Origin of the sequence: Yonghaparkia sp. Soil809 (assembly GCF_001429705.1) — a bacterium.
In the GTDB taxonomy this organism is placed as follows: Bacteria; Actinomycetota; Actinomycetes; order Actinomycetales; family Microbacteriaceae; genus Microcella.
The window spans coordinates 169525-226690 of sequence record NZ_LMSV01000002.1 but is presented as its reverse complement, the minus strand read 5'-3'; the positions used below and the strand labels follow the sequence as shown (position 1 = coordinate 226690).

The 57166-nt window shown below is 70.8% G+C and carries 49 protein-coding genes and 1 pseudogene (1 of these 50 cut by a window edge); 21 read left to right on the top strand and 29 right to left on the bottom strand.

Going from position 1 to position 57166, the window contains the following annotated elements; all coding sequences use genetic code 11:
• Positions 1–125: 125 nt before the first annotated feature.
• A complete protein-coding gene (locus tag ASG83_RS08630; RefSeq protein ID WP_055860016.1) occupies positions 126–1154 on the top strand; it encodes an NAD(P)-dependent oxidoreductase in 1029 nt (342 codons plus the stop codon).
• Positions 1155–1160: 6 nt separating this feature from the next.
• Here the strand turns inward: ASG83_RS08630 and ASG83_RS08625 are convergent, their stop codons facing one another.
• Positions 1161–1736: a luciferase family protein gene (locus ASG83_RS08625; protein ID WP_156711061.1), complete on the bottom strand. Its 576-nt coding sequence runs from the start codon at positions 1734–1736 to the stop codon at positions 1161–1163.
• Complete coding sequence (locus tag ASG83_RS08620) at positions 1736–2278, bottom strand: hypothetical protein (protein ID WP_055860010.1); 543 nt, start codon at positions 2276–2278, stop codon at positions 1736–1738. Before ASG83_RS08620 ends, ASG83_RS08625 begins: the two co-directional genes overlap by 1 nt.
• A gap of 130 nt (positions 2279–2408) precedes the next feature.
• Here ASG83_RS08620 and ASG83_RS08615 point away from each other — a divergent pair, with 130 nt between their 5' ends.
• Both ASG83_RS08615 and ASG83_RS08610 read left to right on the top strand, forming a co-directional pair.
• A complete protein-coding gene (locus ASG83_RS08615) occupies positions 2409–3086 on the top strand; it encodes a cold shock and DUF1294 domain-containing protein (protein WP_162242506.1) in 678 nt (225 codons plus the stop codon).
• Between the two features lie 95 nt (positions 3087–3181).
• On the top strand, positions 3182–4141 hold the full coding sequence (locus tag ASG83_RS08610) for an NYN domain-containing protein (protein ID WP_055860004.1): 960 nt from the start codon (positions 3182–3184) through the stop codon (positions 4139–4141).
• Positions 4142–4171: 30 nt separating this feature from the next.
• Here the strand turns inward: ASG83_RS08610 and ASG83_RS08605 are convergent, their stop codons facing one another.
• Together ASG83_RS08605 and ASG83_RS08600 are read right to left on the bottom strand one after the other, a co-directional pair.
• Positions 4172–6145 (bottom strand): bifunctional diguanylate cyclase/phosphodiesterase, encoded by a 1974-nt coding sequence (locus tag ASG83_RS08605; RefSeq protein ID WP_055860001.1) that lies wholly within the window; start codon positions 6143–6145, stop codon positions 4172–4174.
• Positions 6142–8499 carry a glycosyltransferase gene (locus tag ASG83_RS08600; protein ID WP_055859999.1) on the bottom strand — a complete coding sequence of 786 codons (2358 nt, stop codon included), beginning with the start codon at positions 8497–8499 and terminating at the stop codon, positions 6142–6144. The genes ASG83_RS08605 and ASG83_RS08600 overlap by 4 nt, the downstream gene beginning before the upstream one ends.
• A 278-nt stretch (positions 8500–8777) precedes the next feature.
• Here ASG83_RS08600 and ASG83_RS08595 point away from each other — a divergent pair, with 278 nt between their 5' ends.
• A complete protein-coding gene (locus ASG83_RS08595) occupies positions 8778–9731 on the top strand; it encodes a homocysteine S-methyltransferase family protein (RefSeq protein WP_055859996.1) in 954 nt (317 codons plus the stop codon).
• A 621-nt stretch (positions 9732–10352) separates the two neighbouring features.
• Here ASG83_RS08595 and ASG83_RS13215 read toward each other — a convergent pair.
• The coding region (locus tag ASG83_RS13215) for a hypothetical protein (protein WP_235460142.1) at positions 10353–10616 on the bottom strand (264 nt) is incomplete at its 3' end.
• A gap of 1 nt (position 10617) precedes the next feature.
• Complete coding sequence (locus ASG83_RS08585) at positions 10618–11211, bottom strand: RNA polymerase sigma factor (protein ID WP_055859989.1); 594 nt, start codon at positions 11209–11211, stop codon at positions 10618–10620.
• A gap of 131 nt (positions 11212–11342) precedes the next feature.
• Here ASG83_RS08585 and ASG83_RS08580 point away from each other — a divergent pair, with 131 nt between their 5' ends.
• The gene (locus ASG83_RS08580) at positions 11343–11891 is read left to right on the top strand and encodes a type 1 glutamine amidotransferase domain-containing protein (RefSeq protein WP_055859986.1); all 549 of its coding nucleotides are present in this window, start codon (positions 11343–11345) and stop codon (positions 11889–11891) included.
• Positions 11892–12058: 167 nt separating this feature from the next.
• On the top strand, positions 12059–12988 hold the full coding sequence (locus tag ASG83_RS08575; RefSeq protein ID WP_055859982.1) for an SDR family oxidoreductase: 930 nt from the start codon (positions 12059–12061) through the stop codon (positions 12986–12988).
• On the opposite strand, the gene ASG83_RS08570 is transcribed toward ASG83_RS08575, so the two are convergent.
• Genes ASG83_RS08570 through ASG83_RS08560 form a run of 3 tightly spaced genes read right to left on the bottom strand, consistent with a single transcriptional unit; the run spans position 12985 to position 14290 of the window.
• The gene (locus tag ASG83_RS08570) at positions 12985–13524 is read right to left on the bottom strand and encodes a DUF1697 domain-containing protein (protein ID WP_055859979.1); all 540 of its coding nucleotides are present in this window, start codon (positions 13522–13524) and stop codon (positions 12985–12987) included. The genes ASG83_RS08575 and ASG83_RS08570 overlap by 4 nt on opposite strands.
• On the bottom strand, positions 13521–13829 hold the full coding sequence (locus ASG83_RS08565; protein WP_055859975.1) for a DUF1905 domain-containing protein: 309 nt from the start codon (positions 13827–13829) through the stop codon (positions 13521–13523). Before ASG83_RS08565 ends, ASG83_RS08570 begins: the two co-directional genes overlap by 4 nt.
• Before the next feature lie 11 nt (positions 13830–13840).
• Entirely contained in the window at positions 13841–14290 is a 450-nt protein-coding gene (locus tag ASG83_RS08560; protein ID WP_055859972.1) for a hypothetical protein, read from the bottom strand.
• 61 nt (positions 14291–14351) lie between these two features.
• On the opposite strand from ASG83_RS08560, the gene ASG83_RS08555 reads away from it, so the two are divergent.
• Complete coding sequence (locus ASG83_RS08555; protein ID WP_369813391.1) at positions 14352–15731, top strand: MFS transporter; 1380 nt, start codon at positions 14352–14354, stop codon at positions 15729–15731.
• 46 nt (positions 15732–15777) lie between these two features.
• Here the strand turns inward: ASG83_RS08555 and ASG83_RS08550 are convergent, their stop codons facing one another.
• Together ASG83_RS08550 and ASG83_RS08545 are read right to left on the bottom strand one after the other, a co-directional pair.
• Positions 15778–16707, bottom strand: coding sequence for a CPBP family intramembrane glutamic endopeptidase (locus tag ASG83_RS08550; protein WP_055859969.1), 930 nt, complete (start codon positions 16705–16707; stop codon positions 15778–15780).
• Between the two features lie 54 nt (positions 16708–16761).
• Complete coding sequence (locus ASG83_RS08545) at positions 16762–17412, bottom strand: hypothetical protein (protein ID WP_200959277.1); 651 nt, start codon at positions 17410–17412, stop codon at positions 16762–16764.
• Between the two features lie 91 nt (positions 17413–17503).
• Here ASG83_RS08545 and ASG83_RS08540 point away from each other — a divergent pair, with 91 nt between their 5' ends.
• The 4 genes from ASG83_RS08540 (at position 17504) to ASG83_RS08520 (ending at position 21433) form a co-directional block, all read left to right on the top strand.
• Positions 17504–18151 (top strand): TetR/AcrR family transcriptional regulator, encoded by a 648-nt coding sequence (locus tag ASG83_RS08540; RefSeq protein ID WP_055859964.1) that lies wholly within the window; start codon positions 17504–17506, stop codon positions 18149–18151.
• Positions 18120–19109 (top strand): class A beta-lactamase, encoded by a 990-nt coding sequence (gene bla / locus ASG83_RS08535; RefSeq protein ID WP_082599178.1) that lies wholly within the window; start codon positions 18120–18122, stop codon positions 19107–19109. The genes ASG83_RS08540 and bla overlap by 32 nt, the downstream gene beginning before the upstream one ends.
• 457 nt (positions 19110–19566) lie before the next feature.
• Positions 19567–20622, top strand: coding sequence for a LacI family DNA-binding transcriptional regulator (locus ASG83_RS08525; RefSeq protein WP_055859957.1), 1056 nt, complete (start codon positions 19567–19569; stop codon positions 20620–20622).
• A 13-nt stretch (positions 20623–20635) separates the two neighbouring features.
• Complete coding sequence (locus ASG83_RS08520; RefSeq protein ID WP_055859954.1) at positions 20636–21433, top strand: SGNH/GDSL hydrolase family protein; 798 nt, start codon at positions 20636–20638, stop codon at positions 21431–21433.
• On the opposite strand, the gene ASG83_RS08515 is transcribed toward ASG83_RS08520, so the two are convergent.
• The 7 genes from ASG83_RS08515 to ASG83_RS08485 all read right to left on the bottom strand — a co-directional run bounded on the left by ASG83_RS08515 (position 21396) and on the right by ASG83_RS08485 (position 29911).
• Positions 21396–22910, bottom strand: coding sequence for a sulfatase (locus ASG83_RS08515; protein WP_055859951.1), 1515 nt, complete (start codon positions 22908–22910; stop codon positions 21396–21398). The genes ASG83_RS08520 and ASG83_RS08515 overlap by 38 nt on opposite strands.
• Complete coding sequence (locus ASG83_RS08510) at positions 22907–24079, bottom strand: alpha-N-arabinofuranosidase (protein WP_369813390.1); 1173 nt, start codon at positions 24077–24079, stop codon at positions 22907–22909. The genes ASG83_RS08515 and ASG83_RS08510 overlap by 4 nt, the downstream gene beginning before the upstream one ends.
• 365 nt (positions 24080–24444) lie before the next feature.
• On the bottom strand, positions 24445–25314 hold the full coding sequence (locus ASG83_RS08505) for a carbohydrate ABC transporter permease (RefSeq protein ID WP_082599176.1): 870 nt from the start codon (positions 25312–25314) through the stop codon (positions 24445–24447).
• Positions 25311–26234 carry a carbohydrate ABC transporter permease gene (locus tag ASG83_RS08500; RefSeq protein ID WP_200959276.1) on the bottom strand — a complete coding sequence of 308 codons (924 nt, stop codon included), beginning with the start codon at positions 26232–26234 and terminating at the stop codon, positions 25311–25313. The genes ASG83_RS08505 and ASG83_RS08500 overlap by 4 nt, the downstream gene beginning before the upstream one ends.
• Positions 26235–26344: 110 nt before the next feature.
• Complete coding sequence (locus ASG83_RS08495) at positions 26345–27631, bottom strand: ABC transporter substrate-binding protein (RefSeq protein ID WP_055859944.1); 1287 nt, start codon at positions 27629–27631, stop codon at positions 26345–26347.
• Positions 27632–27741: 110 nt separating this feature from the next.
• Entirely contained in the window at positions 27742–28866 is a 1125-nt protein-coding gene (locus tag ASG83_RS08490) for a helix-turn-helix domain-containing protein (protein ID WP_055859940.1), read from the bottom strand.
• A 28-nt stretch (positions 28867–28894) separates the two neighbouring features.
• Positions 28895–29911 carry an alpha/beta hydrolase gene (locus ASG83_RS08485; RefSeq protein ID WP_082599174.1) on the bottom strand — a complete coding sequence of 339 codons (1017 nt, stop codon included), beginning with the start codon at positions 29909–29911 and terminating at the stop codon, positions 28895–28897.
• 176 nt (positions 29912–30087) lie between these two features.
• Here ASG83_RS08485 and ASG83_RS08480 point away from each other — a divergent pair, with 176 nt between their 5' ends.
• From ASG83_RS08480 to ASG83_RS08470, 3 genes are read left to right on the top strand one after another with little or no spacing between them, the layout of a single operon-like run.
• The gene (locus ASG83_RS08480) at positions 30088–31254 is read left to right on the top strand and encodes a sugar ABC transporter substrate-binding protein (RefSeq protein WP_055859937.1); all 1167 of its coding nucleotides are present in this window, start codon (positions 30088–30090) and stop codon (positions 31252–31254) included.
• Positions 31251–33110 carry an ATP-binding cassette domain-containing protein gene (locus ASG83_RS08475; protein ID WP_055859935.1) on the top strand — a complete coding sequence of 620 codons (1860 nt, stop codon included), beginning with the start codon at positions 31251–31253 and terminating at the stop codon, positions 33108–33110. The genes ASG83_RS08480 and ASG83_RS08475 overlap by 4 nt, the downstream gene beginning before the upstream one ends.
• On the top strand, positions 33097–34047 hold the full coding sequence (locus ASG83_RS08470) for an alpha/beta hydrolase (protein ID WP_055859932.1): 951 nt from the start codon (positions 33097–33099) through the stop codon (positions 34045–34047). The genes ASG83_RS08475 and ASG83_RS08470 overlap by 14 nt, the downstream gene beginning before the upstream one ends.
• A gap of 32 nt (positions 34048–34079) precedes the next feature.
• Here ASG83_RS08470 and xylB read toward each other — a convergent pair whose 3' ends face one another.
• Positions 34080–35504, bottom strand: coding sequence for a xylulokinase (xylB, locus tag ASG83_RS08465; RefSeq protein WP_055859929.1), 1425 nt, complete (start codon positions 35502–35504; stop codon positions 34080–34082).
• A 79-nt stretch (positions 35505–35583) separates the two neighbouring features.
• Complete coding sequence (gene xylA / locus ASG83_RS08460; protein ID WP_055859926.1) at positions 35584–36774, bottom strand: xylose isomerase; 1191 nt, start codon at positions 36772–36774, stop codon at positions 35584–35586.
• A 92-nt stretch (positions 36775–36866) separates the two neighbouring features.
• Between xylA and ASG83_RS08455 the strand changes: the two genes are divergently transcribed.
• The 4 genes and pseudogenes from ASG83_RS08455 (at position 36867) to ASG83_RS08445 (ending at position 41705) form a co-directional block, all read left to right on the top strand.
• Complete coding sequence (locus ASG83_RS08455) at positions 36867–38096, top strand: ROK family transcriptional regulator (RefSeq protein ID WP_055859923.1); 1230 nt, start codon at positions 36867–36869, stop codon at positions 38094–38096.
• A 165-nt stretch (positions 38097–38261) separates the two neighbouring features.
• A pseudogene (locus ASG83_RS13445) lies at positions 38262–39627 on the top strand (NERD domain-containing protein); the annotation flags it as partial.
• A gap of 419 nt (positions 39628–40046) precedes the next feature.
• A complete protein-coding gene (locus tag ASG83_RS13440; RefSeq protein ID WP_369813396.1) occupies positions 40047–40280 on the top strand; it encodes a 3'-5' exonuclease in 234 nt (77 codons plus the stop codon).
• A gap of 273 nt (positions 40281–40553) precedes the next feature.
• A complete protein-coding gene (locus tag ASG83_RS08445) occupies positions 40554–41705 on the top strand; it encodes a hypothetical protein (RefSeq protein ID WP_235460140.1) in 1152 nt (383 codons plus the stop codon).
• Between the two features lie 734 nt (positions 41706–42439).
• On the opposite strand, the gene ASG83_RS12495 is transcribed toward ASG83_RS08445, so the two are convergent.
• The 4 genes from ASG83_RS12495 to gatC all read right to left on the bottom strand — a co-directional run bounded on the left by ASG83_RS12495 (position 42440) and on the right by gatC (position 47094).
• Positions 42440–43630, bottom strand: coding sequence for an AAA family ATPase (locus ASG83_RS12495; RefSeq protein ID WP_082599238.1), 1191 nt, complete (start codon positions 43628–43630; stop codon positions 42440–42442).
• A 103-nt stretch (positions 43631–43733) separates the two neighbouring features.
• A complete protein-coding gene (gene gatB / locus ASG83_RS08435) occupies positions 43734–45248 on the bottom strand; it encodes an Asp-tRNA(Asn)/Glu-tRNA(Gln) amidotransferase subunit GatB (RefSeq protein ID WP_055859917.1) in 1515 nt (504 codons plus the stop codon).
• A complete protein-coding gene (gene gatA, locus ASG83_RS08430; protein ID WP_055859916.1) occupies positions 45248–46798 on the bottom strand; it encodes an Asp-tRNA(Asn)/Glu-tRNA(Gln) amidotransferase subunit GatA in 1551 nt (516 codons plus the stop codon). The genes gatB and gatA overlap by 1 nt, the downstream gene beginning before the upstream one ends.
• On the bottom strand, positions 46795–47094 hold the full coding sequence (gene gatC, locus ASG83_RS08425; protein ID WP_055859915.1) for an Asp-tRNA(Asn)/Glu-tRNA(Gln) amidotransferase subunit GatC: 300 nt from the start codon (positions 47092–47094) through the stop codon (positions 46795–46797). Before gatC ends, gatA begins: the two co-directional genes overlap by 4 nt.
• A 112-nt stretch (positions 47095–47206) precedes the next feature.
• Between gatC and ASG83_RS08420 the strand changes: the two genes are divergently transcribed.
• The gene (locus ASG83_RS08420; protein WP_162253796.1) at positions 47207–47632 is read left to right on the top strand and encodes an META domain-containing protein; all 426 of its coding nucleotides are present in this window, start codon (positions 47207–47209) and stop codon (positions 47630–47632) included.
• Between the two features lie 19 nt (positions 47633–47651).
• Here ASG83_RS08420 and ASG83_RS08415 read toward each other — a convergent pair whose 3' ends face one another.
• The 5 genes from ASG83_RS08415 to ASG83_RS08395 all read right to left on the bottom strand — a co-directional run bounded on the left by ASG83_RS08415 (position 47652) and on the right by ASG83_RS08395 (position 54802).
• Complete coding sequence (locus ASG83_RS08415; RefSeq protein WP_055859913.1) at positions 47652–48095, bottom strand: hypothetical protein; 444 nt, start codon at positions 48093–48095, stop codon at positions 47652–47654.
• 119 nt (positions 48096–48214) lie between these two features.
• Complete coding sequence (locus ASG83_RS08410) at positions 48215–49597, bottom strand: alpha/beta hydrolase (protein WP_055859912.1); 1383 nt, start codon at positions 49595–49597, stop codon at positions 48215–48217.
• A gap of 315 nt (positions 49598–49912) precedes the next feature.
• Entirely contained in the window at positions 49913–52201 is a 2289-nt protein-coding gene (gene ligA / locus ASG83_RS08405; protein ID WP_055859910.1) for an NAD-dependent DNA ligase LigA, read from the bottom strand.
• A gap of 74 nt (positions 52202–52275) precedes the next feature.
• Complete coding sequence (mnmA, locus tag ASG83_RS08400; protein WP_200932302.1) at positions 52276–53454, bottom strand: tRNA 2-thiouridine(34) synthase MnmA; 1179 nt, start codon at positions 53452–53454, stop codon at positions 52276–52278.
• A gap of 37 nt (positions 53455–53491) precedes the next feature.
• Entirely contained in the window at positions 53492–54802 is a 1311-nt protein-coding gene (locus tag ASG83_RS08395) for a cysteine desulfurase family protein (protein ID WP_055859903.1), read from the bottom strand.
• 106 nt (positions 54803–54908) lie between these two features.
• Between ASG83_RS08395 and glgX the strand changes: the two genes are divergently transcribed.
• Positions 54909–57038 carry a glycogen debranching protein GlgX gene (glgX, locus tag ASG83_RS08390; protein ID WP_082514994.1) on the top strand — a complete coding sequence of 710 codons (2130 nt, stop codon included), beginning with the start codon at positions 54909–54911 and terminating at the stop codon, positions 57036–57038.
• A protein-coding gene (gene ybaK / locus ASG83_RS08385; RefSeq protein WP_055859900.1) for a Cys-tRNA(Pro) deacylase crosses the window boundary here: on the top strand, positions 57031–57166 show its beginning. Its footprint extends 359 nt past the window's final position; only the first 136 of its 495 coding nucleotides appear in the window; its start codon is at positions 57031–57033; its stop codon lies beyond the right edge, outside the window. Before glgX ends, ybaK begins: the two co-directional genes overlap by 8 nt.

Sequence of the window (57166 nt, the reverse complement as noted above, 5' to 3'; positions counted from 1 at the left end):
CGGTCGGGTGGTGTGATGCGTCAGCCACGGTAGGCACGGCGAGAAGGCGTCAGAAGGGGGTTGACAGCCTCTGAGCTCGGCGCGAACCCGACGCCGGGCCCGGTCACCCCCGTAGGCTCGGGCCCATGAGCCGACACGCGGTCATCCTGGGAGGAACCGGACAATTGGGCGCCGCGAGCGCCCGCACCCTGCTCGACGACGGCTGGTCGGTGACGATCGCGCACCGCGGCGAGCGCCCGCTGCCGAGCGGCGTGCTCGACTCGGCGGAGACCGCGATCCTCGATCGCGCCGACGCCGACGCCGTGGTCGACCTCTGCCGCGGCGCCGACCTCGTGCTGGACTGCCTCGCCTTCGCCCCGGCCGACGCCGCGATCCACGGCCGCCTCGTGGGGGACGTGGGGTCGGTCGTCGTGATCTCGACGGCATCCGTCTATCGGGGCGAGAACGGCACCTGGCTGGATGTCGCGACGGGCGAGGAGGACTTCCCCGTGCTCCCGGTGCCGGTCACCGAGGAGCACGCCACCGTCGAGAGCGACGACGAGGGCTACTCGGCGCGGAAGGCGGCCCTCGAGCGCGCGCTGCTGGCGATCGACGGCCTGCCGGTGACGATCCTCCGCCCCGGGGCGATCCACGGCCCGCACTCGCCGGCGCTGCGGGAGTGGTTCTTCATCAAGCGCGCGCTCGACGGCCGCGAGCGGATCCCGCTCGCCCACCGCGGCGAGAGCCGCTTCAGCACGAGCGCGAGCGTCAACGTCGCCGAGCTCGTCCGTCTCGCCGGCGAGCGGCCGGGGCGGCGCGTGCTCAACGCGGTCGACGACCCTGCACCGACGGTGCTCGAGATCGGCCAGGCCGTGCTCGCGCATCTCGGGCGATCGGCCGAGTTCGTGCTGCTCGACGGCGCTCCCGTCGACGGCGTCGGCGGCCACCCGTGGGCGGTGCCGAGGCCCGTCGTGCTCTCGATGGAGGCCGCGCGCGACGAGCTCGACTACGAGCCCGTCGGCTCGCACCGCGCCACCATCGGCTCCGCCGTCGACTGGATGCTCGATGCGGTCCGCGACGCCGACTGGCGCGAACGGTTCCCGGCCCTCGCGACGCGCTACGGCGCCTCGGGCTGGTTCGACTACGACGCGGAGGACCGTCTGCTCGCGCGCTGACCGGGTTCAGCCTGCGAGAGTCGCGACCACGGGGCTCGCCGCGCCCGCGACGCTCGGAGCGCCCGCGGTGCTCCGGAGAGCGGTCTCGGCGACCCCGCGGCGCCCGAACACGGTGACGCCATTGCGCGCGAGCGACCAGCGAACGCTCTCGCGAGCGAGGGCGGTCACGACCTCGAGCTCGGCCTCGTCGCGCGGGCCGAACAGGATCAGCTCGGTGCCGTGCACGGCGCGCGGGCACGGGATCGCCCAGCCCTGCGCGACGACGAGGGCCACGCGCTCGAGCGGCAGCACGATGTGCAGGCTCGTGTCGGCGGGGCTGTGCAGGTGCGCGGGCTCGAGCGGCCGACCCCCCTCGGAGAACGAGGTGCCGGGCTCGGGGCTGATCACCGAGGGGACGAGCACCGCGCGCGAGCCGGGCTCGCCGACCGCGGAGGGGCCTGCGGTGACGCCGGGGACGCCGCGCAGGGCATCCCACACCGCGACCCAGGTGGTCGGAACCGATCGCTGATCGAGCTGCCAGACCGGGCCGTCGTCGTCGACGACGGGAGCACGGCCGGCGCGCGGAAGGACGAGGGAGGCCATCACGACGACCACTCGTCGATCTCGACGGGCACGCCCTCGGCGACGCAGGAGGCGAGGACGCGCTCGATCGTGCTCTGCCAGACGGGGTCGGCGGGGTCGAGGCCCGCGCCGCCCTCGCGCGCGCCGGGGGCGTCGACGAGCTCCTGCAGCGCGATGAGCGGCAGGGCGACGGGCGAGCTCGTGGGAACGGGGATGTAGTCGAGGATGCGCGCGGCGGCCCGGTAGGCCCCGTCGGCCTCGGCCGCGGCCCAGCGCCCCGCCTCGACCCCGCGCTGCGCGTTGGTGGCGAGGCTCATCGCGTTCGCGACGCGCCAGCACGCCGCGGTGACGGCCTCGTCGGAGCGCGATTCGGTGGAGGCGAAGACGGGCGCCCTCTGCTCCGCGACGGCGGGGCTGCAGCCCGCGAGGAGGCCGAGAGCCGCGATCGTGACCGCGAGCGCGATCGGCCGCTGCCGATGGCGGGAGTGATCGCGGGCATCCGTCGCCCCGTGGGTGACCGCGTGCTGGTGTGCCGTCGAGCCGTGCTGTGCCGTGCCGTGCATATTGCCCCCGTGCTGTGTGTGACGATCGCTCAAGGATCGTCGTGACGTTCACTGTACAGAGGATCCGTCAGCATGGGGAGAGGCTTGCCCTGCGGATCGAGGTGTGCGTGGGATGTGCGAAAGTGGCCGGATGACTCCGTCCTCGACCGCCAGGCACACCGGGGTGCTCGTGCGGTGGAACGACGACCGGGGCTTCGGCTTCATCCGGCGCGACGCGCCCGGGCCCAAGGTCTTCGTCCACGTCTCCGCCTTCGGCCCGCTCGAGCGGCGCCCCGCTGACGGCGACCGCGTGCGCTTCGCGATCCGCGTCGACGACACCGGGCGGGCGCAGGCCGTCGACGCCGAGATCGAGGGCGTCGCCCGGGCCGCGGCCATGCCCCGCAGCGACGGGCTCGCGCGGGGGCGGCAGCGGGGGGCGGCCTCGGTCGGCCGCGTCTTCGTCGACGTGCTGAGCGTCGGCACGCTCGTGACGGTGCTCGCGCTCGGGCTCCTCGTGTGGGAGATGCCCGCGTGGGTCATCGCGCTGTACGGCGGCCTCAGCCTCGCCTCGGCGCTGCTCTACTGGAGCGACAAGCGCAACGCGATGACGGGCGGGTGGCGCACCCCCGAATCGACGCTGCACCTCGTCGCCTTCGCCGGCGGCTGGCCCGGCGCGATCGTCGCCCAGCACCTCTGGCGGCACAAGACCGTGAAGCCCGGCTTCCGCGCCGTGTTCTGGAGCATCGTCGCGCTCAACATGCTCGCTCTCGCGGTGCTCGTCGTCCCCATCGACGGCATCCCGCTGCTCGGGCTCCCCGGGCCGTTCTGAGCGGTGCGGGGCGCGGTCGGCGCTCGCGGCGAGCACCCGCCTGACAGGATGGGCGCAGCGGGTCGGCGACACCGACCCCACCGAGAGGGGACCGCATGGCCGGGAATCCGGAGAACCGCGTCGCGGTCTACATCGACTTCGACAACATCGTCATCTCGCGCTACGACCAGGTGCACGGCCGCGGCGCCTGGCGCAAGGACAACGTCTATCGCCTCGGCCCGGGTCTCACCGGCGCGAGCGAGGAGCAGCTGGCGAAGATCCGCGCCGCGACCGTCGACATCAGCGCCATCCTCGACTACGCGACCTCGTTCGGCGACGTCGTCGTCAGCCGCGCCTACGCCGACTGGTCGGTCGGGGTCAACGCGAGCTACCAGGGCCAGCTCATGGAGCGCGCCGTCGACCTCACCCAGCTCTTCCCCGCCACGGCGCAGATGAAGAACGGGGCCGACATCCGCCTCGCCGTCGACGTCATCGAGGACCTCTTCCGGTTGCCCGACATCACCCACGTCGTGATCGCCGCCGGCGACAGCGACTACATCCCGCTCGCCCAGCGCGCGAAGCGGCTCGGGCGGTACGTCGTCGGCGTCGGCGTCGCCGGGGGCACGAGCAAGTCGCTCGCCGCGGCGTGCAACGAGTTCGCCGACTACGACTCGATGCCGGGCATCCGCCCCGCGAAGCACATCGCCGCCGAGCTCGACGACGCCGTCGAGTCCCCGGCGGCGACCGAGGCTCCGGCGAAGGACGCCCCGAAGAAGTCGACGACGCGCCGGGCGTCCTCGAGCGGGCCGGCCGCGAGCGCGTCGGTGTCGAGCGCGTCGCAGAAGACCTGGACGAAGCTGCTCATGCGCGCCCTGCAGCAGGCGCACGAGCGCGAGGTCGACAGCGAGTGGGTGCACGCCTCGGAGGTCAAGAACCTCATGGTGCGCCTCGACCCGTCGTTCAACGAGAAGGCGCTCGGCTTCGGCTCGTTCTCGGAGTTCGTGAAGTCGCGCAACTCGATCGCGGCGCTCGACGAGTCGAACCAGGTGCGCATGATCCGGCTCCGCCAGCGGTAGCGGCAGCAGAGGCAGCCGTCGCCGAGTCGGTCAGAGCCGGCTGCCCTCCGCGCACACGAGGTCGACTAGCGCTTCGCTGAGCGCCGTGCCCGCCGGGTTCCGGTCGCCGCCCATGAGGTGGCACTCGGCGTGGATGGCCGCGAGCCGCTCGTCGACGCCGGCCGCGAACGCCGTGAGCGGGCACTCCTCGAGCGGGGGCAGGAGGCGCCCCTGCTCGTTGGCCGCCGCCCAGTGGAAGGCGAGCGCTCCGAGCGGAGTCGTGATGACGTCGGGCGCATGGGGCGGGGCGAACCCGGCGAGCCACGCGCTCACCTCCGCGGCGGGCAGCGGGCGCGCGAACAGGTAACCCTGTCCGCGCCCGGCGCCGAGGATCGTGCTGACCTCGAGCCGCTCGACATCCTCGATACCCTCGACGACGACGCCGTACCCGAAGTCGCGCCCGAGCCGGATGATCGCCGCGAGCAGTGTGATGACGTGCAGCGGGCGCACGCGCGACGCGTCGAAGATGCGCCGATCGACCTTGATCACGTCGAACGGCAGCTCGGTCATCCGCTTGAGGGTGCTGAACCCCGAGCTCACATCATCGAGGTGGATGCGCACACCGAGCTGCACGAGCTCGCCGACGTTGCGATCGCTCTCGGTGAGGCTCAAGGACCCCGACTCGAGCAGCTCGAGGCTCAGCCGCTCGGCGGGGACGCCGTGCTTGGCGAGGGTGCGCGCGACGGTCGCGGCGACGTCGCCGTCGCTCAGGATCTCGGGCGGGATGTTGACGGACGCCGAGAGCTCGATGCCCTCCTCCTGCCAGCGGGCGAGCTGCGCGAGCGTCTGGTCGAGCCCGCGCCGGAACAGCTCGGCGAGCTCGTGGTCGGAGCAGAACGGCAGGAACTGGTCGGGCGAGAGAAGGCGCCCGTCGGGCATCCGCACCCGGGCGAGCGATTCGACCGACCGCACCGCGCCGGTGTCGAGGTCGACGATCGGCTGGAAGTGCATCTCGAGCCGACCGATCTCGAGCACGCCGCGCTCGTCGCCGCCGGCGGGGCCGAGGGCGGCCACGGCGCGCTCGGCGGCGGGCGGCTCGCGGTCGTCGTCGGGGGCGCCCGCGGCGACCCACCAGTCATCGCCGGGGGTACGGCCCTTGGCGAGGTAGAGCGCCTCGTCGCTCGCGCGGTAGAGGTCGGCCGCGGTCGACCCGTGGTCGGGGTAGAGAGCGATGCCGGCGCTCAGTCCGATGACGGCCTCGGCTCCGTCGAGCGGGAACGGCCGCTCGACCGCCTGGTGGATGCGGCGCAGCACCTCGGGAAGGCGGCTCGCGCCGCCCGACGGCGGCAGGTCGGAGAGCACGATGACGAACTCGTCGCCGCCGAGGCGCGCGACGAAGTCGCCGCGGCGCACGAGGGTCTGGATGCGCGCGGCGAACTCGATGAGGACGACGTCGCCCATCGCGTGGCCGTGCTGGTCGTTGACCTGCTTGAACAGGTCGAGATCGATGAGGATCACGGCGATCGCCGTTCCGGTCTCGCGGGCGCCCTCGAGCTCGCGGGCCGTGTGCCGCCGCAGCGCCGCCCGGTTCGGCAGGCCCGTGAGGGCGTCGTGGTTGGCGTCGAACGAGAGCTTGTCGCGCTCGTCGACGATGTCGGTGATGTCGCGCTGCACGCTCACGAAGTGCGTGATCGCCCCCGTCTCGTCGTGCAGCGGCGTGATCGTCAGATGGTTCCAGAATGGGCGGCCGTCGGCGCGGTAGTTGAGGATCTCGCCCTGGAAGGTCTCGCCGGCGTCCAGCGCCGCGCGGATCCGGTCGACGGTCTCCGGCGACGTCTCCGGGCCCTGGAGGAACCTGCAGTTCGTGCCGATGATCTCCTCCGGCCGGTAGCCGGTGATCGTCGTGAAGGCGGAGTTCGCGTACACCGTGCGGCGCTCGGCGTCGGTGATGAGCGAGCCCTCGGAAACCGTCTCGAGCGCCTTGGCGAGGAGCGCGGGCCCGACACCGGTCGCGAGCCCGGTCACGAGCTCACCCGCTCGCTCGCCGCGCGCCCGGTCGCGGCGTCGTCGGGCTCGGCCGGCGCTTCGGCCGCGCTCGGGGCGTCCACGAACTGCAGGCCGGCGGCGATGAGGATGCCCTGCCGCTGGGTCCAGCGCACGACCGCCTCGACCGAGGCCCCCGCGACCGAGTCGAGCTCGAGGCGCACTCGCTCTCCCGGCTGCAGCGAGGCCCGGGAGAGGATCTGGCAGCCGCTCGCGCTGAGGTCGACGAGCTGGGCCGGGAGGCTCGCGGCATCGCCGCGGGCGCGCCGCGATCGCGGACGCATGCTCTCGGAACGGATGAGACGCAGGGTGTCGTCGGCGGACATCCGGTACTCGTGACGGGCGTGCTGCGGGCGCGGGCTCGCGACGCCGCGGAGCGTGCGCGAGAGCGACCGGCGGAGCGAGGCGTCGGTCTCGAGGTCGGTGCCGATCCAGTCGGGCGAGCTCGAGATGAGGGCGATGAGGCGGACCATCGCGTTCGGGTCGAGCTCCGAGAACTCCCACCCGACCTCGAGCCCCTCGTCGCCGCCCTCGACGCGGCGGACCCGGCCGGCGAGCGCGCCGATGCCGTCGATGTCGATCGTGGGCGACGGGAGCATCGCGGCGAGCGCGTCCTCCTGCTGGAAGTCGTCCGTCCACGGCAGCAGCAGGCGCGCGCCGCCCACGCTCAGGTCGAGCGTGCGGCCGGGGATCCGGCATCCGGGCCACAGCTCGGCGGTGAGCGTCGCGTCGACGCGCGTGCGCTCCTGCCGGCGCGGGCGCGGGCGCTCGAGGCAGACGAGGACGGCGAAGACGAGGCCGACCATGTTGTAGATCGTCCAGAAGACCGTGACGATGAGCGAGTCGATCGAGTAGCGCTCGGGCGCGAGGACGAAGGCGGTGAGCAGCCCCAGCACCGACAGGCCCAGCAGCACCAGGTGCGGCACGGCGACGCGGAGGCCGAACGCGAACGAGGAGGTCGAGACGCCCTTCGGTGTGACGGCGAACGCCTTCTGGCTGAGCCCCACCCATTCGGCGATCACGGCGAGCGCGATCGTCGGGGCCATCGCGACCTCGTAGACGTGGGTCCAGGTGAAGCTGCGCCGGCCCTCCGAGATGACGCTCATGCTCACGAGCGAGGCCGCGAAGTAGGGCAGCCAGACGACGGCGACCGAGGGGATGTCGGTCTGCACGATCGAGACGCCGCCGAGAAGCCACACGAGCGGGGCGAGGATGAAGACGAGCTTCAGGATGCCGAAGTGCCAGTACACGATGCCGTCGGTGTAGAGCCAGCGTTGCATCGGGGTGAGGCCGGGCATCGTGAGCGGGTTCCAGCGCCGGGTGGTCTGGATGTTCCCCCGGCTCCAGCGGGTGCGCTGCACCAGCAGGTCGGCGAAGCTCTCGGGCGCGAGCCCGGCCGCGACGAGGTGCGGCACGAAGGTCGAGCGCCAGCCGGCGGCTTGGAGGAGCATCCCCGTGGCCATGTCCTCGGTGATGACGCCCGTCGCGAAGCCGCCGATGTCGGCGAGCGCCGTTCGACGGAAGACCGTGTTGCTGCCGACGTACATGACGGCGTTGAAGCGCGACTTGCCGGCCTGCATGCCGCGCATGAAGAGGTCCTGCTCGTTGGGCAGCGCCGCCCCCGAGAAGAGGTTGTACTGGAACGGGTCCTCGTTGTGGAAGGCCTGCGGGGCCTGCGCGTAGGCGAGCCGCTCGTCGACGAAGTAGCCGACGGTGCGCTCCAGGAAGTCGGCGCGCGGGATCATGTCGGCGTCGAGCGTGACGATGAGCTCGCCCGTGGAGTGCGCGAGGGCGTTGTTGAGGTTGCCGGCCTTCGCGTGGTCGTGGATCTCGCGCTGGAGGTGCACGGCTCCGTAGCGCTCGGCGAGAGCGCGCACGGCGGGGCGGCTGCCGTCGTCGCAGACGTAGACGGTGACGGCGCCCGGGTAGCGGATTCCCATCGCACCGGCGAGCGTCGGCTCGAGCACGGCGAGCGGCTCGTCGTAGGTGGCGATGAAGACGTCGACGCTCGGCGGCGAGGCCAGTGCGTCGATATCGGGAGTCGGCAGCAGCGAGGGCCGCCAGGCGAGCACGACCGCCGAGACGACCTGGGTGAGCCCGACGATCTCGGCGACGAGCAGGGTCACGCCGGCGACGAAGCCCCAGCCCCCGGGCTCGGGCAGCGTGAAGCCGATGCGCCAGACGAGGTACCCGATCGAGGTCGCGAGAGTCAGCAGCATGATCGGCCGGCGGGCGAGGTCGGGTCGCCGTCGGGCGAGCGCGCCCAGCCCGACGACCGTCATCAGCACCACCGCAGCGATCACCGCCGGACCCGGCCACCACCAGAGCTCGAGCATCCTGTACCCCCCGGACAGTCATGCAGCCGCCACGGACGACGCGAGCTCTCCCGAGGGGTCTGTCCGTCGGGCGTCGTCCGGAACTTCGGGTTCAGACTGTCAACGCGCCCGCGGCGCCCGCGACCCGTGCGCGGGGGTAGACCGTCCGGCCGGGCCCTCCGGCGTGCGCAATGCGAACATCGCGAGCACTGACGGCGCTCTTGACGACCCCGCGTCGCGCCGCTAGACCTGGGGTCGGCGCCCGCCCGGTCGCCGCCACCGGAACCCGCCGGAGCGCCGTGACACCCCCATCCGCACTCCCCCAGCTCGACGGCCGCCTGTTCCTCACCGACGGCGGGATCGAGACGAGCCTCATCTTCCTCGACGGCTTCGAGCTGCCGCACTTCGCCGCGTTCCCGCTCCTGGAGACGGCCGAGGGCCGTCGAGCGCTGGATGACTACTTCGACGCCTACGTCGCCGTCGCCGCGCGCCACGGAGCGGGCCTCGTGCTCGAGTCGGCGACGTGGCGGGCGAACCCCGACTGGGGCGCCCTGCTCGGGTACGACGCCGAGGGGCTGGATGCGGTCAATCGCGACGCGATCGCCCAGGTGCGCGGCGTGCGCGAGCGGCATCGCGGCGCGGCGGTGCCGATCGTCGTGAGCGGATGCATCGGCCCGCGCGGCGACGGCTACATCCTGGAGGAGGCGATGACCGCAGAGGACGCCGCCGACTACCACGGCCCGCAGGTGCGCTCCCTCGCCGCGGCCGAGGCGGACCTCGTGACCGCGATCACGATGACCTCCGCCGCCGAGGCGACGGGCATCGTGCTCGCCGCCCGCGACGCCGGGGTGCCCGTCGTCATCTCGTTCACCGTCGAGACGGACGGCCGCCTGCCGTCGGGGGAGTCTCTGAGCGAGGCGATCGTCGCGACCGACGAGGCGACGGGCGGCAGCGCCTCGTACTTCATGATCAACTGCGCCCACCCCACGCACGTCGCCGCGGCGGTCGACGAGCCCGACACGGCGTTCGGGCGGGTGAGGGGCATCCGCGCGAACGCGTCGACGAGGAGCCACGCCGAGCTCGACGAGGCGGAGGAGCTCGACGCCGGCGGCCCGGAGGATCTCGCGGCGCGCTGCGCGGCGCTCACGCGAGTGCTCCCCCGCCTGACGATCCTGGGCGGATGCTGCGGCACCGACGAGCGTCACATCGACGCGATCGGGGCGGCCTGCGCTCCGCTCTTCGACTCGCGCTGAGGCGGGGGCGACCCGAGCAAGCGATCCGCCGTCCCGCTCCGGACATCAGGAGGGCGGTCCGCCTCGAACCCGAATCGAGACGGACCGCCCGTGACGCGCGCGGTCAGCAGCAGCGCGTCAGTCTGCGGGGTGCGGCCGTTACGGCTTGCCGCCCTTGCCGGTCTCCGCGGCGTCGTCCGCCGCGTCGTCCGCGGTGGAGTCGTCCGCGTCGTCCTCGGTGGAGTCCTCCGCGTCGTCCTCCGCCTCGTCGCCGGGCGTCTCGGGAGCGGCGCCGCGCTCGGCGGCCTTCTCCTCGCGGAGCTCCTGCGCCTGCTCCGACACCTCGGCGCCGAACTCGGCACCGACCTTGTCGTCCGCCTGCGCGCCCTCCGTGACCCAGTCGCTGAACTCGTCGCTGCCGACGGGCAGCGTCTCATCGTCCGCGCCCTCGGCGTCGTCCTCGACGACCTCGTCCTCGACGACCTCATCGTCGACGACGACGTCCTCGGTGGTGTCCTCCTCGACGGTCGTCGTGACGGCCGAGTCGAAGGCCTCCTGCAGCGGGCCGGGCAGCGCCCCCGCTGCTCCGACGCCGGCGAGGCTGAGCGCGAGCGCCCCCGTGCCGGCGGCGATCTTGGCGGNATCACCCGGAGCGGCCGTACTGGTGACGGACTGCGGCAGGAGCGCGGTGGCACCTGCCACTGAGACCGCGACACTCGCCGCTCCGACGGAGGCGGGGAGGTCGAGGCGGGCCAGCAGCGCAGCCGACGGCTGCGGCACGGCCTCGTGAGCGACCGCACGGAACTCCGCGAGGGAGGCGGCCACGACGGCGAGCTCGGGTCGACCCTCGGGGGTCGACCCTGCGAGCAGTCGCTCGATGTCGTGGTCGCTGATCCGCTTGCTCATCTCACTCATCGCTATCGTCCGAAGGGCTCGCAGGGGTACGGGTATGCGCAACTTTCTTTCTGAGATTCTCGAGCGCTCGCCGCTGCAGCGCTTTGACCGCCCCGACGCGCTTGCCGAGAACCTCGGCGACCTGCTCGACGGTCAGGTCGGCGACGACGCGCAGCACCATGACGTCGCGCTGGTCGGGGGCGAGGCCGTCGAGCAGCGCGAGCGCGTCGCGATCGCCGAGTCGCGAGGTCGCCTCGTCCTCGGCGCTGGATGCCCGCCGCGGGTCGATCTCGCTCGTCCACTCCTCCGCCTCGCCGCGCCGCGATCGCATCCGCAGCTCATCGACGAGGCGACGGTAGGCGATCGAGAACACGAACGAGCGGAAGGCGGCTCGATCGCCCCGGAACTCGCCGATGCGCTCGACGACGACGAGGAAGACCTCGCTCGTGAGGTCGTCGCTCTCGCGCGACCCGCGGGCGCGCAGGAAGGCGGCGACGGCCGGAGCGTGCTCGACCCAGAGGTGCGTGAAGGCCCACGACTCACCGGCCTGGGCTGCGGCGAGGATCGTGGCGAAGGTGGCATCCCCCGGCCGCACCTCGACTGACATGCGGTCCACCCTACGAAATCTCGCGCCTGGACGCCGCGTGTCCGCCGCCTTGATGCCACCTGGCAATGCGCCCCGGCCGCCGGTCGCGGTCGTTAGCGTGGCCGACGCATCGAACCGAAGGAGACGATCTCATGGCAGACATCACCGGTCGCACCGTGGCCTTCCTGCTCACCGACGGATACGAGGACAGCGAGCTCACCGCCCCCTGGCAGGCCGTGAGCGACGCCGGCGCGACGCCCACGCTCGTGTCGCCGAAGGACGGCTCGATTCAGGGCAAGAAGGGCCACTCGCAGTCCGTCGACGCATCGGTCGCGAACGTCTCGGCCGACGACTTCGACGCGCTCGTGCTCCCCGGCGGCGTCGTGAACGCCGACCACCTGCGCATGGACGCGGACGCCGTGGCGTTCACGAAGCGCTTCGTCGAGCAGGGCAAGCCGATCGGCGTCATCTGCCACGGCGCGTGGATCCTCATCGAGGCCGACGCCGTGCGCGACCGCGAGATCACGAGCTACCCGTCGCTGCGCACCGACCTCCTCAACGCCGGCGCGCGCTGGGTCGACGAGGAGGTCGTGACCGATCAGGGTCTCGTCTCGAGCCGCACCCCGGCCGACCTGCCCGCGTTCTGCGCGAAGGTCGTCGAGGAGATCAGCGAGGGCGCCCACGCGGGTCAGCACGCGTAGGTGCCGCTCCCCCGGCGAGCGAGCCGGGGGCACAGACGGCGGAGGGCTCGGTGCGGTGGCGCCGGGCCCTTCGCACTGCCCGCGCCGGGCATCCGCGCCCCATCGACCCTCGCCCGTCGTCTGTCGCGCGCCGACCTTCTCCCAGCGGCCGTCGATAGGAATGACGCATGCCTCGCACCCCCGCACTCGACCGCCTGCTCCCCGACCTGACGGGTCGCCTCGCCATCGTGACGGGAGCGAACAGCGGCCTCGGCCTCGAGATCTCCGGCGCTCTCGCCGCCGCCGGCGCGGACGTCATCATGACCTCCCGCGATGAGACGAAGGGGGCGGATGCTCGCCGCGAGCTCCTCGCGCGCTCGCCCCGCGGCACGCTCGAGGTGCGGTCGCTCGATCTCGCGTCGCTCGACAGCGTCCGCGCGTTCGCGGCGCAGGTCGTCGCGGAGTCGCGCCCCCTCGACATCCTCGTCAACAACGCCGGAGTCATGGCGGTGCCCGAGCGCCTCGAGACCGCCGACGGCTTCGAGCTCCAGTTCGGCACCAACCACCTCGGGCCGTTCGCCCTCACCGGACTGCTGCTGCCGGCTCTGCGCGCCGCCGTCGAGGCGCGCGTCGTGTCGACCGCGAGCATCGCGGCGCGCCCCGGGCGCATCACCCGCGAGGCGATGGCCGGCGAGACGCCCTACGACGCATGGCGCGTGTACTCGATGACGAAGCTCGCGAACCTCGTGTTCGGCCGCGAGCTGCAGGCGCGCTCGGTCGCCCACGGCTGGGGCCTCACCTCGGTCACGGCGCACCCGGGCTTCAGCACGACGAACCTCGCCTCGAACGGTCCGCGGTTCGGCAAGAAGCCGATCCCGCAGTGGGCGATGAAGCTCTCGCTGCTCGTCGGCCAGACCGGAGCCGACGGCGCCCGCCCCTCGATCTACGCCGCGACCGCGCCCGACGTCGAGCCGGGCGGCTACTACGGCCCGAACGGCCGGCGCGAGCTGCGCGGCGGTACTACGCACGCCGAGGTGCCCGCGGGCGCGCTCGAGCCGGGCGTCGGCGACCTGCTCTGGAGCGAGTCGGAGCGGATGACGGGCGTCAGGTACGCCTAACGCCCGCTCGGCTCCATCATCCTGATCAGGGCCTCGATCGTCCGGAGGTTGCGCGCCGTGCCGGTGACGCCGAGCACGCGAAGCAGGCGGGCGAGGTCGAGCTGCGCGCGGCCCGCGCCGTTCTCGTAGCGCACGTGCAGGTCGTCGCCGATGATCGCCCACTGGTCGTCGACCGTGGGCACGGAGGCAGCTGCCGCGATCGCGGCCGGATCGGGGGCGGCGGTGAGGGGCGCGACGAACGAGCGCGCAGCATCCGTGACCTCGAACGGATGCTCGGCGAGCGCCGCACGGAGGGCGGCGGCGTCGCGCACGATGACCTCGCGCGAGAAGCCGTAACGCTGCTCGATGGCCGCCGACAGGGCTGCGGCGAACTCGGGGGGCGGGCCGGGCGGCGTGGCGAGCAGATTGCCGGAGGCGATGTAGGTGGTGACGTCGGTGGCTCCGAGCTCAGCGGCGAGGGCGCGGAGCTCGGCCATGGGGAGCTTCGCCGTGCCGCCGACGTTCACGGCGCGGAGGAGGAAGGCGTGCGTGCTCACGTGCGCACCTCCGCGAGCTCGAGGTGCACGCGCGCCGTCGATCCGGCGGTGAGGCCCTCGGCCTGGCGCACGGCCTTCTTCACGGGCAGGAGGTAGCAGCCCGTCTTGGAGTCGGGAAAGACGCTCGTCGCCCACTCGGTGCTGCCGATGCGCACGCGCACCCGCACGCTGCCGAAACCCGTCGTGAACCCTTCGGTGCGCGCAGCGATCTCGTCGCTGATCGGCTCGGGCACGGCGACGAAGTGCCAGGCGGCGTTGCCGCTCCACTCGAAGAGCGCGGCCTCGAAGTCGAAAGCGACGGACATGCGCGGCCCCATCAGCTCGCGAGATCGGGCGCGGCCTCGCCCGTGAAGCCGCGATCGTCGGCGGCCAGCCGGGCGAAGCCGCCTGGCCACGGCGCGAGGGCGGAGACCGTGAGGCTCGCGATGATGACGGCCGTGAGGATGCCTGCGGAGAAGGGTTCGACGCCGATGCCGGCGGCGACGGCGCCGAGGGGGACGGATGCCCCGACAGCCACGCCGAGCCCGCGCAGCGCGAGGCTGGTCGTGCGGGTGGCGACGAGCCAGCCGCCGACGACGGCGCCGATGACCCCGACGAACCCGAGCACGGCGCCGGCGACCATGCCCATGGTCGCGAACACGAGCGCGCTCGCCGGGTCGACCACGACGAGCATGGTCACGCCACCGACGAGCGCTCCGGCGAGCACGGAGACGATGCCGAACACGACGCTGCGCGGCCACGGCTTCGTCCTGTGCTCCGGCTTCATGGGGCGACAGTAGCGCGCACGAGCGACAGCGGCCGCGATCGGGAATCGTTCGCGCGCGAACGTGATTGCATGGAGGGTCGCACCACGGGCATCCCCTGCCGGTGCGTTTTCTTCGGAGGACACCATCTCAGCCCCACGCGCGTCGCTCACCCGCGGCCACTTCGTCGACCTCGCTCCGCTGCGCGAGAGTCCCGCGTTCGCCCGCATGTGGGTGGGCGGCACGATCACAGGCATCGGCAGCCAGATGACGATTCTCGCGGTGGGGCTGGATGTCTACGCCCGCACGCAGTCGACGCTCATGGTCTCGTACGTGGCCGCGTTCGCGCTCGTGCCGATGATCATCGCGGGGCTCTACGGCGGCGTGCTCGCCGACTCGTTCGATCGGCGCATCGTCGCGCTGCTGTCGGCGATCGTCGCGTGGGGGTCGACGGCGGGGCTCGCGGTGTACTCGTGGTCGGGGGCCGACCCGGTGCTGCCGCTGTACCTGCTCATCACGCTCAACACGGTCGCCGCGACGATGGTGGGGGTGGCGCGGCAGGCGATCGTTCCGCGGCTGATTCGGCGTGAGCTGCTGCCGGCTGCGGGGGCGCTCGGCGGCATCAGCGCAGGCCTCATGCTGACGATCGGCCCGGCGCTCGCGGGCGTGCTCGTCGCGGGCGTCGGCATCTCGTGGACGTACACGATCGACACCGTGCTCTTCGTCGCGGCGTTCCTCGGGCTGTACACGCTGCCGCCGGTGCGTCCGGAAGGCGAAGTGCTGCGACCCGGTCTGCGATCGGTCGTGGAGGGTGCGCGTTTCTTGCGGGTGGCGCCGAACATCCGTGCCTCGTTCCTGCTCGACATCTTCGCGATGACGTTCGGCAACCCGCGCGTGCTGTTTCCGGCGATCGGGGCGGTGCTCATCGGCGGCGGGGCCGTGACGGTGGGCGTGCTGACGTCGGCGATCGCGGTCGGCGTGCTCGTGCTGGGAGTCTTCTCGGGCAGGCTCGGCGGCGTGCGCCAGCAGGGGCTCGGCGTGATCTTCGGCGTCGCGGCGTACGGTCTGACGATCGTCGGGCTCGGCGTGGTGCTGCTGCTCGCGGCGACGTCGGGCGTCTCGGTGTCGGAGTCGTGGGCCGACGTGAACTGGCCCGCGCTCATCGCCGCGAGCGTGCTGCTCGCACTCTCGGGCGCGGCCGACAGCGTGAGCATGATCTACCGCAACACGATGCTGCAGGCGTCGGTTCCCGATGCGATGCGCGGGCGCCTGCAGGGGCTCTTCACGGTCGTCGTCACGGGCGGGCCGCGCGTCGGCGACCTCTACGTGGGCGTGCTGAGCGTGACGGCGCTGCTGTGGTTCCCGCCGCTGCTGGGCGGGCTCGTGATCGTCGTGGCGGCAGCGGTGATTCTGCGGGTGCAGCGGACGCTGCGCGAGTACGACGCGGAGGACCCGCGGCCGTAGGGGCGCTGTCTGCGCGGTGGCGGGCGGATGCTCGGCGCGGGTCACCTCACGAGCCGCGAACCGGGCCCGTCGCTCGCGTCGCCCACCAGATCACCGCTGTGATGAGCACGATCACGGCGCCCGGGATGAACTGCGCCGGCGACCCCACAGCGACGTCGCGCGAGGCCAGCTGCCCGGCCACGTCGACATGCAGCGTCGTCGCGAGGGCGAGCTGCGCGGTGTTGTACACGGCGTGCAGCACGATCGCGAGCTCGAGTCCGCCGGTGCGCCAGGTGATGATGGCGAGGCTCCCGAACAGGATCAGGTACGAGGTGAGGATGTACGGGTCGAGCGAGCCGTGGAGCAGCGAGAACACGACGGTGGTGCCGATGATGCCGAGGGCGGCGCCCGATCGCTCTCCTCGGGTCCATCCGCCGAGCACGCGCAGCATGAACCCGCGGAACCCGCACTCCTCCCCCGCCGCCGCGAGCGGAACGAGCAGCATGCTGATGACGAAGTAGGCGATCAGGTCGACCGAGCTCCAAGCCACCTGGGGGCTCGGCAGGAACAGCGGCACGACGCTGACCGAGACGAGCACGAACGGGCCGAAGACCAGCAGCGATCGGCCGAGCAGAGCGAAGCGGAACCGGCCGGTCACGGAGTGCAGCGATGAGGGCCGCACCCCGTAGAGCACGCGCTGCAGCAGCATGCTCACGGGGATGAGCAGGGCCACCGATAGCACCCCAGCGCCGTGGGCCAGTGCTGCGCCGCCCGTGCCGTTCAGCCAGCGCTCATCGACGACATCGGCGAGGTCGAGGAAGAGCTGCCCGAAGAGGATGAGCGAGGCGACCAGCAGCACGATCGCGAGAACGCCGCGGAGGATGCGGCGCCGTTCACCCGCGTAGGCGCGGTGGTAGGCGACTCCGGTGGGCTGCGGCGACCTCGCGGTGGCGGGGTCGGGCAGGAACAGCCAGTTGGTGCGCGTGTCAGTGCTCATGTCGTCCTCTCGTGGGGGTTCGGTCGTGGTCAGGGCAGAGCGATGAGGCTGGGGTCAGCTGGCGAGCTCGTCGATCCAGCCCGCGCGCAGGCGCAGTCCTCGCTCCGCGCCGCCCAGCACGGCACCCAGACCGATGAGCAGGTTGACGGCGAGGGGCAGCTGGATGGGCGAGGTGACGACGCCGACCGAGTCGGCGATGAGCGGGATGCGCGACAGAGCCTCCACGAGCTGCGGAAGCTCGACGCACAACCCGGTCACGACGAGCAGCACCGAGATCACTCCGATCGCTCGACTGAATGCCGGGCGTCGCCGGTGAAGCTCCTCTCGTCGCCCTTCGGCGCTGGCCGGGTGGGGGGCGAGCGGAGTCTCCGAGCCATCGACGGCGACGAAGTGGCATCTCCTGAGCCCGAAGCCGCTGATGGCGACCTCGATGCGGCCGCCGGGCACGTCGAACCGCGCAGGGAGCCCTGAGGAGGCCTGCAGGGCTCCGTCGACGTAGAGCCGGGCACGCACGACGCCGTCGGAGAGGTCGCCACCGCGACGGACGTCGACAGTGAACGCACGAGACGCATCATCGGCGCGACCGTCGACGGGCAGGTCGATGGTTCGCAGGGAGCGGCCGAGGAGCTGCCACCAGCGGAATCGCGGAAGCGGAGAGCCGTCGCCCGGACGAGGGCGACGAAAGGGTCGTAGGAGACGGGCCATGGGCATCCCTTCGAAGTCAACTAGTACAACGTGCTAGTGGCGCGATCGATGACACTAGCACACTGTGATAGACATGAGGGAGGAGGTCGGAATGGACACTGCGTCACAGCCGGGAACGCGCGAGCGAATCCTCATCGCCGCGGCGACGATGCTCGGCGAAGACCCGACCGCGCGCTTGAGCGTGCGCGCGGTCGCCGCGCGGGCTCAGGTGAGCACGGGCTCGTTGCGGCACTTCTTCCCCACGCAGCGGGAGCTCATCGACACCGTCATCGCGGCGATTCACGACGTCGAGCTGCCCGACGACCCGATCGAGAACCGCGCCGTCTCGGCCGAGCAGCGACTCGTCGACTGCCTGCGCCTCGTGCTGTCGGTCGTGGGCGTCGGCGCGCCGGCACGGCAGCGCTTCGCCGCGATGCACGAGGCCTACGTCGCCGCACCGGTGAGCGACGATCAGGCGACGACCTTCGCCGCGCTCGAGCGCCTCGACCGCCACCGCCTCGAGCGCTGGCTGCAGGTGCTCGCCGACGAGGGCGCGATGCCGGCGGGCTCGGTCGAGAGCGGCGCCCGGTTCTTGTCGACGGTGCTCACCGGACTCCTGACCGAGCGCGCCCTGCCGACCGACGCCGCCCGACTCGCGGCCGAGACCCAGACCCTGCACCGTGCCGCGCGCGCGGTGCTGACCGACGACCCCGCCGAGGAGGCGACCCATGAAGACCCCGCACCCGCACCCCCCGGCTGACGCGCGACTGCTCCGTCTATCGCGCGCGCATCGCGGTCGACTGGTCGCCGTGGCCGTCGCGGCGGCGCTCGGGCTCACCGGCTGCGCTCCCGTCGTCGACGAGTCAGCGCAGTCGGTCTCCCCCTCCCCCTCGACGACGGGGCCGGATGCTCCGCTCGAGTCGAGCGGACGCGTCGCAGCCGAGCTCGCCGCACTCGAGACCGAGTACGGCGCGACGATCGGCGTGCTCGCCCGTGACACCTCGTCGGGAGCATCCATCGCCTTCGGGCAGGATCGCCGGTTCGGGTTCGCGTCGACGATGAAGGCGCCGCTTGCCGGGATCTTCCTCGATCGCGTCGAGGGCGCGGCTCGCGACGAGGTCGTGCGCTGGAGCGCCGCACAGGTCGAGGAGGCCGACTACGCGCCCGTCACCGCCGAGCGCATCGCCGAGGGGCTCACGCTCGCCGAGCTCGCGGAGGCGGCGGTGCGGCAGAGCGACAACCTCGCCTTCAACCTCGTGCTCGAGCGCCTCGGCGGCCCAGCGGCGCTCGACGCCGCCCTCGCCGAGCTCGGCGACGAGACCACCGAGGTCGTGACCCTCGAGCCCGAGCTCAACACGATCGAGCCGGGCAGCACCGACGACACGACGACGGCCTCAGCCCTCGCCGGCACGATCGAGACGCTGCTGCTCGGCCCGACGCTCGACGTCGACGACCGCGCCCTGCTGCTCGACTGGATGAGCGGCAACGCCACGGGCGACACGCTCATCCGCGCTGGGGCGCCCGAGGGCTGGGTCGTGGCCGACAAGTCGGGCGGTGCGGGCGCGATCCGCAATGACGTGGCGCTCGTGACCCGACCCGAGGGCGCTCCGATCGTCATCGCGGTGCTCACCCAGCGCGACGACCCGGAGGCGGACAGGGACGACTCGCTCGTGGCTCGCGCTGCGGAGATCGCGCTCGACGCGTTCGCCGACGAATGAGCGGCTGGCCCTTTGACGGAGATCGCCGCGGTGCCGTGGCACGGTGGTCTTCCGCCCACGCACCGCTTCCGACCCTCCGCTGCTTCGCGAGGCCACACTCGCGAACATGAACTGGAGCGGGCCGCGCTTCAGCTTCGCGGCGATCGTCGACGGGGCCGAGGCCAGCGTGGGGCGGGCAGTGCTGCTGCCCGCTGACGACCCACTCTACGGCTTCGTTCACGCCGCGACTTCTGAGCTGAGCCTGACGACGTTCGAGCCGTTCCTGGCCGGGGTTCGATCGGCGAGGATCTCGATGAGGTCGAGCTCGGGTATCACGGGGGCCACGGATCGCGAGCCGCCTTTACTTGGACCCCTCATGCCCCTAGTCTTGTTGTAGAACGTTATCCAGCCTACCGCGGCGCGTGGCTCGCGTCGGGCGATCGGGTGACGCCGTTCGACGAAAGGCACGGCCGCGCACGTGAACCCCACCCTCACCAGTTCCCCTCGGCGCGTCACGATCGTCGACGTCGCGCGTCACGCCGGCGTCTCCGTCGCCTCGGCGTCGAAGGTGCTTCGCGACGCCTATGGCGTCAGCGAGGAGATGAAAGAGCGCGTGCGGGCGTCGATGGCGACGCTCAACTACCGGCCGAATGCCGCCGCCCGCGGGCTCCGCGGCAAGACCTTCACGCTCGGCGTATCGGTGCCCGATATCGACAACGAGTTCGTCTCCGCGCTCGTCGAGGGCATCCTCTCGGTGACCGAGCCGACCGAGTACGAGGTGCTCATCGGGCCGGCTGGCAACGCCTCAAGCTCGCAGGCGAAGGTCATCGACGCCATGGTCGATCGACAGATGGATGGACTCATCCTCTTCTCGCCATATGGCTCGGCCGATCGCATCGCCGAGATTGCCGGAAGCACGCCGACGGTCGTCGTCTCCCGCCACGGAGCCTCCCGCGTCTACGACACCGTCGTCGGCGACGACATGCTGGGGGCACGGCTCGCCGTGCAGCACCTTATCGACCAGGGCCACGAGCGCATCGCCTACATCACCCACAGCGACGGCGATCAGACCGACCCGCACTCTCCGCAGCGCGTGCGCGAGCGCGGCTACCGCGAGGCCATGTCGCTGCTCGGACTTGAAGCGCGCATCGACGTTGTGCCTTCCACGTGGAGCAGGACAGGCGGCACGCAGGCCGCCCGCACTCTGCTCGCGCGCGACGAGTTGCCCACGGCCGTGTTCGCCGGTGCGGATGTCGCGGCGTTCGGCATGATGAACGTCTTCGGCGAGCACGGCACACGACTCCCCGCCGACGTCTCGCTCGTCGGCTACGACAACACCTCGGTCGCGCAGCTGCGACCGGTTTCGCTCACGAGCGTCGATCAGGACGCCTCCTCGCTCGGCGAACACGCCGCGCAGCTCCTGCTTGAGCGCATCGACGGTCGCTCCGAGGCGCGCCACGTCGTCATCACGCCTCGACTCGAGGTGCGCGCGACGACGGGGGAACCGCGCCGCACCGACGGGGCGGCGGACTAGCCGGCCGCCGCCCGTGCGCGCGATCGACAACGCCACCGCGCTCGCTGTCCGGCTGCAGTCGCCGCCGAACCTCCATGCCGGATCGCCGCCGGTCGACAAGGCAATGAGACCATCGGTAGCTGCGCTCACCCCTGAGATCGAGGCGCGCATCACGGTCGCGCTCGCGCGCTGTGGCGCCGAGTTGTCCGCCGACCCCGCGGTCGTCGCGATGCTCGACCTGCTTGCCGACCTCGACCGGCTCGTCGTCGTCGGCGACTCGCTCTCGGCCGATAGGTGCTCGTGGGTCGAGCAGCTGCGCGGGGTGCTTCGCGCACTCGGGCAGGCGCCGAGCATCCGCAATCTCGCTCGGTCAGGGGCGACGACGACGGATGCTCTCGCCCAGCTCCCTGGAGCCGAGGGCGGCCGCCGATCCCCCGCCGTGGTGCTGCTCGGCACCAACGACCTGCGTCGATTCGATCGCGAGGCCCGGCCACGTGTCTCGCTGCCGGAGACCCTGTCGTCGCTCGACCGCATCGTGACCGCGCTCGAGGGCTCCGGACATCACGCAACCCTCGTCGCTCCCCCGCGCGTGGACGGCGAGCGGGCGTCGCACTGGCCCCACTTCGTCGACGCTCGCATCGCCTGGCACCCCGACGACCATGCGGCTCTCGTCGCGGGCATGGTGTCGCTGGCGGCACGGCGCGGGATTGCGATCATCACGCTCAGCGAGAGCGACGCGATCGAGCTCTCCGCCGACGGCGTGCACCCGACGGTCGTGGGTCACATGGGGCTGCTCAGAACCCTGCTCGAGCGCCTCGCGGCACGCGCCTGACCCCCGCCCGCACGTATCCGCTCGCCGGTAGCGGCAGGGTGTCCTCCACGGTGAGCTGCCACGCGGCGAGCAGCTCCAGGAGCTCGCGCAACTCGCGCTCGTACTGGGGATCGGCCGCGAGATCGGCAATCTCGCCGGGGTCGGCGTCGAGGTCGTAGAGGACGAACCCGGAGTCCGAGTCAGCGACGAGCTTGAACCGGCCCCGACGGACCATGCGCATGCGTCCTGCCTGGGTGACCGCGTTGAGCTCGTCGAAGCAGGGGGCTCCCGGCGGCTCCTCCCCGACCGGCAAGCCGGGCACGAAGGCGAGCTGCTCAACGTCGGCGGCCGTGAATCGCTCGCCGCCGATGCCCTGCTCCCCGTACGCACTCGTGAGATCGGCGTCGATCGACGGTTGCTGGTCGCGGAACGACGCGAGCAGCGGGGCGCCCTGCACCCCCTCCGGGACGGCGATGCCCAGGTGTTCGCACGCCGTCGGGAAGATGTCTGCGAGGCTCACACACTCGTCGCGCGGCTCGATGGATGGGTCGACGCCCCGGCCCCGCACGACGAACGGCACGCGCATGAGCCAGTCGGGAACCCCGGCACCTTTGCGCATGAGCCCGTACTCGCCGAAGTAGTCGCCGTGGTCGGAGGTGATGATCACGAGCGTGTCGTCGAGCCGACCGCTCGCGTCGAGGTGCCCGATGAGACGGGCGATCTCGTCGTCGATGAAGCGCAGCATCCCGAGGTAGTTCGACCGTGCCCGCGGGATGAGGGCGCTATGCCCCGGCTCCCCTTCCTCCGCAATCCGTCGGAGGTGCCGCCAGGCGAAACCGGCCGTGTCGAGGAACTCAGCCCCGACCCTCGGCTCGGGGATCACCTCAGGCGCGAAGAGGTCGAAGTACGGCTCGGGCACCTGATATGGGTTGTGCGGCTCCGGGAACGAGACTTGCGCGACGAACGGAGTCGCGGGGTCGAGTCCGCCGAACCAGTCGATCGCCGCATTCACGATGCGGTGCGGCGACTGCACCTCGGCACCACCCGGCGCCGGCGACGCTACTGTGCGGTGGTTCAGACCCGTGAGCCACTCATCGAACGCGCGCTCATCGCCGCTTCGGGGGCCCGTGAGCTGCCCCCCGTGGCTGAACTCGAGATAGTGGTCGACGTCACCCTCGCGCAGATAGGTGTGGTTCTTCCCGATGAGGGCGGTCGCGCACCCGTGTTTACGGGCTGCGGCGAAGAGATCGCTGCCCGCAACGACGGCATCTCGCGCGGCGTTCTGGGTCACGCGGTGCGCGCTCGGGTAGCGGCCGGTCAGCAGGCTCGTGCGGGCCGGCGAGCACGTCGGGGACGTCGTGTAGGCGCGGCGGAACCATCGGCCCTCGCGCGCGAACGCGTCGACGAACGGGGTGATATCGAGCGGGTAGCCCTCTCGTGCTGTGAGGTCGGCCCGCTGCTGGTCGGTGATGATGATGAGCACGCTCTGCGCGGTCATAACGAGCATCCTTCTGCACTGATGGTGGAGCGACGGTCGACGCGCACGAGCGTCCACGAGACGGGCGGGAGTTCGATGCGCACCGACCCGCCTTCGAGCACGGCGGTGTCGTTCGCGGCGGGAACGACCCGGAGCGGGTCGTCTGCCGTGTTGGCGGCCCACGGGTCGCGATCAGACAGCGTCGTCGCCTCGAGGAGGGCACCGGCACCCCCGACAAGCGACAGCTCGACGCGGTGCGCGGACTCGACCGAGCGATTGACAATGAAGACGGACAGCACGCCGTCCTCATCCAGCACTGCGGCTGCCCGCACGGCGTCGACCGACCCGTGCTGCTGGGTCTCGATCGAGGGACTGGCGACGCGCACGGGGATGCTCTGGCCGCGGCCGAACCGCGATGTCAGGCTGAACGGGTAGAAGGTCGTCCGCCGCCACGCCGGCGCCCCCGCGGGTGCGGCGATCGGCGCGATCACGTTGACGAGTTGCGCGAGCGAGGCACTCTTAACGCGATCGGCGTGACCGAGAAGCGTGATGAGCAGGTCTCCCACGACGACAGCGTCAGCGAGCGTGTAGTCGTCCTCGCTGATCGGCGGATTCACCGGCCAGTCATCACCGGCCGGCAGCGTCCCGGGGACGCGCGACTGGTACCAGACGTTCCACTCGTCGAAGGAGAGCAGGATCGTCTTGGAAGATCCACGCTCGTCGCGCACAGCATCCGCATGCGCCACCACGTCGCGGATGAATGCGTCCATCGCCGAGCCCGAGGCCAGGAAAGACGGAAGATCGCCGTCGATCGGCTCGTAGTAGGCGTGGCACGAGAGGTAGTCGACGTCGTCGTGGGCGTGCTGCAGCACGGTACGTTCCCATTTTCCGAAGGTCGGCATATCCGCGCTCGATGAGCCGCAGGCGACCAGCTCGAGCCCGGGGTCGAGCTGTCGCATGGCTTTCGCGGTTCTCGAGGCGATCCGCCCGTACTCGTCCGGCGTCATCTGACCCAGCTGCCAGGGGCCGTCCATCTCGTTGCCGAGGCACCACATCCGCACGCCGTAGGGGTCATCGCGCCCGTGCGCGCGCCGCAGTTCTGACAGCGCCGTGCCGCCGGGATGGTTGGCATACTCGAGCAACTCAAGCGCCGCGTCGATGCCGCGCGTCCCGAGATTCACCGCGAGCATGAGGTCTCCGCCCACGAGCTCGAGCCAGCGCGTGAACTCGTCTAGCCCGAATGTGTTGGGCTCCGCGCTGTGCCAGGCGAGGTTGAGCCGAGCCGGTCGCGAGGGTACCGGGCCGACGCCGTCCTCCCACCGGAATCCAGAGACGAAGTTGCCTCCGGGGTAGCGGATCGTGGTAACTCCGAGCTCGCGGACGAGCTCTATGACGTCGCCACGAAACCCCGCGGCGTCGGCGGTCGGATGCTCGGGGTCCACGATTCCGCCGTAAACCCCACGCCCCATGTGCTCGACGAACCCGCCGAACAGGCGACGATCGACGGTGGCGATGGCGGCATCCGGATCAATCTCAACCCTTACGACCTGCCCGGTCATCCTTTCAGCCCGCCCTCGGTGAGCCCGGAGATGACCTGACGCTGCGCCACCACGTAGACGATGATGAGCGGCAGGCTCGACAGGATCACGTGGGCGAAGACCTCGTTCCAACGGATAATGTTCATCGACGCTGACGCGAAGGTGAACAGGGTGACGGGCAGCGTGGCGCTGTCGGAGCCGCGCAAAAGGAGCTGCGCGAAGAACAGGTCGTTCCATACCGCGATGACGAGCAGAACGGCGCCCACGAACATCACAGGCTTCAGCAGCGGCAGCAGGATCTGGAAGAAGATCCGCAGGCGGGAGGCACCGTCGATCGCGGCCGACTCTTCGAGCTCTCGTGGGATGCCCTTCACGAAACCTGTGGCGAGAAAGATGAAGAGCCCGATCCGGGTGCCGATCATCATCAGCGCGTAGCCCGAGAGTGAGCCGTCTAGGTTGAGGGCGGTGAGGACGAAGATTGTCGGGATGACTGCCGGCGGTAGCAGAATCGACAGCGCACTGACGTAGTAGAGGCTCTGCAGCGTCATCGACGAGCTCCGCGAGTAGACCCACGCCGCCATCGCGCCGAGCAGCAGTACGGCCGCAATCGTAGGGATGGCAATGAGGATGCTATTGCGCAGCCCGGTGAGATAGTTGCCGGCCGTGATCGCAGCCGTGTAATTCTCGATCAGCTGCCACTCGGTAGGCAGTGCGAGCGTCAGATCGGCGGCCTCGCGCTCGGTCTTGAACGAGTTGACGACGAGAAGCCACAGCGGCACCACAAGCCACGGGATCGCGAAGATCGTCAGCAGTGTGTAGCGGAGCGCTGTGGGCCCACGTCGGGAAGCGATACGGGTAGCGGGCCGGGTGCGAGCGATGACGGTCACGAGGCCACCTCACGTCGGCGGAGCCACATCACGAGCGGGACGGCGAGGACGATCACGAGGATCGTCACGAAGAAATTCAGCGCGCTCGCGACCCCGAAGAAGGAGTACCCGAACTGCTGCACGACGGCGAAGTTGAGCGTGGTCGTGCTGTCGCCCGGCCCGCCGCCGGTCATCGACGCCACCACGTCGTACGCGCTCAGCGCGCCGATGAGGGTCGTCACGATGTTGAAGGTGAACGCGGGTGCGAGCAGAGGGAAGCTAATGCTCCAGAACCGACGCCACCGGCCGGCGCCGTCGATGTCGGCGGCTTCGAGCAGCTCTTTCGGGATGCTGTTGAGCCCCGCGATGTAGACGAGAGTCGCGACGCCGCACCACTTCCAGGCGTCGACGAATGCGACCCAGAAGACGGCCCAGTATGGGTCGCCGAGCCAGGCGAAGTCGAAGCCGGGCGCGCCGAGCGCGATCGTCGCGTTGAGCGGACCGTCGGGGCTGACGATGGCACGCCAGATGTATCCGCCGGCGAGCGGAGAGATCAGCACCGGCACGAAAAAGATGGATCGGAAGAACGTCGTCGCGGGGGTCGCATCGCGGAGGGAGAGCGCGAGCGAAACGCTGACGATGTTCTGCACGAGCATGCAGATGACCGCATACACAACGGTGACGACGGTGCTGGTGACGAGGACGCCGCGGTCGGCGAGCAGCGTGAAGTTGTCGAGAGCGATGAACCCGATCTCTTCCGAGTAGCCCGTCCAGGACGAGAACGCGAACGGAAGGTTGAGCACAAAGGGAATGACGAAGAAGACGACGACGAGCGCGACCGAAGGGGCGACGAATGCGGCGCTTCCGAGGGCCTTGCGCCCCCGGATCCATCGATCGTCGTACCGGCGAGGTGAGCCGGTTCGGTCGACGGATGAAGCCACGAGGCCCAGATGGGGCGTCGGGCGGCCGAGGATCGTGCGACGACGAGGCGGCCCCGCGGGGCGTGCGCCGTGCGCACGCCCCGCGTTCTTCCGCTCCCCAGTCGGAATGCCTACCATCCGTCGACTCCGGCAGCCCTCGCCGCCTGCTCGACGGAGACGACGAGCTCGGTGACTCCGTCAACGGCCGTGGTCTGTTCGGCCAAGATCTTCGAGGTCACCTCCTTGAGGGCGACGAAGCCCGGCACGCCGGCATTGACGCCAGGTGAGGCGTTCTCAGCCGCGGCCTGGAAGGCGAGCTGAAGCTCGGAGAATCCGTCGGGCGTCGTGGCGCCTTCGTAGATCGGGAAGAGCGGGCCGGAGTCGACCATGGCCTGGTAACCCTCTCCCGTGGCGAACTCGATGAACATCCGCGCCGCGAGCTCTTTCGCAGCATCGCCAGTCTTCGGCGCGTAGTAGGTGCCGAAAGGGCCATAGTTCGCCGTGGCGGTGGAACTGTCCGCAGAGAGCCCCGTGAAGCCGACCTTGTCGTCGAGACCTTCGCGGTCGCCCTCGTTGTAGCTAACGAGGCTCTCGTAGAAGTTGGAGTGCAGAGCCGTCATGGCTGCGCGGCCGTCGATGACCGCAGCGAGGGAGTCCTCGAAGCTCGTCGTGGTGGCGTTCTCGTTGACGCAGTCGCTCTCAACGAGCTCCTGGTAGAACTCCAGGCCCTCGACCATGACTCCATCCGGGTCGCCGAGATCGACCTCCTTGGCAAGCACCGCCTGGCCGAGCGCGCCGTCGACGTTGGCATCGGCCATGTAAAGCAGCGGGATTAGCTGCGTCGGCCAGACGCTCGCCCCCGATTCGAAGATCGGGGCGATTCCGGAACCGGCGAGCCCTTCACATATGTCGAGCAGGTCGGTCATGGCGGTCGGCGCCTCGAGTCCTGCCTCCTCGAGGACGGCCTTGTTGTAGTAGAAGCCGTACACCTCGGGGAACTGTGTGAGTGCGCCGTAGGTGACGCCGTCGATCGCGACGGTCGATTGCGCGCGGTCGACGAAGTCCATGTCCGAGAGATCCTGCATGTTGACCACCGGGTTGAGCGGCAGCAGCAGCGACGTGATCGCGTGGTAGGTCAAGACGTCGGGTCGGTCGCCGGTCGCCCAGCGAGTCGTCGTGGCTTGCTCGAAACCATCACACGGGATGTCGACGATCTCGAGGGTGATGCCTGTCGCCTCTTCGAAGGCGTCATACATGCCCGTGATGGCCGGCGTCGCGCACGCGCCGTGCCAGAGGGTGAGGGAGTCGGCGGGTTCGACCGACTCGTCGATTGTCTCGGCTGCCGGCGAGGCGCAGGCCGCGAGCAGTGTTGCGGTGGCGACGGCGGCGACCGCCGCCGTCGTGAGTCGTACGTTCACAGTGACGCTCCTTTGAGTCAGCGGGTGATGTAGAGAACGTTATTCGAGAACGTTCTACAGCGCAATAGCGCGGGCGTAACAACGAATTGGTGGCCGCCGGACTGCTGTTGTCAGCGATTGGCCGCGAGCGTTGCGGCGTAAATGCACAGTCGGGCCTGGAAAAGGTCGCTCGGCAGTGTGAAGTCGAGGTCGAGCCGCTCTTCCAGCCGTGCCAGCCGTGAGGCGACACTGCTGTGATGCATGTGCAGCGATTGGCCGGCGGTGCGCAGAGTGCCGAGCGAAAGGTACGCTTCGAGCACCTCGAGGTCGACTGCTCCCGACTCTTGGCCGGCAAGCTCGCGGAGGACGCGCACGCGCGGATCCGACATCCAGCGCTCCGGCTCCACCTGTGCGAGATGAATCATCGGACCCAGGTCGTCGGCGTCGACGATTGACGATCCAGAGGCGCGACGGCGAGCAAACCGGAGCGCCGTCCGCGCTGAGTCCCAACCTGTCGGCGCCTCGAGGGCGGTACCGGGCACCCCGATGCCGAACCGGGCTCGAGCCGATGACGCGACGCGGCTGCCTGCGATGAGGTCGCGCACCGTTCGCACGAGCGTTTCGGTCTCCCGACCCGGGTTCGGTTGAGCGATGACGGCGCCGACGGGGCCTAGACGAGCTCCGCGCACCTTCATGGTGCTCGCGAGCTGATGGAGGAGCTCTTCGACCGGTGCGTCGACGCCCGCACCGTCGTCATCGAGCGCGACCGCAATGAGCACCGAGGCAGCATCGGGCGAGAGCCCAAGCCTGCGCAGCGCCACGCTGCGCTCGGCAAGCGGCTCGCGGCCCGAGAGGATCAGCTCAAGGGATGTGGGGTCAGAGAGCTCGGTGGGCTGACGAACGGGCCGCTCTCGAGACGCCGTCGTGGCAACGATGGCGAAGCGCTCGAGTACGAGGGCATCGAGGGGGTTCGGGTCGCCGGCGCGCTCGATCCAGGCTCGAATTCCGCCCACCGTCTCCTCCAGCACCGCGTCGGGCGATCGCCCGCTCAAGCGCGCGCCGCTCGAATCGAAGCGCAGCGTCGTTCCGTCCGACAGGGCGAGACCCGCCGGCGCTTCGGCGATCGCCGCCGCGCCACGCACGATCATCTCGGCCGTCGCGGAGCGCATCGCGAGAGCGTCGAAGTACGCGATGACGCGGAGCGCGGCCTCGGTCTCCGAGTCCATCGTGGACAGCTTCAGCAACAGGGCTTTCATGGGCTCGTCGCCCTCTGCGCGGTGAGTGTCATGTCGGCTGCACGTCCTGACCTCCCACGAGCCGTCGGCGCAGCACCGCGATCTCCTCGGCGGCCTCTCGCTGCGACACCTCCGCGTAGTGCAGGGCGGAGGAACCGTGGAACGTGCCGGGGAAGAGGTGCACTTCCAGCCGCACGTCGTCGGCGAGCATCCGACGGGCGAGCTCGAGTCCCTCGTCGCGCAGCGGATCGAACTCCATGAGCGCGAGGTACGTGGGCGGAAGGCCCGCGTAGGTCGCCGCTCGGGCGGGAGCGGCGTAGGGCGGGACGTCGGGTGAGCCGGGTGTGATGTCGCCGAGGTAGTGTTTCCAGCTGATCTGAGCGTCGCGACTGGTGAATCCCGGTGTGTCCATGTACTTCCGCATGCTCTCGGTCTCGAGCCGGTCGTCGAGCTCCGGGGAGACGAGGAAAAGAAGGCGGATGCTCGGCCCGCCCTCATCACGCGTCCGCAGGGCGAGGGCCACGGCGAGCCCGCCGCCGGCACTCGTGCCGTGGACGGCGATACTCGAAGGATCCACGCCCAGATCGTCGGCGCGCTCGGTTAGCCACTCGAGGGCCACGGCGCAATCGTCCAGGCCCGCCGGGTACGGATGCTCGGGCGCGAGCCGGTACTCGACCGCGGCCACGACGACGTCGAGAGCCGTCGCGAGGTCGCACGCCTGGCCGTGCACCGATTCGACCGAGCCTCCGACGAAAGCTCCACCGTGCAGCAGAAGGACTGCGGGGCGCGCACTGCGACCGGCCGCCACGGGGGTGTAGGTGTGCACGGTGACCGCAGACCCTTCGGTGCCGAGCTCGACAATCTGGTGATCGACGTTGGCCGGGGCGGGGCGGGCTCCGGCGAGAGAGATGCGCCGCCACACCTCGCGAAAGCGGGGAACGTCATCGAGGGTCGCGTCTGCGAGAAGGATCGCGCCAGCCCCGATCTCCTCGTCGAGCGGATACTTCCGCCAGAGCCGGTGTCGATGGCTCGCGTCGGGGGCGGCGGCGCTATCGCGGGAGTCCATGGGAACAGGATGCGCCCGCGAGGGGCGATCGGGGTAGTTCTCGCGTCGGGATATCCGCCGCCAATGCGCGACGCGTGGCGGATGCGGCTCGCACTTTCGCGGGTCATCCTGAAGCAAGCATCGAGGCCGCCCGCTTCGAGCACGATTCCTGGAGGTGCGCAATGACGCGCGTTGACTTGACCACACGACTGGGCCGCGCCCGACGCGCCCTCTCGGGCTCCGCCCTTCTCCTCGCCACGGCGATCGTTCTCACCGCATGCTCGGTCGACGGCGGTCCGACGAACGACCCCGGTGCAGCATCCGGTGTCGGAGACGGCATCGACACCCGACCCAGCACGCCGTTCGAGCCCAGTGACGAGGCCGGCGAGACGCCGCCGCGCACCGGCGGCCTCGCCGCGGCGATGAACGTCGTCAACGTCGAGGTGTTCGCCGCCACGTCGCGCTCGATGGGCATCGCGGCCGAGGAGTTCGGGCTCGACTTCACCGAGACCGTCGCCGACGGCGACCCGGCCCGCAACATCGACCAGCTCAACTCGCTGCTCAACAACGACGTCGGCGCGGCGTTCGTGTGGGATGTCGATGTCGCGGCGCAGCGCCCCGTCGTCCGCGAGCTCATGGATGCCGGCGCCGCGGTCTTCACGCTCTCGAGCGGCCCGTCGACGATGCCGATGGTGGCCAACCAGCAGCAGATCGGCGAGCGGATCGGCGGCGCGGTCACCGAGTACATCGACAGCGAGCTCGACGGCGAGGCCAACGTCGTCATCTTCAACCTCGACTCGCTGCCGAACATCAAGCCGCGCTTCGACGCGATCCGCACCGCGCTCGGCGAGGTGCCCGGCGTCGAGGTCGTCTCCGACGTGCTGTGGGACACCTCCGACCCCGACTCGGGCTTCACCTCGATGAGCACGATCCTGCAGGCGAACCCCGACGTCGACATCGTCGTCGGCCCCGACCCGGTCGTGCTGAGCGCGCTCGCGGCGGTCGAGGCGAGTGGCATCGACCCGAACTCGATGGCCTTCTTCGGCTCGGATGGCGAGCCGCAGGCGCTCGAGCTCATCGCCCAGGGCGGCCCGTACAAGGCGACCTATGCGTTCAACTTCGCCATCGTCGGCTACGCGGCCGGCGTGTGGGGCGCCGACTGGATCGAGGGGCGCACCATTCCGTCGCTGACGATCATCGAGGCCGTGCAGCTTGACAGCCCCGAGGCGATCGAGCAGTACAACGCCGACGTCGCCGACCCCGCGACGGCGTTCGAGGAGCGCCTCAGCACGTACCTGCAGCCCCTCGGCGGCATCAGCTACGAAACCCGCACCGAGTACTGGAACGAGGACAACCCGCAGTGATCTCCCTCACCTCGCGAGGATCCTCGCTCGCGGCGTGGTGGCGCCCCCGGAACCACATCGGGGGCGCCACCGGGCGCGCCGGCCTCATCGCTCTCGCCGCCGCGCTCGTCGTGCTCTTCTCTCTTCTCAATCCGAACTTCACCGGCACGGGCAACCTGTCGACGATCCTCGTCAACGTCTCGGGCACGCTCGTCGCCGCGATCGCGATGGCCCGCCTGCTCACCGCAGGCCAGATCGACCTCTCGATCGGCGGCATGATGGCTCTCGTCGCTGTCTCGGGCGCGTGGGTCATGCGCGCGACCGACAACTTCCTCGTCGGCGCCGTCGCGACGATCGCATTCGGGCTCCTGCTCGGGCTCGTCAACGGACTGCTCGTACGAATCCTGAAGATCTCGCCGATCATCGTGACGCTCGCCCTGCTCGGCGTCTATTCAGGCCTCGCCTTCGTCATTACGCAATCGCGACCGATCTTCGAGTTGCCGAGCGAGATCGAGCTCGTGGGCCGCTTGCGCGTGGCGGGCATCCCGGTCGTCATCCTCGTCGCAGGCGTCGTGTTCCTGCTCGGCGCGATCGCGCTGACACGAACGGTCGGCGGCGTGCGCAGCTACGCCATCGGCGGGGATGCCCGTGCCGCGAGCGCCCTCGGCATCGACGTGCCGCGCCACCTCACGTACCTCTACGTCTACATGGGCGGCTCGGTCGGGCTCGTCGCGCTGCTCACGTTCGGTCGCCTCGGCAGCGCGAGCCCGAACCTCGGCGTCGGGCTAGAGATCGCGGTCATCACCGCCGTGATTCTTGGCGGCGTCGGGTTCGCCGGCGGCACCGGCCGCCCGCTCGGGGTGTTCTTCGGCGTCATCACGATCGGGATCCTCAACGCCGGCCTCATCTTCGTCGGCATCAGCGACTACTGGCAGACCGTCATCGGAGGTGCCGTGCTGCTGCTCGCCCTCGGCGCCGATCAACTCAACGAGCTGCGTCGCGCGCGCTCACGCCGCGCTGGCCAGGAACGCGTAGACGGCGCGCGCGACGAGGGGCTAGTCGATCCGGAGGCGCTCGTCGCCCACGTCGAGCCCGGCGAGGTGGCCCTGTCGGCGCAGAACTTGCGTAAGTCGTACGGCGCCGTCACCGCGGTCTCCGACGTGTCGCTTCAGCTGCGCGCTGGCCAGGTCACGTGCCTGCTCGGCGACAACGGCGCCGGCAAGAGCACGGTCATCAAGATGCTCTCGGGCCTCGTCTCCCCTGACGGCGGGTCGATCGAGCTCGCCGGCAGCCAGTCAACCGACGGCCTCGACTCGCTCGAGCTGCGCGAGCGCGGCGTCGAGACGGTCTACCAGGATCTCGCGGTCGCGCCCAACCTCGGCGCCGCCTACAACCTTGCCCTCGGCCGCGAGCCGCGCAAGTTCGGCCGCGGAAGCCTGGCGTTCTTCGACCGTCAGACGGCGATCGCCGACGCGTCGACACGGCTGAGCTCGCTCGGCATCGTGCTCGACGACTACCTCGCGCCGGTCGCGTCGCTCTCAGGCGGTCAGCGGCAGTGCGTGGCAATCGCGCGCTCGGATGTGGCGGACGTCAAAGTGGTCATCCTCGACGAGCCAACGGCGGCGCTCGGCGTACGGCAGCGCTCGCTTGTGCTTCGGCTGGCGCGTACGCTCGCCGACCGCGGCGCTGCAGTGCTCATGATCACGCACGACGTCGAGTCGGTGGGCCTCATCGCCGACCGCGTCGTCGTACTGAACCTGGGCCGCGTCTCGTTCGACGACGACGCCGGCTCGGTGAGCACGCGCGACCTGATCCATCTCATGGCCGGTCTCGAGATCGAGCGCCCTCGCGAGGCGGTGATCGATGACGGGCGCTAGCGAGACGACGGCGGCGGATGCTCAGCTCGAGCTCCTCCGACCCGAGCTCGCCGCGCACCTCGAGGCGATTCCCGACTACCGCCCGGGTGACGTCGACCTGATCAGAGCGACCATGGAGGCAGCGATCGGCGTTGGGCTCCCCGCGCCATCCGAGGTCGTGACAGTCGACGCGGGCGGCGGTCGCGGGGTCGAGCTGCGCATCCACCGACCCTCGGGGGTACGGTCGGGCGGCGCGCTGCTGCATGTGCACGGCGGCGGCTTCGTCATGGGGTCGGCGGCGCTGTATGACGGGGTGTGCCGCGAGCTCGCGGAGGCGACGGCGTGCACGGTCGTCGCGGTCGACTATCGGCTCGCGCCGGAGCATCCGTACCCGGCGGGGCTCGATGACTGCGCGCTCGCGTGGTCGTGGCTCGCGGCGCATGCGGAGTCACTTGGTGTCGATGCGTCGCGGCTCGCGCTCTATGGCGAGAGCGCGGGCGCCGCGCTTGCGATGGGCGTCGCGCACCGGTTGCGTTCGTCGGATGACCAGCCCGCGGCGGCGATCGTGCTGCAGGAGCCCGTTGTCGACGACCGACTCTCGAGCGCGTCGTCGCAGCGCTTCACGCGCACGCCGATCTGGAACCGCGCGCTCGCGGAGTGGAGCTGGGACTTGTACCTGGGCAGCGCGCGATCCTCTCCGCCGCGGGAAGCGGCACCAGCTCGGCTTGCGGACTTCGTTGGCTTCCCACCGACATTCATTTCAACGCGTGACCTTGACCCGCTGCGCGACGAAGGGCTTGCACTCGCGCGACGGCTCATCGATGAAGGCGTCGCTGTCGAGCTCCGGCACTATGCCGGCACGCTGCACGGCACACTCGGGATCATCGGGCCCCGCGTACGCGAGCGGATACTACGCGACGCAGTGGAGTTCGTAATCGAGCGGCTCAGCACGAACTAGCGGCGCACCGCATGCTCGACACGTCGCGAAACTCAGCGGGTGTGGCGTTGGTAGGCCGACATGTAGGCGGCGCGCACGTGAGGCTGCGGAGGATGCTCGACTGAGGCGTGCACGGTGAGCGGCCACTCGGGCAGCGCGCCGGCGAGCATTCCGGCCGCCTGCCGCGCGGCGCCGCGGGCCACGTACTCTCCCGGGTCGGGCACGTCGACCGGCAGGCCGAGCACCTCGGAGGCGATCGCCGGCACCGCCGCGGAGCGCGCGGCGCCGCCGACGAGCAGCAGGCGCCGAGGCTCGAGGCCGTGGCGCACGATCGCGTCGAGTCCGTCGGCGAGCCCGCAGAGCATCCCCTCGATCGCCGCGCGGGCGAGGTTCTCGCGCGTCGTCGAGGCCAGCGTGAGGCCGCTGAGGCTCGCGGTCGCATCGGGCAGGTTCGGGGTGCGCTCGCCCTCGAAGTAGGGCAGCAGCACGACGCCATCGGCGCCGGGCGACGCGGCGAGGGCGAGCTCGGCGAGGCCGTCGTGATCGACGCCGAGCAGGCGTGCGACCGCATCGAGCACACGGGCCGCGTTGAGCGTCGCGACGAGGGGCAAGAAGGCGCCGTCGGCGGAGGCGAAGCCCGCGACGGTGCCGCTCGCGTCGAGCACGGGCTCGGAAGCCACCGCGAAGACCGTGCCGCTCGTGCCGATCGAGATGACGACGTCGCCCGCGCTCGCGCCGAGTCCGAGGGCGGCGGCGGCGTTGTCGCCCGCGCCCGATCCGATCGGGATGCCGAGCGGGATACCGCGCGCACCTGTGACGCCAGCGCGTTCGAGCGGCCCGAGCACCCGAGGAAGTCGAACCCGACGGCCCAGCGCGCGCTCGAGCAGCTCGAGGTCGTAATGCCCCGTCGAGGGCGACCAGTACGCTGTGCCGCTCGCATCCGAGCGATCGGTCGTGAGCTCGGCCAGCTTCGGCCCGTGCGTGCTCTCGCCCGCCGGTCCGAATCCGCGCAGTCGCCAGGTGAGCCAGTCGTGCGGCAGGCACACTGCGGCGACGCGACCAGCGCTGTCGGGCTCGTGGTCGCGCAGCCAGCGCAGCTTCGTGGCCGTGAACGAGGCCACGGGCACCGAGCCGGCGCGGCGGGCGTACTCCTCGGCGCCGACCTCGTCGATCAGGGCCGCGGCGGCCGCGGCCGAGCGGGTGTCGTTCCACAGGAGGGCGTCGCGGACGACCCGGCCGTCGGCGTCGAGGGCGACCATGCCGTGCTGCTGGCCCGCGACCGCGATGGCGGCGACGTCGTCGAGACCGCCGGCGTCCGCGATCGCGGCGAGGAGGGCATCCCACCATGCCGTCGGGTCGACGGAGGTGCCGTCGGGGTGCGGCGCGCGGCCCTCGCGCACGATGGCTCCGGTCTCGGCGTCGACGACGACGACCTTGCAGCTCTGGGTCGACGAGTCGACGCCGGCAACGAGGGTCATGGCGGCTCCTGGGAAGGGTCGGTCGAGGCGCGCGGCGAAACGGCGTCGCGCGCCCCGACCTGTCTGGGGGCGGGTGGGGCTAGCGGGCGCCCATGAGGTGCTCGGTCGCGAGCTGCTGCAGACGCAGGAAGCCGAAGCCCTTGCCATTGAAGTACGCGCCGGAATCGAACTGCTCGAAGGCGGTCGTGTCATCGAGCAGGTCGCGGATGCTCTCGCCCTCGCCGAGCGTCGGCTGCGACAGCTCGGCGACGCGGGCCGCCGCGAGGGCCTCCTGCACCTCCGGGTCGGCGCGGAACGCCGCCGCGCGCTCTTTCAGCAGGAGGTAGGTGCGCATGTTGGCCCTCGCGCTCTCCCACACGCCGATCTCGTCCTCGGTGCGGCTGGGCTTGTAGTCGAAGTGGCGCGGGCCGTCGTAGGCGCTGCCGCCATTCGGGCCGCCGTTCTCGAGCAGGTCGACGAGCGAGAAAGCGTTGTGGAGGTCGCCATGGCCGAAGACGAGATCCTGGTCGTACTTGATGCCGCGCTGGCCGTTGAGGTCGATGTGGAAGAGCTTGCCCGCCTCGAGCGCCTGCGCGATGCCGGCGGTGAAGTTGAGGCCCGCCATCTGCTCGTGCCCGACCTCGGGGTTGAGACCGACGAGCTCGGGGTGCTCGAGCGTCTCGATGAACGCCATCGCGTGGCCGAGGGTCGGCAGCAAGATGTCGCCGCGCGGCTCGTTGGGCTTCGGCTCGATCGCGAAGCGGATGCCGTAGCCCTGCTCGGTGACGTACTGCGTCAGCAGGTTGACGGCCTCGCGGTAGCGCTCGATCGCGGCGCCGACGTTCTTGGCCGAGTCGTACTCGGCGCCCTCGCGCCCGCCCCACATGACGAAGGTGTGTGCGCCGAGCTCGGCGGCGAGGTCGAGGTTGCGCAGCACCTTGCGCAGCGCGAATCGGCGCACGGCGCGGTCGTTGGAGGTGAAGCCGCCGTCCTTGAACACCGGCGCGCTGAAGAGGTTCGTCGTGATCATCGGAACCTTCAGGCCCGTCGCCTGCGTCGCGGCGATGAGGCGGTCGATCTGCGCGCGGCGTTCGGCGTCGCTCGAGCCGAAGGCGAAGAGGTCGTCGTCGTGGAGGGTCAGGCCGTAGGCGCCGAGCTCGGTGAGCTTCTCGACGACGTGGACGACGTCGAGGGGGGCGCGAGTGGGGCCGCCGAACGGATCGGCACCGTTGTACCCGACGGTCCATAGGCCGAAGGTGAACTTGTCGGCGGGGGTGGGCGTCGTTGCCATGGGGTGTCTCCTCGAGGCGCGGGGCGATGTGCGCGTTATTTGTTGGTGAGCACAACGTATCATGGGCGCTGCGGACACGCCAGACTGGACGCATGGCGACGAGAGGGCCGACGACGATGGACGCAGGAGCGGTGCGTCGCCGCAATCTCTCCGCGGTGCTCGAGCTCGTGCACCTGCGCCGCGGCGTCACGCGCGCCGACCTCACGCGGGCCCTCGGCCTCAACCGCTCGACCATCGGCGATCTCGTCGCGGTGCTCGCCGAGCACGGCTGGGTCGATGAGCGCGACGACGCACCACGCGCGGGCGTCGGCCGGCCGAGCCCCCGGGTCGTGCCCAGGGATGCCCGGCTCGTTGCCGCGATCAACCCCGAGGTCGACGTGATCGACATCGCGCTCGTGTCGCTCGGCGGCGCCATCGTCGCCCGGCGACGGGTGCCACTGTCGGAGACCCCCACCGTCGCCGCGACCGTCGAGATCTCCGCCCGCACGATCGCCGAGCTCGGCGCCGAACACCCCGAGAGCACTGTGGTCGCCGCGGGCGTAGCCGTGCCGGGCCTCGTGCGGACCGAGGACGGCCTCGTGCGGCTCGCGCCGCGATTGGGATGGCGGGAGGAGCCGCTCGCCGCTCCGCTCGCGGCAGCCCTGGGCATCCCCGTCGCCGCCGCGAACGACGCGCACCTCGGCAGCCGCGCCGAGCAGTCGTTCGGGGCCGGGCAGGGCGCCCGGACGATGCTCTACCTCAACGGCGGCCCGAGCGGCATCGGCGGCGGACTCGTCGTCGACGGGCAGCCCATGGACGGCGTCGCCGGCTACGCCGGCGAGCTCGGGCACGCGAGCGTCGACCCGAACGGGCCGCTCTGCGCGTGCGGCGCTGTCGGGTGCCTCGAGGCGCTCGTGCCGCGCTCGGCGCTCGCGGCGGCCGTCAGGCTCGAGCACCCCGACGACGATGCGCTCGAGAGCGCGCTGCTCACGGCGATCGTCGCGGAGGAGGCCGGAGGACCCGTCCACGAGGAGGTCGCGCGGCAGCTGCGATGGCTCGCGATCGCCCTCCGCGGCGCCGTCAACCTACTGAACCCCGAGCGGGTCGTGCTCGGCGGCCATCTCGCGGCGCTGTGGCGCGCGGCCGACCGCGACCAGCGGGCATCCCTCCTCGGTCAGGCGCTACCGGTCAACGCAGCCGACGCGACGATCGAGGTCGCGGCGCTCGGCGGGCAGCGGCTGCTCATCGGAGCCGCCGAGCTCGCGTGGGACGGCTTGCTCGCCGACCCGCTCTCGGCGGGGGACGCGACCGCGAGCACGATCAACCCAACTCGAGGTTCGTAGTCCAAGCGCGGGCCGAGTGCGATGCGTTCGGTGACGACTTTCTGCGCACCACATTCCTCGAGAAGTCTGCCGCACCCCTAGAGACCCCCCGAAGAGGGCTCACGCGCGACCGCCCGAACCCACCGCCCGTCCCGCAGACTGGAGGTCTACTCAGCAAGGGGGCGCATGAGCGAGGCGGGAAGGTCTGCGGGCACCGAGGCTCGCCGTCTCGTCGCCATCGCCGATGAGCACGAGCGCCTCGCCGCCATCGCGCGCGACGAGGCGCAGCGGTGGATGGTCGCGAACCGCACCGAGCGCCAGGTCGCCGGCACCCTCGCGCCGCTGACCGCGCAGGGCTACACCTTCCTCCACGACCGCGGCTGGCCCGGAGCTCGCCGCGGCAGTCGCGCGCAGATCGACCACGTGCTCGTCGGGCCCGGCGGCGTCTTCGTCGTCGACACCAAGGGCTGGAAAGACGTCACGATCGCCGCGGGCCGCATCTTCCGCGGCCAGGCCGACGTCACCGACGAGCTCGGCGGCCTCGCCGACGTCGGCTACAGCACCGAAGCCGCCCTCGCCGAGCTCGGCCTCGCACCCGGCGAGGTGCACGTGCTCGTCGTCCTCGCCGGGTCGTCGATGCCGCCCACTCCCCTGCAGGGTCTCGGCGGCCTCATGGTGGTCGGCGAGCGGGCCGCCGCGAAGCACATCGCCGGGTTCGGGCGCCGCCTGACCGACAAGCAGCAGAACGCCGTGCTGAGCCTGGTGCTCGACCACTTCCCGCTCGTGGGCGAGGCTCCGCTCGAACTCGACGTGAGCATCCCTGACCCGATCGTCACCGAGGCCGAGCCTCTGCTGACGCTCGACGAGATCGCCGACACCTTTCTGGCTGGGATGCTCGCCGCCCCCATCGAGGAGTGGATGGCCTTCCTGCACCCCGACCAGGCGAAGCTCGTGCGGCGCAGCTTCAGCGGTCCCTCACGCATCCGCGGCCCGGCAGGATGCGGCAAGACCGTCGTCGGGCTGCATCGTGCGGCGTACCTGGCTCGAGCATCCACCGGTCGCGTCATCGTCACCACCTACGTGCGCACGCTGCCCGACGTGCTCGCCACGCTCATGACGCGGCTCGCGCCGGAGGTGGCCGACCGGGTGGAGTTCACCGGCATCCACCAGTTCGCGCTGCGAGTGCTGCGCGAGCGCGGGCACCGGGTGGCCGTGAAGCTGCCCGAGGCGAATCAGGCCTTCACCCGCGCGTGGGCGCAGGTCGGCGCGCGCGGCCCGCTCGCCGAGCTCGACCGCAACACCAAGTACTGGCACGACGAGCTGCTGCACGTCATCAAGGGCCGCGGCCTGACGAACTTCGAGCAGTACGCCGACCTCGCCCGCGCTGGCCGCCGCCGACGGCTGAGCGTCGACCAGCGCCGCGAGGTCTGGCGGCTCTACCGGCAGTACCAGCAGAACCTCCGCGACGCGGACGTCATGGATTTCGAAGACGTCATCCTGCGGGCCGAGGCGTCGCTGCGCGAGCGCCCGCTCGAGGGAGTCAGCGCGGTCGNCCGCCCCGACGGTCTGACGCTCATCGGCGACGGCCAGCAGACCATCTACCCCGGCGGCTACACGCTCTCCGAGGCCGGGCTCACCGTCACCGGACGCGGCGTCGTGCTCTCGACGAACTACCGCAACACCCGCGAGATCGCGGCGTTCGCGGCGACGGTCGTCGAAGGCGACGAGTTCGTCGACATCGAAGGCGGCGCGCTGCGAGGGGATGCGGCGGTCGCCATTCCGAGGACGGGCCCCGCCCCGCAGTCGGCGGTGTTCACCTCCGCGACAGAGCACGACGAGGCTCTCGTGTCGCACGTGCGGTCTCTCGTCATCTCAGGCGTCTCGGCCGGAGACATCGGCGTGCTCTGCGCCACGAACCGCGACGCCGACGCGTGTGCTGGCGCGCTGCGTCGTGCCGGCCTCGAGACGGTCATGCTGACCGACTACTCCGGGGTGGTCACCGACCGTGTGAAGGTCGGCACGATCAAGCGCGCCAAGGGGCTCGAGTTCAAGCAGGTGCTCGTAGCGCGAGTGCGCGAGTCACTGTTCGGCACAACCGTGCCCGAGGGTGATGGTGCGCGAGAGCGCTGGGACATCGAAAAGCGCGAACTCTACGTCGGGATGACGCGCGCTCGCGACGGTCTCTGGATCGGTCGCCTCCGATGACCAAGCCGACGCCAGACGGCGCCACCCAGCAGCGACTTATCCACCCGTTCGAACAGAAAGCAGAGAACCTCGATGCCGGCTAAACCCTCAGCCCCCGAGCCCGCCTGGAACGCAGCCCGCCTGATCCCCACCTCAGGCATTAACGGAGCGGACGAACAGGAACGCCGAGCGACCTCTGCTCTGCTCGCTGTGCTGTCTGCGGTACGGGACTTTGGGAAGACCCTCACGCAGCCCATGGGTGCACCCGCGGCCAGTCTCGAGACATTCATCGAGGTGCCCTTCACGATCGGGGAGCGCCGGGTGTACCCGGACGGCCTTATCCGTGCGACCCGAGGTGCGAAGTCCTGGACGGCGCTCGTCGAAGTGAAGACGGGCACCAACGTCTTGGAAACGGCGCAGCTTGAGGACTACCTCGATGTGGCTCGCGAACAGGGCTTCGACGCGCTGATCACCATCTCCAATGAGATCCCCTCCGCGATGGGCACGCACCCCACCGTGGTCGACGGGCGAAAGCTGAAGAAAGTCGCGATCCACCACTACTCGTGGTCAGAGATTCTCACCGCGGCCGTTGTCCAGAAGGAGCACCGAGGGATCGCCGACCCGGAGCAGGCCTGGATTCTCGGCGAGCTGATCCGCTACCTCGAGCACCCGAAGTCCGGCGCTCTGTCTTTCGAGGACATGGGTCCAAACTGGGTCCCGGTTCGCGAAGCGCTCGGCTCGGGCACCCTCCGAGCCAACGACAAGGGCGTCGCTGAAGTAGCGAGCCGGTTCGACGCGCTCCTCCGATACGCAGGGCTACGCCTTGGACGACAGCTCGGTTCCGAAGTCCTCCCCGCCCTGAGCCGTGCCGAGGCAGCCGACCCGAAGGCTCGAAGCGCTCGCCTGGTCGCCGACCTCGTTCGCGACGGTCAGCTCCGTGGCGGCCTGCGAATCCCGGGCGCCGTGTCCGACCTCGCCGTTGTTGCCGACCTCCGCGCCGGCACGATCACTGCCTCATTCGAGCTTGATGCTCCGAAGGAAGGGCGGCCGACGACCCGGGTGAACTGGCTGGTGCGTCAGCTGAAGGACGCGCCGCCGAGCGTGCGGATCGAGGCGACTCCCGTCCGTTCGAGCAGCGGACCGGCTGCGCTATTGGGTGCCGTGCGTGACAGCCCGACGCTGCTTGTTCCCGAATCCGGACGAGACATCAAGACGTTCGCCGTCGCGCGCTCGGTGCCAATGGGCGCGAAGCGCGGAACGGGACGAGGCTCGTTCATCGACTCGATGGTCGATGCGATCGACTGCGCCTACCTCGAAATCGGACAGGTGCTGAAGGCGTGGTCGGCCACGCCGCCGAAACTCCGTCCCGCGCAGGTCGTAGAGACCGAACCCGGGATCGATAGCGCCCTGCCTTCCGCAGCGCTGTCTTCGCAAGACAACGAGTGAAACTCTCCGTGTGTACGGCGGCGGTGTCGTAATGAGCTGGCTGGGGAGGTGTCCGCCCAAGCTCGGGGTCATTGCTAGCTAAAGGCCGAGTGCATCTACTTTTTGGACGAAAAGGTCGAAAGAGTGGCTAGCAGCCTTAGGTGAGCGCACCCATCCCTTCTCACGAACAATCTTTGCAATGCTTGGAGCGTCGCTCTCTCGGTAGTCGCGCGAGGAAGACTTGGAACGAGTATTACGTCGAACGAATTCTTTCGCGTCCGCGATTAGCCCGACTCTCTTCCCTCCCACACTTGGAGCAGACCAGCTACTAACGTGAAGCTCAAAGGAATCGGGCCACTGGAGCAGCCAAGACTCCATTTCCCACGCAGGCGCAGCCGCCCACACCTGGTTGTAGCCACCCGCTCGGAACGACCGCTCAAGCCGATCGGAGACCGCCACATGCGCAGGCTCGAGACCGTCGCAGTCTTCATGAGCGAACACGGCTACTACCTGAGCATCTACAGATGCGGCGTCGATAACCTTGCCAACCCTCGAGACCCTGCTTGGAATTGAACCAGTTGGCGCATCGCGAAGGTTGACCTGTGGCTTACGTCGAGTCTCAATCCTGACCGAATCATCGGAAAGTAGTGCAAGTAGAAATTCTCTGAGCGCTTTGGTGTCGTTCTCGCTCTCGCCAAAAATCAAGATCACCCTGGGCAACGCGCGGGCACCGCGTTGTCGCCGGCGAGGAGCCGTCAACGGGGAACCCCTCCAAGCTCGCCAGAGAACCAAAGTTCTCCGAGGGACAAGTCGCCACCAAGCGCCCTCTCCTTAGCCGCAATAGTCTCTGCGTCGACGGCCGGGAGTCGCGTACTCCCATCGGCACTCCGCTCGACCACAATCAACTCGTCGGGGCTCAGCCGGCTGACCAGCGACGGCGAGTGGGTTGCCACCAGGAGTTGCGTCCTCGTCGACGCTTCGCGGAGGCGCTCTACTAGGCGGTCCAAGATGTATGGGTGTAGTCCGTGATCGATCTCTTCGATGCAAGTGAGGAGAGGCGGATGAGGGTCGTATAACAAAGCCAAGAGTGCCAGGACTCGCACGGTACCAAAAGACGCGTCGGCGAGATAAGTTGAGTCCCTGAGCCCCCTCTCGACAATCTTCACTGCAACAGCCGGCTGAGCTCCCCCGAAGTACTCGAATTCTAAAGATTCAAAACCAGGAATCATCGCGCGAGCATCGTCGATAAAATCAAAGTACGATTGTCCTGACTCACGCAGACTCAGGATTACGGATGCCAAGTTGTTAGCATCCGCGGCTAGAGAATCGTCACCCAGGACCCCGGGCAACCGAGCCTTTTCAACGTCCACATTGAACACGCGGAAAGTCGTGAATAGTCGGGCGAATTTGTCGACTTCTTCTCCTCCCTCGTTTGAAGGGAGACGTCGGAGAGTCGATAGAGCCAAGGAGTCGCTCCTGAGCGGCAGCTCCCTTTCGGCCGTCTGCCCCCCACGAGAGTCAACGATCTCGGCTCGACTTCCGCTCACGGTGATGCGGCGCCCTCGCCCCTGGACACGCTTGAAAACGAAGTCTTCGCTCCGGAGTAGCAGTGAGCCGCTCGACATGGCTCTGGTCGAGAATCCCAACTTGTACTCGTCAGGCGCGTTCTCGCTGCTGTGCTCAGTGACGTTCGCCCAGATGTGAATTCTCACGCGGCCGGACTCAGTTTTCTTCCCACGAAATCGGACCCGGTCGATTCCCCCGCGCATCCCAAGCGCCTCTGGAAGGTCGAGTCTCGCAGAATCACCCAGGAACTCGATGAGGTCCAGGAAGTTGGATTTTCCGGCCCCGTTTGCCCCTACCAGCACATTGAGCGGCTGCAGATCTACATCGATGTCTTGAAGGCTACGGAAGTTGGAGGCGACGATACGAAGAAGTGGCCTCATGGGATAACCGTACAGCCAAGCGAACAAGTGGGAATGGAGCCACTCCAACGCCGCACGCGTCACACCCAGGCACCGTCACTCGCTCGCCGGGAGCGCCCTCACCTCAGCCTGCGGCACGCTCCAGCACCAGCTCGCGCACGCGAGCCGCATCTGCCTTGCCGCCCATCGCCTTCATGACCGCACCGATCACGGCTCCGGCGGCCTGCACCTTGCCGTCGCGGATCTTCTCGAGCACGTCGGGCTGCTGCGCGAGCGCCGCGTCGACCGCAGCGATGAGCGCCCCGTCGTCTGAGACGACCTCGAGCCCACGAGCCGACACGACATCGGCCGGCGAGCCCTCCCCCGCGATGACACCCTCGACGACCTGACGCGCGAGTCGATCGGTCAGCGACCCCGACTCGACGAGCGCCACGATCTCCGCGACGTGAGCAGGCGAAATCAGCGCGGCCGCCTCGGCGTTCTGCGCGTTGGCGATGCGGGCGATCTCGCCCGTCCACCACTTGCGCGCCTGCTGGGGTGAGGCGCCCGCGGCGACCGTGTCCGTCACCTCGACGAGCAGACCCGAATTCACGACGTCGCGGAACTCCAGGTCGCTGAAGCCCCACTCCTCCTTCAGGCGACGACGGCGAGCCGCCGGCGCCTCCGGTAGCGCGGCGCGCAGCTCGGCGATGAGCTGCGGCGTCGGCGCGACGGGCAGCAGGTCGGGCTCGGGGAAGTAGCGGTAGTCATCCGCGTCGCTCTTCGGGCGGCCGGGCGAGGTCGCGCCGGTGTCTTCGTGCCAGTGCCGGGTCTCCTGCGTGATGGTCCCACCGGCAGCCAGGATGGCGGCCTGGCGCTGGATCTCGTACCGCACGGCCCGCTCGACGCTCCGCAGCGAGTTGACGTTCTTCGTCTCGGTTCGGGTGCCGAGTGCGGCCTGCCCGCGCGGGCGCAGCGAGACGTTCGCGTCGCAGCGCAGGTTGCCGCGCTCCATGCGGGCCTCCGAGATGCCGAGGGCGCGCACGATGTCGCGGATCGTCGACACGTACGCCTTCGCGAGCTCCGGCGCGCGGTGCTCGGCGCCGTAGATCGGCTTCGTCACGATCTCGACGAGCGGCACACCGGCGCGGTTGTAGTCGACGAGCGAGTACTCGGCGCCCTGGATGCGGCCGGTCGAGCCGCCGACGTGCGTGAGCTTGCCGGCGTCCTCCTCCATGTGGGCGCGCTCGATGGGAACCTGCACGAGCGTGCCGTCCTCGAGCTCGACCTCGAGCATCCCCTCGAAGGCGATCGGCTCGTCGTACTGGCTGATCTGGTAGTTCTTCGCGAGGTCGGGGTAGAAGTAGTTCTTGCGCGCGAACCGGCTCGTCGGCGCGATCTGGCAGCCGAGCGCGAGCCCGAGCGAGATCGAGTAGCGCACGGCCGTCTCGTTCACGACAGGGAGCGAGCCCGGCAGGCCGAGGCACACGGGCGTGATCGCCGTGTTCGGCTCGGTGATCTCGTGGCCGCCGAACGCCGGGTTCGGGGCGTCGGAGAACATCTTCGTCTGCGTCGACAGCTCGACGTGCACCTCGAAGCCGAGCACGGGCTCGAACAGCTCGAGGGCCTTGTCGAAGTCCATCAGCTCTGCCTTCGCCATCAGCGGGCCCCTCCGTTCGATCCGAGCGCCGTCGCGAGCCCATTCGCACCGAGCTCAGGTGCCTGGCTCCACAGCGAGTGACCCCAGTTGCCCTCGAGCAGCTGCTCGATCGCGGCACCAGCCTCGTAGAGGCGCGCGTCGTGGCGCGCGGGCGCCATGAGCTGCAGGCCCGTCGGCAGGCCGTCTTCGGGCGCGAGGCCCATCGGCAGGCCCATGCCGGGCACGCCGGCGAGGTTCGCGGGGATCGTCGTGACGTCGTTGAGGTACATCGCGAGCGGGTCGGCGAGCTTCTCGCCGAACTTGAAGGCCGTCGTCGGCGCCGAGGGCGAGACGAGGACGTCGGCCTTCTCGAACGCGGCGTCGAAGTCGCGCTGGATGAGCGTGCGCACCTTCTGCGCGCTGCCGTAGTAGGCGTCGTAGTATCCGGCGCTGAGCGCGTACGTGCCGAGGATGATGCGGCGCTTCACCTCGGGGCCGAACCCGGCCTCGCGCGTGGCCGCCATGACGTCCTCGACCGTTCCGGTCACGTTCGCGCGCATGCCGAAGCGCACCGAGTCGAACTTCGCGAGGTTGCTCGACGCCTCCGCCGGCAGGATCAGGTAGTAGGCGGCGACCGCGTACTCGAAGTGCGGGCAGCTCACCTCGACGATCTCGGCACCGGACGCGGCCAGCAGGTCGAGGGTCTCGTGGTACCGCTGCTTCACGCCGGACTGGAAGCCCTCGCCCTCGAGCTCCTTCACGACCCCGACGCGGATGCCCTTCAGCACGTCGCCCGTCAGCCCGCGCCGCGCCGCCTCGGCCATCGAGGGCCACTGGTCGGGGATGCTCGTCGCGTCCCGGGGGTCGTGCCCGCCGATGACGTCGTGCACGAGCGCGGCATCCAGCACCGTGCGCGACACGGGGCCCACCTGGTCGAGGCTGCTCGCGAGGGCGATCGCGCCATAGCGGCTCACGCCGCCGTACGTCGGCTTGACGCCGACCGTGCCGGTGACGGCGCCGGGCTGGCGGATCGAGCCGCCCGTGTCGGAGCCGAGCGCGACGGGCGCCTCGAACGCGGCGACGGCCGCGGCCGAGCCGCCGCCCGAGCCGCCGGGGATCCGCTCGAGATCCCACGGGTTCCTCGTCGGGCCGTAGGCCGAGTGCTCGGTGGAGGAGCCCATCGCGAACTCGTCCATGTTGGTCTTGCCGAGCGGAACCATGCGGGCGGCACGGAGGCGCGCGACAACCGTCGCGTCGTACGGCGGCACCCACCCCTCGAGGATCTTCGAGCCCGACGTCGACGGCATGTCGATCGTGCAGAGGACGTCCTTGATGGCGATCGGCACGCCCGCGAGCTCGGGCAGCGCGACACCGGCGGCGCGGTCGGCGTCGACCTGGCGGGCGGTCTCGAGAGCGTCCTTCGAGACGTGGAGGAAGGCGTGCACGTCGCCGTCGACGGCGGCGATGCGGTCGAGGTGGGCCTGCGTGACCTCGACGCTCGAGACCTCGCCCGTGCTGAGGCGGTGCGCGAGGTCGGCGGCGGTGGCGCGGGTCAGATCGGCGGCGCTCACTGCTCCTCCCCCAGGATCGCGGTGACGCGGAAGCGGCTGCCGTCGTGGTCGGGCGCGCCCGCGAGGGCCTGCTCGGTCGTGAGCGTCTGGCCGGGCACGTCGGGGCGCATGCCGCCCGTGAGCGGAATCGGGTGGCTCGTCGCGGCGACCTCGGGCGTCGCGACCTCCTGCACCTTCGCCACGGAGTCGACGATCGCGCCGAGCTCACCCGTGAGCTTCTCGATCTCGTCGTCGGTCAGGGCGATGCGCGCGAGCATCGCCAGATGGGCGACGCGCTCGGGCGTGATCTCAGACATGCAGCTCCCTCGAGGGCCGTCAGTGGGGGGATGAACCCAGTCTAGTGAGGGCTCGCGGGGCGATCCGCGGGGGGTCATACTGGGCGCAGAACCACCCGAGAGGCGGTCGATGATGACCAGGATCAGACGACGGATGCGCGCCCTCGCGCTGCTCGCTCCGCTCGCTCTCGCGACGCTCCTGGGCGGCTGCGCCGACACCGCCGCGGAACCGCTGCAGGGCGCGTGGGTGCTCACGAGCGGCGCGGATGCCCGAGGCGCGCTCATCGACGCGGCGAGCCCCATCACGCTCGAGATTCAGGGCCGCGACTTCTCGGGCCGCAGCCCCTGCAACAGCTACAGCGGCACCCTCACCGGTTCGGCCGGCGGCCTGGGCCTCGGAGACTTCGCGTCGACCGAGGCCGCGTGCGCCGACCCGGAGCAGATGGAGCTCGAGGGCCGCTACTACGCAGCCCTGGGCGAGGTCGAGCGGGCGGAGCGCAGCGCCGGCGAGCTCGTGCTCACCGGGCCGGGCGTCGAGCTCGTGTTCGCCGCCGACTGAGCGGGACTGCGTCGCGGGCTCAGGCCGTCGGCCGGCACTCGCTCTCGCCCTGGAGCGTCGCGGCGCCCTCGCTGACGCGGAGGATGAACAGTTCGCCGAACTCGCTCGTCGCGGAGACCTCGACGACGTCGCCGACGAGCTGACGCTCCACGGACATCCCGTCGTCTCGCCACGCCTGCTCGACGGCGTCGGCGGTGCGCTCGACCGAGGCCGGAGCCTCGCCGATGCGGAGGGCCGGATAGCGGTGGCCTGGCACCCACAGCGGGATGGTGCACTCGCGCGAGGTGGGGTCGTCGTCGACCTGCCAGTCGCCGCCGATCGTGCGCTGCGTCTCGTCGATGACGGCGATGAAGCGGTCGCGCGCCTCGGTGTCGGAGACCCCGCTCGGGCCCTCCAGCGCGCAGCCGCTGAGGCCCAGGAGCAACATCGCCGCCACGGGCCCGAGGAACGACGGTCTCAGCATGGTCATCCGTTCGCGCGGGGTGCGAGGGCACAGTAGCACCGCGCACCGACGCGACCGCCGAGGCGCTGGTGGACGAACCGGTCTGCGGGTCAGGCGGCGATCGGTCGCGCTGCCGGCGCTCAGCCGAGTGCGAGGGCGAGCGTGCGACCGCTGTCGCGCTCGGTGCCGTCGGTGACGAGCTCGGACTTGTCGATGCCGACGAGCGCCATGTTGCGCATCGCCTCGGTGCCCGGGCTGAAGTACTCGTTGTGGCCGGTGGAGCCGACGAGCACCTTGCTGGTGACGACGTCGATGCCGCCGCGCACGCTCATCGCCGCCGCGCCGAAGTCGCTCGAACCGGGGTCGCCGCCGAAGAAGGAGCTGTTCGGGATCGGATCCCACGCCGCCTCGCCGACGAACACGGCCCCGCGCACGTGGAGCTCCTCCGCCGTCGCGACGGGCGATCCGGGCGAGCCGATCATCGCGAGCGCGTCGACCGACGCCTCGGTCTCGCTGAGGGCGAGCATCGCCGCGGTCGAGCCGTAGGAGTGCGCGAGGAGGCTCACGTACGGCTGGTCGTTGCGGCGCAGCGTCTCGAGGCCGATGAGGGCGTCGCTGATCGCGTCGCGGCCCTCGTAGGCGAGATCCAGGCTGCCGACGTTCAGCAGGTGAGGGGTCTGGTAGCCGATCCACGCGACGGTCGCGACCGAGCGGGTCTCCGTCTCGGCGCCGGCGTCGGCGAGCAGGTTGAGCCACGACACCTGCTCGTCGTAGAGCCGCGCGGCGGTGTCCGTCCACTCCACGATGTTGCCGCCGACACTGATGAACATGCCCGGGATCAGGTAGCTGACGTAGTCGGCGGTCTGCAGGTCGCCGAGCACGATCGCGGCCTTGCCGGCGCCCTCCGTGTCGAGGGTGATGAGCTGGCGCTGCGGGTTGGCGGTCGACGGGCCGAGAGCGTCGGCGACCGAGTAGAGCATCTGGAGCCGCTCGTTGCTCTGCGTGGCGAGCGCGCGGCTCGTCTCGCCGACGAGGCTGAGCTCGAGGTCGCGGATCGTGTCGCGCAGCACGCTGCGGTTCGCCTCGTTGCGGGTGGCGAAGGGGACGCCGTCGAGATTGCCGACGAACTCGGGGGCGGACGCCGCGAGCGAGCTCTGCGCGCGGGCGTCCAGATTGCGCCACCAGCTCTCGACGAGCCGCGGGGCGGGCGGCGAGGCGAGCAGGTTCTTCACCGTCTCGGGGTGACGGTCGGCGAGGCGCGCGACGGTCGCGGGTGAGGTGGCGGCGAGCTCGCGGAGGAGGCTCGTGCCGCCGAGCGAGGCGAGCTCGGCGAGAGGGCGGGCCGCGCGGGGGGCGGGAACGCTCACAGTGGCGGGATCGATGAGGCGCGGGGCGTGGGCGTCGACGCCTCCGATGACGGGGCCGACGACGCGCTGCGAGGCGTGCACCTCGATCGCGACGGGCGGGGCGACGGTGCCGGCGCGAGGCATGCTGACGGGCCCCGTGACCGTCGCGACGGTCAACGAGGCCAGCAGAACTGCCGTCGCCTCAAGCAGCACGGTCGGGTTCCCCTCTAGGGCATCAGTGGGGGACGACCCCGAATCGGGGTCGACTGACGCGTTTTCATGCTAGGGGAAATGGCCTCCGATCGGGGGGTCGGATTTGGAATCCCCCGCAATTCTCACAGCCTGTGACGTAAGCGTGTCCACAAAAAGGAGGACACGGAAGCGCGAGATCCGCGGAATTCCGGGGATGTTGCGCGTGTGACTGGTGGGGCTGGAGGGGTTTCACCCGCTGCGATCCCGCTCGCGACCGACCGTTCTGCGTGCCCCTCGCGATCATTCGGCGGGCGCGGGGAGGGCGTCCGGGCCCTCCGTGACGAGGATCGCGAACTGCGCCGCGTCGATGATGCGCACCCCGAGCTGCTCAGCCTTCGCGAGCTTCGAGCCGGCACCGGGGCCGGCGGCGACGAAGTCGGTCTTCCTGCTGACGCTCGACGCCGCCTTCCCGCCCGCGGCGATGATCGCCTCCTGCGCGCCCTCGCGTGTGAAGCCCTCGAGCGTGCCGGTCGCGACGACGGTGAGCCCGGCGAGGACTCCCCCGGCGGCGGCCGCGGCGCCCGGCCCGGGATGACCGGGTGTCGAGAACTGCACGCCCGCGGCGGCCCACTGCTCGACGATGTCGACGTGCCAGTCGACGGTGAACCAGTCGATGACCGCGTCGGCGATGATCGCGCCGACGCCGTCGACCGCGGCGAGCTCCTCCGCGCTCGCCGCGCGGATCGCGTCCAGCGAGCCGAACCAGTCGGCGAGCGCGCGCGCCGCGACGGGCCCGACGTGCCGGATGTTGAGGCTCACGAGCAGGCGCCAGAGCGGCTTCGTCTTCGCCTTCTCGAGCTCGGCCAGCAGGGTGAGGGCGGCCGAGCTCGGCTGCGGGCCCTGAAGCCCCTGCTTCTTCTCGGCACCCGTGGGGTTGCGGCGGAACGGTGAGCGGCGACGAGCGGAGCCGTCGGCTTCGAGCTTGGGGAGCCCGGTCTCGGCATCCGTCACCACGACCTCGATCGGCAGCAGCTGATCGATCGTCAGCGCGAACAGGCCCGCCTCGGTCTGAAGGGGCGGGATGCTCGGCACATCGGGCTGCGTCAGCGCGGCCGCGCTCACCTCGCCGAGGGCCTCGATGTCGAGGGCTCCGCGGCTGCCGATGTGCTCGACCCGGCCGCGCACCTGCGCGGGGCAGGATCGCGCGTTCGGGCAGCGCAGGTCGATGTCGCCCTCCTTCGCCGGGGCGAGGGGCGTGCCGCACTCGGGGCAGTTCGTCGGCATGACGAACTCGCGCTCGGAGCCGTCGCGCAGCTCGACGACCGGACCGAGCACCTCGGGGATGACGTCGCCGGCCTTGCGCAGCACGACCGTGTCGCCGATGAGGACGCCCTTGACCTTCACGACGTCCTGGTTGTGGAGGGTCGCCTGGCGCACCTCGCTGCCGGCGACGCGCACCTTCTCCATCACGGCGAACGGCGTCGCGCGGCCCGTGCGGCCCACGCTCACGACGATGTCGAGCAGCTTCGTGTTCACCTGCTCGGGCGGGTACTTGTAGGCGATCGCCCAGCGCGGGGCGCGGCTCGTGGCGCCGAGCTCGTCGTGCAGCTCGAGCTCGTCGACCTTGACGACGACACCGTCGATCTCGTGCTCGACGTCGTGCCGGTGCTCGCCGTGGAAGGCGATGAACTCGGCGGCGCCGGCCGCGGAGTCGTGCACGCGGAAGTGGCTGCTGACCGGCAGACCCCAGCCCGCGAGGCGGCCGTAGACCTCGCTCTGGGCGGCGACGGGCGGGTTCGGCCAGGCGCCGATGCCGTGGACGAGCATCCGCAACCGGCTCAGCCGGTCGTGCATGCGGGCCAGCTGCGCGGGGTTCTTGCCCTCGCTCTTCTGGCGGAGGCTGCCGCTCGCGGCGTTGCGCGGGTTCGCGAACTCGCGCTCGCCCGCCTCGCGCTGCAGGGCGTTGAGCTCGTCGAACGCCGCCTTCGGGATGAACACCTCGCCGCGCACCTCGACGAGCTCGGGCAGCTCGGATGCATCGCCCGCGAGTCGCGTCGGGATGCCCGCGACCTGCAGGACGTTCTGCGTCACGTCCTCCCCGACGCGGCCGTCGCCGCGCGTCGCCGCTGTGACGAGCACGCCGCGCTCGTAGCGGAGGTTGAGGGCGAGGCCGTCGATCTTGAGCTCGCACAGATAGGCGACCGGGCGGTTCGCGTCGCGCTCGACCTTCGCCGCCCACTCGGCGAACTCGTCGGCGCTGAAGACGTTGTCGAGGCTCAGCATGCGCTCGGCGTGCTCGACGGGGGCGAAGAGCGTCGTCTCGGCGCGGCCGCCGACCGTCTGAGTCGGCGAGTCCTGGCTCTGCAGCTCGGGGAACGCGTGCTCGATGAGCTCGAGGCGGCGGACGAGCGCGTCGTACGTGGCGTCGTCCTCGAGCAGCTCGTCGCGGGCGTAGTACGCGTCGCGCAGCCCGAGGATGCGCGTCGTGAGCGCCTCGACCTCGGCGCGCGCGGCGTCGCGCGTGAGGTCGTCGACGGGGTGCTCGGCGGGGTTCGTCGCGCGGTGCTCGGCAGGCTGCTCGTCAGTCACGGCGTCAGTCTAGGAGCGAGCACTGACGGGCGACCGGGGGTTGCGCCGGGGGCGTGCGGTGCCGTGACGAGCGGTCAGGATGCCGTGGCCGGGACCGCGCTCACGGTGCGGTCGATCGTGCACTGGCCCAGCACGCGCGTGCCCGAGTAGAGCACGGCGGTCTGTCCGGGAGCGACCCCGAACAGGGGCTCGTCGACCTCGACGACGAGCTCGGTGGCGCGGCCGTCGGGCTCGCCGTCGGGGGTGGTGGTCGGGGCCAGCCGAGCGGTCGCCGCGACCGGGTCGGCGTGGGCGCGCACCTGCACCTCGCACGGGAACGGGGCCCAGGCATCCCCCTCAGCGGTCACGCGGGTGAGCCCGCTCGCCACCGGGTCGAGGCCCGCCCACGAGATGCGGGCGCCGGCGAGCTCGCGGATCGCGAGGGCCTCCTTCGGGCCGACGACGACCTCGTTCGTGCGCGGGCGCACCTCGAGCACGAAGCGCGGGCGGCCGTCGGGGCCGGGAACGCCGAGATTCAGACCGCGGCGCTGGCCGACCGTGAAGCTCGTCGCGCCATCGTGGGTGCCGACGGGGGTGCCGGCGCGGTCGACGATGCTGCCCTGCTCGGGCTCGATGCGGCCGGCGAGCCAGCCGCGCGTGTCGCCGTCGGGGATGAAGCAGATGTCGTGGCTGTCGGGCTTCTGCGCGACCGTGAGCCCGCGCGCGGCGGCCTCGGCGCGCACGACGGCCTTCGACGGGGTCGTGCCGAGCGGGAACATCGCGTGCGCGAGCTGCTCGGTCGTCAGCACGCCGAGCACGTACGACTGGTCCTTCGCCTCGTCGCTGGCCCGGTGCAGCTCGCGATTGCCGTGCTCGTCGGTGACGATGTGGGCGTAGTGGCCGGTGACGACCGCGTCGAAGCCGAGAGCGAGCGCCTTCTCGAGCACGGCCGCGAACTTGATGCGCTCGTTGCAGCGCATGCACGGGTTCGGGGTGCGGCCGGCGGCGTACTCGCTGATGAAGTCGTCGACGACGTCGGCGCGGAAGCGCTCGGAGAAATCCCACACGTAGAACGGGATGCCCAGGAGGTCGGCCGCGCGGCGGGCATCGAGGCTGTCCTCGATCGTGCAGCAGCCGCGGCTGCCGGTGCGCAGCGTGCCCGGCATGCGGCTCAGCGCCAGGTGCACGCCGACGACGTCGTGGCCGGCGTCGACCGCGCGCGCCGCGGCGACGGCGCTGTCGACGCCGCCGCTCATCGCTGCCAGAACTCGCACCCGTCAAGGGTACGCGGCTGCGTCGGGCGTCGAGCCGCTAGCGGCCGAGGGTCGGGGTGCGGGCCGCGAGACCCGCCGACGTCGCGCGGGCGACGGCGTCGGGCAGCGCCGCGAGCAGCGCATCGACGTCGGCCTCGGTCGTCTCGGGGCCGAGCGACACCCGCAGCGCACCGCGCGCCGCCTGCTCGTGAAGGCCCATCGCGAGCAGCACGTGGCTCGGCTCGGGAACCCCGGCCTGGCACGCCGAGCCCGTCGAGACGGCGAAGCCCGCGAGATCGAGCAGCATGAGCAGCGAGTCGCCCTCGGCCCCCGGAACGGTCAGGTGCAGCGTGCCGGGCAGGGCGCGCGCGGCCCACGCGTCGGCCTCGGCGACGCGGCCGGCCGCGCGCGCGGCGGCCGCGCGGCCCGCGGCGCCGCGCAGCTCGACCTGCGGCAGAGCGGCGAGGATGCCCGCCGCCAGGCGGTCGCGCAGCTGCGCCTTGCGTGCGGCGCGCTCCGCGATCGCGGCGTGGGCCTCGTCGGAGGCGGCGGCGAAGGCGGCCGCTCCCGCGGCATCCATCGTGCCGGAGCGCCCGCGCTGCTGCGAGCCGCCGTGCAGCAGCGGCACGACGTCGGCGCCGCGGCGCAGCACGAGGGCTCCGACGCCGACGGGGCCGCCGAGCTTGTGGGCCGAGAGCGACACGGCCGAGACGCCGGCGGGCAGCGGCGCGAGGGGCACCTGCCCGTAGGCGGCGATCGCGTCGACGTGCACGGGCACGCCGTGGGCGGCGGCGAGCGCCGCGGCCTCGGCGACGGGCTGCAGCGAGCCGACCTCGTTGTTGGCGGCGAGCATCGTGAGGAGGGCGACATCGACTGGGCCAGCGCCTTCGGCCAGGGCGGCCTCGAAGTCGTCGAGCCGCAGCGCCCCGACCTCGTCGACCTCGAGCCAGCGCAGCTGCGCGCCCTCGTGCGCGGCGAGCCATTCGACGGCGTCGAGGGTCGCGTGGTGCTCGGCGCGCGGCACGAGGATGCGCGGGCGCGGCCGGTCGGCGCGTGCGGGCGCGGCGTCGGGCGCGGCGTCCGGCGCCACGGCCCGGTCGCCGGCCGCCCCTGCCTGCCGCTGCCAGAACAGTCCCTTCACCCCGAGGTTCACGGCCTCGGTGCCGCCGCCCGTGAGCACGACCTCCACCGCGTCGACGCCGAGGGTCGCGGCGATGCGCTCGCGCGCGCCCTCGAGCATGCCGCGCGCCGCCTGCCCCGCCGAGTGGATCGACGACGGGTTGCCCACGTGCTCGAGCGCCGCCAGGTACGCGCCGCGGATGGAGGCCGGCATGGGGGAACCGGCGGCGTGATCGAGATAGACGACCACGGCATCCCCTCTCTGCTGCTGCGGCGGACACGATCGGCGCGGCGCCCGCCACCGCCGCACGGCGCGCGGGCAGGGTGCGCCGCCGACTGTCGCCTAGCCTAAGTCCATGTCTCACGCCGACGCCCTGGGCCCCCACGGCCACCTGGGCCACCTCGGCGTGACCCCCACGGCCCACGGCGGCCGACTGCGGGTCTACAGCCGTCACGCCACCCGCATGGAGCTCTGCCTCTTCGACCCCGACGACCCCAACTGGGTCACCGAGGCCGTCGCCATGACGCCCAACCGCCACCATGTGTGGAGCGCCGAGCACCCCGACCTGCGCGTCGGTGCTCGGTACTCGATCCGCGTCGACGGGCCCGACGGGCCGCCCCACGCGTTCGACCCGCACCGGCACCTCATCGACCCCTACGCGCGCGGCCTCGCGCGCACCTCCAGCGGCGAATGGCGCTCGTACGTGCAGAACGACGAATTCGACTGGGGCGGGGTGCCGAAGCCGGGCATCCCCCTCGATCACACCGTCATCTACGAGGCGCACGTCAAAGGCCTCACCAAGCTCAACCCGGCCATGCCCGACGAGCTGCGGGGAACCTACGCCGGCCTCGCCCACCCCACGACGATCGCGTACCTGAAAGACCTCGGCGTCACCACCGTGCAGCTGCTGCCCGTGCACCAGAGCATCAGCGAGCAGCGCCTCCTGAAGCAGGGGCTCACCAACTACTGGGGCTACAACACCCTCAACTTCTTCACACCGCACGCCGCGTACGCCACCCGGCACGCGCAGTTCGGCGGCACCGGAGCCGTGCTCCGCGAGTTCAAGGGCATGGTGCGCCTGCTGCACGAGGCCGGCCTCGAGGTCGTGCTCGACGTCGTCTACAACCACACCGCCGAGGAGGGGCTCGACGGCCCCACCTCGAGCCTGCGCGGCATCGACAACGCCGACTACTACCGGAACACCGCCGACGGCGAGTACATCGACACCACCGGCTGCGGCAACACCGTCGACCTCTCGCGCCCGGCCGCGCAGCGGCTCGTGCTCGACTCGCTGCGGTACTGGGCCAACGAGGTGCAGGTCGACGGGTTCCGCTTCGACCTCATGGCGACTCTGGGGCGCGACCGGCACGCCCACTACGACCCTGAGCACCCGCTGCTGCGGGCGATCCTCGACGACCCCTCGCTGCAGGGCGTCAAGATGATCGCCGAGCCGTGGGACGTCGGGCTCGGCGGCTGGCAGGTCGGCAACTTCCCCGCCGGGTACTCCGAGTGGAACGACGGCTTCCGCGACCGCGCCCGCGCATTCTGGCTGACGGATGCCGCGGCCGGCCGGCACGCCGGCTCGGCCCCCGAGGGCATCGGCTCGCTCGCGCGGCGCATGACCGGGTCGGCCCACGTGTTCGCGGCCGACCGCGGGCCCCTCGCGAGCGTCAACTTCATCACCGCCCACGACGGGTTCACCCTCGCCGACCTCACCGCCTACGACCGCAAGCACAACCTCGGCAACGGCGAGAGCAACCGTGACGGCACCGACAGCAACCGGTCGTACAGCTTCGGCGTCGAAGGCCCCACCGACGATCAGCGCGTGGTCGCCGACCGGCGCAAGGCCATGCGGAACCTCCTGGGGACCCTCCTGCTCAGCGCGGGCATCCCGATGATCACCGCCGGCGACGAATGGGGCCGCACGCAGCGCGGCAACAACAACGCCTACTGCCACGACAGCGAGCTCACCTGGCACTCGTGGGATCGCGCCGGGTGGCAGGAGGACCTGCACCGGGTGACCGCGCGGCTGCTCGCGCTGCGACGCGCGAACCCCGCGCTTCGGCCGGGGCGCTACGGCAAGTGGGGCGAGACCGTGCCGAGCGCCACGCAGATGGACTGGTACAACAAGGACGGCCGGTCGATGACGATGCTCGACTGGGACTCGCCCAGCGAGCGGACGCTGCAGTACCTCGCCGCCTCGACTCCCGAGTTCGAGGAGTTCAACCGCGTGCTGCTCATCGTGCACGGGCTCGAGGAGTCGGTCGAGGTCACCCTGCCGTCGCACGTCGGCGTCACCGGCTACACGCTGCTGTGGGACAGCTCGCACGACGACATCTCCGGCATCGAGCCGTCGCACGTGCCGGGCGAGCGGCTGCAGGTCGGGCCGGCGTCGATGCTGCTGTTCCGGGCGCACGGCGACCCGGTGGCGGGGCCGGGCAGCGGCGGCCCGGGGGTCGAGTCGCCCGCGGACGGCGATGGGTAGGCCGCGATCGCAGGCCGCGCCGGGGACTCCGGCGACGGTCGCGCTGACGGCCGCGGGAATTCCGTTCACGCCGCGGGCGTACGTGCACGACGCGGCGGTCACCGCCTACGGGCTGGAGGCGGCGGCCG

Bases quoted from the DNA above. Each gene is read 5' to 3' on its own strand.
- ASG83_RS08630 (WP_055860016.1), top strand. From the start codon at position 126: ATGAGCCGACACGCGGTCATCCTGGGAGGAACCGGACAATTGGGCGCC.
- ASG83_RS08625 (WP_156711061.1), bottom strand. From the start codon at position 1,736: ATGGCCTCCCTCGTCCTTCCGCGCGCCGGCCGTGCTCCCGTCGTCGAC.
- ASG83_RS08620 (WP_055860010.1), bottom strand. From the start codon at position 2,278: ATGCACGGCACGGCACAGCACGGCTCGACGGCACACCAGCACGCGGTC.
- ASG83_RS08615 (WP_162242506.1), top strand. From the start codon at position 2,409: ATGACTCCGTCCTCGACCGCCAGGCACACCGGGGTGCTCGTGCGGTGG.
- ASG83_RS08610 (WP_055860004.1), top strand. From the start codon at position 3,182: ATGGCCGGGAATCCGGAGAACCGCGTCGCGGTCTACATCGACTTCGAC.
- ASG83_RS08600 (WP_055859999.1), bottom strand. From the start codon at position 8,499: ATGCTCGAGCTCTGGTGGTGGCCGGGTCCGGCGGTGATCGCTGCGGTG.
- ASG83_RS08585 (WP_055859989.1), bottom strand. From the start codon at position 11,211: ATGTCAGTCGAGGTGCGGCCGGGGGATGCCACCTTCGCCACGATCCTC.
- ASG83_RS08580 (WP_055859986.1), top strand. From the start codon at position 11,343: ATGGCAGACATCACCGGTCGCACCGTGGCCTTCCTGCTCACCGACGGA.
- ASG83_RS08575 (WP_055859982.1), top strand. From the start codon at position 12,059: ATGCCTCGCACCCCCGCACTCGACCGCCTGCTCCCCGACCTGACGGGT.
- ASG83_RS08565 (WP_055859975.1), bottom strand. From the start codon at position 13,829: ATGTCCGTCGCTTTCGACTTCGAGGCCGCGCTCTTCGAGTGGAGCGGC.
- ASG83_RS08560 (WP_055859972.1), bottom strand. From the start codon at position 14,290: ATGAAGCCGGAGCACAGGACGAAGCCGTGGCCGCGCAGCGTCGTGTTC.
- ASG83_RS08550 (WP_055859969.1), bottom strand. From the start codon at position 16,707: ATGAGCACTGACACGCGCACCAACTGGCTGTTCCTGCCCGACCCCGCC.
- ASG83_RS08545 (WP_200959277.1), bottom strand. From the start codon at position 17,412: ATGGCCCGTCTCCTACGACCCTTTCGTCGCCCTCGTCCGGGCGACGGC.
- ASG83_RS08540 (WP_055859964.1), top strand. From the start codon at position 17,504: ATGGACACTGCGTCACAGCCGGGAACGCGCGAGCGAATCCTCATCGCC.
- bla (WP_082599178.1), top strand. From the start codon at position 18,120: ATGAAGACCCCGCACCCGCACCCCCCGGCTGACGCGCGACTGCTCCGT.
- ASG83_RS08515 (WP_055859951.1), bottom strand. From the start codon at position 22,910: ATGACCGCGCAGAGCGTGCTCATCATCATCACCGACCAGCAGCGGGCC.
- ASG83_RS08510 (WP_369813390.1), bottom strand. From the start codon at position 24,079: ATGCTCGCGGTGAATCTCGGGACGCGCGGCATCGACGCGGCGCTTGAG.
- ASG83_RS08490 (WP_055859940.1), bottom strand. From the start codon at position 28,866: ATGAAAGCCCTGTTGCTGAAGCTGTCCACGATGGACTCGGAGACCGAG.
- ASG83_RS08485 (WP_082599174.1), bottom strand. From the start codon at position 29,911: ATGGACTCCCGCGATAGCGCCGCCGCCCCCGACGCGAGCCATCGACAC.
- ASG83_RS08470 (WP_055859932.1), top strand. From the start codon at position 33,097: ATGACGGGCGCTAGCGAGACGACGGCGGCGGATGCTCAGCTCGAGCTC.
- xylB (WP_055859929.1), bottom strand. From the start codon at position 35,504: ATGACCCTCGTTGCCGGCGTCGACTCGTCGACCCAGAGCTGCAAGGTC.
- xylA (WP_055859926.1), bottom strand. From the start codon at position 36,774: ATGGCAACGACGCCCACCCCCGCCGACAAGTTCACCTTCGGCCTATGG.
- ASG83_RS08455 (WP_055859923.1), top strand. From the start codon at position 36,867: ATGGCGACGAGAGGGCCGACGACGATGGACGCAGGAGCGGTGCGTCGC.
- ASG83_RS13440 (WP_369813396.1), top strand. From the start codon at position 40,047: ATGCTGACCGACTACTCCGGGGTGGTCACCGACCGTGTGAAGGTCGGC.
- ASG83_RS12495 (WP_082599238.1), bottom strand. From the start codon at position 43,630: ATGAGGCCACTTCTTCGTATCGTCGCCTCCAACTTCCGTAGCCTTCAA.
- gatB (WP_055859917.1), bottom strand. From the start codon at position 45,248: ATGGCGAAGGCAGAGCTGATGGACTTCGACAAGGCCCTCGAGCTGTTC.
- gatC (WP_055859915.1), bottom strand. From the start codon at position 47,094: ATGTCTGAGATCACGCCCGAGCGCGTCGCCCATCTGGCGATGCTCGCG.
- ASG83_RS08420 (WP_162253796.1), top strand. From the start codon at position 47,207: ATGACCAGGATCAGACGACGGATGCGCGCCCTCGCGCTGCTCGCTCCG.
- ASG83_RS08415 (WP_055859913.1), bottom strand. From the start codon at position 48,095: ATGCTGAGACCGTCGTTCCTCGGGCCCGTGGCGGCGATGTTGCTCCTG.
- glgX (WP_082514994.1), top strand. From the start codon at position 54,909: ATGTCTCACGCCGACGCCCTGGGCCCCCACGGCCACCTGGGCCACCTC.